Raw genomic sequence first — 56489 nt, 5'->3', positions numbered from 1 at the left:
GCCGTCCGCGGTGCCCTGCGAGACGGTCTGGCGGGCGATCTGCTTGGCCATGTCCCAGTTCACGGGACCGCCCTCGTAGCTCAGCATCTGGCCGAGCTGCTGGAAGGCGGCGCCCAGGTCGTTCGGGTTCATCGAACCGAACATCGCGGCGAAGGGGTTGTCACCGCCCGCACCGGGGCCGAAGCCGAGCGGGTTCGCCGGACCGCCCGAACCCTGCCCACCTCCGGTGGGGTCGTTCTTCTTGCCATGGTCGCCGTCGTCCGGCTCCTCCGGCGGAAGGCCGAATCCGAATGGGGTGTCACTCACGGGTTTCCTCGGCTCGTAGGGCCGCCGGATCGAACCGACGGCGACTGCCCGACATCACCATCCAGCGTAGACACCAAGTCCGCTCAGGGCCTCAGTGCTCCGTCGGCTCCCTGCCTGCGGCAGGATGGACGCCACCTGGTACGTACGCGTCATTCGGGTACGTACTGAAGACAACCGCTGGAGACGCCCGGTGAGTTCCCCAGATCCGCAGGTTCGCGCAGCGCGAAACCTGGCCGACCCGCTGTCCGAGAACAAGAGCGAGAACAAGGCCGAGAACAAGCCCGAGGACAAGACCGTCCGGAGCCGCTCCAGGAGCCGCGGCCCCGTCGTGGCCGTCACCGGAGCCGCGACGGGTGTCGGCGAGCTGCTCGCGGCCCGCCTCGCGGCCTCCGAGGAGATCAAGCAGGTCATCGCCATCGACGAACGCCGAGGGGAGGTCTCCGAGGCGACCTGGCACATCCTCGACGTCCGTGACCCGGCCATCGCGGAGAAGCTGCGAGGCGCGGACGTCGTGGTGCACCTGGCGCTCGATCTCGATCTGGAGACCGACGCCGCCGCCCGCACCGCCTACAACGTGCGCGGCACCCAGACCGTGCTGACCGCCGCCGCGGCCGTGGGCGTCCACCGGGTCGTGCTGTGCACCTCCGCGATGGTCTACGGCGCGCTGCCCGACAACGACATCCCGCTGGCCGAGGACGCCGAGCTGCGGGCCACCGCGGAGGCGACCGGCGTCGGCGACCTGCTGGAGATCGAACGGCTCGGCCGCCGCGCGCCCCGCGCCCACCCCGGACTCCAGGTCACCGTGGTCCGTCCCACGGTGCTCGTCGGCGGTACCGACACGGCACTGACCCGTTACTTCGAGTCACCGCGCCTCCTCGTCGTCGCCGGATCGCACCCCACCTGGCAGTTCTGCCATGTCGACGACCTGGTCACGGCGCTGGAGTACGCAGCGCTGGAGAAGATCGACGGGGAGTTCGCGGTCGGCTGCGACGGCTGGCTCGAACAGGAGGAGGTCGAGGAGATCAGCGGCGTCCGCCGGATGGAGCTGCCCTCCGCCGTGGCGCTCGGCGCCGCCGCCCGGCTGCACCGGATCGGCCTCACTCCGTCCCCGGCGGGGGACCTGGCGTACACGATGCATCCCTGGGTGGTGAGCGTGAGCCGGCTGCACGACGCCGGCTGGCGCCCGAGCTGGACGAACGAGGAGGTGCTCGCCGCGCTCCTCGAGGAGGTGGAGGGACGGCACACCGTCGCGGGCCGCCGGCTCGGGCGCAAGGACGCCACCGCGGCCGGTGCCGCCGGTGCGACGGTGGCCCTGCTCGGTACCGCCGCCCTGGTGCGACGCGCCCGCAAGGCGCGCCGCCGTATCTAGCCCCGCTGCCGAGCGGGCGCCGAGCAGGTCCCGGTGCCTGTAGGAGGCTCCAAGGGTGACGGCGGCCCACCAGCGGAAAGCGCTATTCCGTGATGCCGGCGCGGTGCGGCACGATGGCATGCATGGCACCCACGCATGACCACCCCGGCGAGCAGACGGCACAGGACCCGATCCGGCTGCTGGAGATCCGCGACACGCCGTTGTCGGTGGACGAGATCTTCCGTGCCGTCGGCGACGACGCCGCCGGCGGCACCGCGCTCTTCGTCGGCACTGTGCGTAACCACGACGGCGGCCAGGACGTGGGCGCGCTCGGCTACTCGTGCCATCCCTCGGCGCAGGACGAGATGCGCCGGGTGGCGGAGAGGGTCGTCGCCGCCTTCCCGGTCCGGGCGCTGGCCGCGGTCCACCGAGTGGGTGAACTGGAGGTGGGCGATCTCGCCGTCGTCGTGGCGGTCTCCTGCCCGCACCGCGGAGAGGCCTTCGAGGCCTGCCGCAAGCTCATCGACGACCTGAAGCACGAGGTCCCGATCTGGAAGCACCAGCGCTTTTCGGACGGGACGGAGGAGTGGGTCGGCGCCTGCTGAGCGCAAACCGGCCGGGCGGACTTCCGCCCCGATTTGCGTAACCGCACCCCTGCCGTGAGCGTTGGCTCTGCAGATGGTTAATCTGCTGATAGGTCAGTTGCGGTTGCTCATGGGGCAGGGAGGTCGTCATGGCAGCACTCGCCTGGTTGTTGATTCCGCTTTTCGCTGCGCTCGGTGCTGCGATATGGGGAAGCTGGGCCGCCCGTAATCGCACGACCGGCGATGTCACCGAGCTAGCCGGCTACGCCCGGTTCCGTGAAGCGATGGAGAAGTCGCACTCCGGTTCGGAGCCGGTCGAGCAGATATCGAACGTCTGACGCCGCGCCGAACGTACGCGGTTGCCAATCCGCACCACGGCATCGCCCGCCCAGGCTTTCCCGGCGCACCCCTCGCGCCCCGCCCCGGCCCCGTACGGACCGGCCCCGGCGGTGCACAAACAGACCCTTCCCGTACTGTCGTTCCATGCCACGCCGCACCGCGACGATGCTCGCCTCCACGCTGGTCCTTATCGCGCTGATCTGCGCAGGTCTGCTGATCAAGGTTCCGTACTCGGAGATGTCCCCCGGGCCGACCGTGAACACGCTCGGTGAGGTCGACGGCGAGCCCGTCCTGCAGATCAAGGGGCGCACGACGTACAAGACGTCCGGCCATCTCAACATGACGACGGTCAGGGTCACCGGCGCGGACTACAACATGAACATCGTGGAGGCCCTCTACGGATGGCTGGGCCATGACAGCCTGGTCGTACCGCACGACACGCTCTACCCGGACGGCAAGACCGAGCAGCAGTCGACGCAGGAGAACGCCGAGGAGTTCAGCCAGTCCCAGGAGAGCGCCAAGGTCGCGGCCCTCACCGAACTGGGCATTCCGGTCTCGTCACGGGTCGTGGTCTCCACGGTCATCAAGGACAGTCCCTCGCAGGGCAAGCTGCACGCCGGTGACGTGATCAAGGCCGTCGACGGCAAGACGGTCAAGCAGCCCGAGGACGTCGCGAAGCTCGTCACCCAGCACAAGCCCGGCCAGGACGTCACCTTCACGGTCATCCCGGCCAAGACCGCGGCGACGGCCGAGAAGGCCGGCAAGGAGCCCAAGGGCACCGAGGAGATCACCCTCACCACGGAGAAGGCCCCCAAGGAGGACCGCGCGATCGTCGGCATCCAGGCGGGGACCGACCACACCTTCCCGTTCGAGATCGACATCAAGCTCGCCGACGTGGGCGGCCCGAGCGCCGGTCTGATGTTCTCTCTCGGCATCATCGACAAGCTCACCCCGGGACAGCTGACGGGCGGCAAGTTCGTCGCGGGCACCGGGACGATCGACGACAAGGGCAAGGTCGGCCCGATCGGCGGCATCAACATGAAGCTGGTCGGCGCGCGCAACGCCGGGGCGCGCTACTTCCTGACCCCGGCCGACAACTGCAAGTCGGCCGCCTCCGACACCCCCGACGGACTCACCCTGGTGCGGGTGAAGACGATCGACGACGCCAAGAAGTCGCTGGACAGGATCCGCTCGGGGGACACGGCCGGCCTGCCGAGCTGCTCGACAGGCTGACCGCGTCCCCGCACCGGCGGGGTCAGGACTCGAAGGTCGCGGCCAGTGCCTCGGCCAGCCCCGGCACCAGACCGGCACCGGTCAGCACGTCGTTCGGGGAGTCCTTCTCCCGCAGCCGCACGGCCGACTCCCGCGCACCGTCCCGCAGGACGGCCACGGTCATCCGCACCTCCTGACGGTCGGGGTGCTTGGCGACCCACTTGGTCAGCTGGGTGTCGTCGAGGCCGTCCGGTACGGAGGCCTCGGCGGACGGCGGCAGCATCAGCCGCTCCACCGTCATCGCGCACCCGACCACCGCGTCGGGCCAGGCGATCGTCGCGAGGAACTCGTCCAGCGCGGTGCCTGCGGGAAGCTCCTCCTGCTCAATAGGGGTGAGTGCGGCGGCCTTCGAGCCGTCGCCGTCGAGACCGAGCTGGGCGGCGAGGCCCGGCTCCTGGACCCGCAGCCTGGCGGTGTCGACGAGGGCGAAGAGCCGGGCGGGCTGATCCCAGCCGAGACCGGAGATGTATTCGTCGATTTCGAGCACCGCGACGGTGAGCGGGCTCGCGGCCATCGGAGGGCCTGAGGGGGAAACGTTGGACATGGACAACATCCTGCCTCCTTCCGCCCCCGGAACGGGAACTAGGTAAAGCCTCAGTAAGTTGCATAGGTGGGCTCTACGATCGCGGGGCCCGTTTCAACACGACCGCGAACTTTGAGGTGCGCACGTTGGCTTTCCAGATGCCGGACCGCGGCGGAGGCCCGACAGGGCCACGGATCAGAGTCGGCCGCCCGTCCCGGCGCGCCCGAACCCTGCTCATGACACTGGGCGTCCTGGCGATTCTCGCCATGGCGTTCGTCATGTTCGCGGGGTTCTGGACGGACTGGCTCTGGTACAGGTCGGTCGCGTATTCATCCGTCTTCACCACGACCCTGTGGACCAAGATCGGGCTGTTCCTCGTCTTCGGACTACTGATGGCCATCGCCGTCGGCGTGAACATCTGGCTCGCGCACCGGCTCCGGCCGCCGCTGAGCGCGATGTCGCTGGAGCAGCAGAGCCTGGACCGCTACCGGATGAGTCTCGCCCCGTACAAGAAGTGGGTGCTGCTCGCGATCACCGCGCTCGTCGGTCTGATCGCCGGAGCGTCCTCCTCCGGCCAGTGGCGTACCTGGCTGATGTACGTGAACGGCGTGTCGTTCGGGCAGAAGGACCCCCAGTTCCATCTGGACGTGTCCTTCTTCGCCTTCGACCTGCCCTGGTACCGCTTCCTGCTGGGCTTCGGCTTCGCGGCCACGGTGCTCTCGCTGGTCGCCGCCGCGCTGACCCACTACCTGTACGGCGGGCTGCGCATCACCAGCCCCGGCGCGCGGGCGACGGGGGCGGCCACCGGTCATCTCTCGGTGCTGCTCGGCATCTTCGTCGCGCTGAAGGCCGTGGCGTACTGGCTCGACCGCTACGGGCTCGCCGTGAAGTCCAGCGACTTCAAGGCAACGGACAACTGGACGGGCCTGCGGTACGTCGACGCCAACGCCTACCTTCCGGCGAAGACCATCCTGTTCTGCATCGCCGCGATCTGCGCGGTGCTGTTCTTCGCGACGCTCTGGCGCCGCACCTGGCAGCTTCCGGTGATCGGATTCGGGCTGATGGTCCTCTCCGCGATCCTGATCGGCGGGCTCTACCCCGCGATCGTGCAGAAGTTCCAGGTCCAGCCGAACGAGCAGGCCAAGGAAGCCCCGTTCATCCGGAAGAACATCGAGGCCACGCGTGACGCGTACGGCATCGACAACGCACAGGTCGACGACTACGCGGGCAAGAGCACCACGGACGACGACACGAAGCTCCGCGCCAGTGCGGACGCGGCGGCCAGCTACCGGGTGATGGACCCCAACGTCGTCTCCCCGGCCTTCCAGCAGCTCCAGCAGAAGAGGAACTACTACCAGTTCCCCAAGACGCTGGATGTCGACCGCTACAAGGACGAGTCCGGCAAGGAGCAGGACACGGTCATCGGTCTGCGCGAGCTCAACCTGCAGGGCATCCCCAAGCGCAACTGGATCAACGACCACTTCACCTACACCCACGGCTACGGTGCGATCGCCGCCCGGGGCACCACGACCGGCAAGAACCCGAAGGGATCTCCCGACTTCACCGAGTCGGGCCTGCCGACCACCGGTGAGCTGGGCTCGTACCAGCAGGAGATCTACTACGGCGAGAAGACCGAGCAGTACTCCATCGTCGGCGGGCCCCAGAAGGAGCTCGACTACGAGGAGGACGGCGAGAAGACCACCAGCTACAAGGGCAAGAGCGGGGTCAGTCTCTCCAGCGCGTTCAACCGCGCCGCCTACGCGGTGGCGTTCAGCGAACCGCAGATCCTGTACTCGGGAGCCATCGGTGACGGCTCGCGGATTCTGTACAACCGCACCCCCAAGGAGCGGGTCGAGGCGGTCGCTCCCTGGCTGACCATCGACGGCGACGCCTACCCGGCCGTGGTCAAGGGCCGCATCCAGTGGGTCGTCGACGCGTACACCACGACCAACGGCTACCCGTACGCCTCGCGCACGACGCTGGGTGACACCACGGCCGACTCGCTGACCACCAACCAGCGTGCGGTCGTCGCCCAGCAGAACCAGGTCAACTACATCCGCAACTCGGTGAAGGCCACCGTCGACGCGTACGACGGCAAGGTCAAGCTGTACGAGTGGGACACCAAGGACCCGATCCTCAAGACCTGGCGCAAGGCGTTCCCGGGGACCGTGCAGCCCAGGACGGACATCCCGAAGGACCTGATGGACCACCTGCGGTATCCGCAGGACCTGTTCAAGGTGCAGCGCGAGCTGCTGACCCGCTACCACGTGGAGAACCCCGCCCAGTTCTACAGCGGCAGTGACGCGTGGCAGGTCCCGGACGACCCGACCAACAAGGAGTCCGGTGCCGTCCCGCCGTACTACCTGAGCATAAAGATGCCGGACCAGACGGCTCAGAAGTTCTCGCTGACGACGACGTTCACTCCCAAGGGGCGGCCCGACCTCGGGGCGTTCATGGCGGTGGACGCCGATGCGTCCAGCAAGGACTACGGCACGATAAGACTGCTGAGAGTCACCACCACGGTGAAGGGTCCGGGCCAGGTACAGAGTGAGCTCAACGGCAACGACGACGTCGCCGAGTTCGTGAGGAACCTCAAGGGCACCGACTCCGACATCGAGTACGGCAACCTGCTGACGGTGCCACTCGAAGGGGGCTTCCTCTACATCGAGCCGGTGTACACGCGCGGTGGCACGCAGAACTATCCGCTGCTGCGCAAGGTCGCCGCCTCGTACGGGTCGAAGATCGTCTTCGAGAACAGTCTCGGGGAGGCGCTCAACGCGGTCTTCGGGGTGGACGAATCCGATACGAGCCGGCCACCTGTCGAGACCACGCCACCACCGGGCGACACCACGGAGCCGCCTGCCACCGGTGAGGCCGCGCTGAAGAAGGCGATCGCCGATGCGCAGAAGGCCTATGGGGAAGGCGAGGCAGCCCTGAAGAAGCAGGACTGGGCCGCCTACGGCAAGGCTCAGACGGAGCTGCAGGACGCGTTGCAGCGGGCAGCGGCCGCGCAGCCCAAGTCCGGCAGTACCGGTAAGCCGGACAAGGCCGATAAGCAGGACAGCTCCGCGAGTGCCGACAGCGGCGGCTGAGTAACCCGGTAAAGCTTCACCTTCGCGCCGTGGTACGGTTTGAACACAACGGCGCGGGGTGGAGCAGCTCGGTAGCTCGCTGGGCTCATAACCCAGAGGTCGCAGGTTCAAATCCTGTCCCCGCTACTGAAAGACGAAGGCCCGGATCCTTTCGAGGATCCGGGCCTTCGCCGTGTCGCCGTGACTTTTCTGTGCAGTGAGCGTGAAGTGCGGTTCATGGGGCACGAGTTGGGCAGGGACGTGTTTGACTTGTCTCTCTGTGGGCAAGTCGACAAAACGCTGAAGTGACCTCACTGGCCGCGATATACCAGGTGTACGCGGGTTACAGGTGGTGCGACGATGGTATTTATGGGGGACAGGGCAACTCTGTTGGAGACAGGGCGGTTTGTTCAGCGTCACGCCCATCCGGCGGAAAACGTGATGGATGTGGCATTTGCCGCCGCCGCACGGTACAACGACTACATCGAGACCGCCGAGACTGCGGAGTGTGCCGCGACCGTCGAAAGTGCAGAGACCGCAGAGTCCGCGGACGGCGTGGAGAACGCCGAGGGCGCGGAGACCGCAGAGAGTGCGGACAACGCCGAGAGCGAGGCGCGTCACCGTCGTGCCGCCGACGCCGGGGACACCGCGTCGATGAGCGTCCTCGGCGCGCTGCTGCTGCGCCGGGGCGACCTGACCGGCGCCGAGGCCTACCTGCGTGCGGCCACCGCTGACGGCGACCGTGCCGCGGCCAACAACCTCGGGGTCCTGCTGCACCAGCGCGGGTACCCGGACGAGGCGGCCGACTGGTGGCGGATCGCGGCGGTCGCCGGCTCCGCCGCGGCCGCGCACGCCCTCGGGCGCCACTACCGCGAGCGCGGCGACGAGCCCGGTGCCGAGTACTGGCTGCGCCAGTCCGCCGAGCAGGGCCACGCGCTGGGCGCGTACGCCCTCGCCGACCTCCTGGAACACCGCGGCGACGTCGGCGCCGAGCGCTGGCTGCGCGCCGCGGCCGAGCAGGGGCACCGCGAAGCCGCGTACCGGCTGGCACGCATGGTGGAGCGCAACGCGGCGGACGACGCGCACGACGCGTTCGGCCGCCCCGGACTCGGCCCCCGCACCGGAACGGACGGCGAGACCGGCACCGGCCGGCGCCGGGCCGCCGCACGCAAGGAGGACAGCCCGGTCGCCGGACCGGAGGCGGGCCGGGTCGGCGAGGCCGAGCAGTGGTACCGGCAGGCCGCCGCGCGCGGCCACCGGCGTGCCGCCCTGCATCTCGGCGCCATTCTGGAACAGCGCGGCGAGCTGAAGGAGGCCGGCCGCTGGTACCTCATCTCGGCCAAGGCCGGCGAGGCGCGGGCCGCGTGCGCGCTCGGCTTCCTGCTCCGCGACGCGGGCGACCGGGAGAGCGCGGCCGTGTGGTGGCTGCGCGCCGCCCAGGACGGCGACGGCAACGCCGCCAACGCCCTCGGCGCGCTGCACGCGGCCCGCGGGGAGCAGCAGACCGCCGAGCGCTGGTACCGCGCGGCCATGGACGCCGGTGACGTCAACGGCGCGTACAACCTGGGGTTGCTCTGCGCGGCCCAGGACCGTACGGCCCAGGCCGAGCAGTGGTACCGGCGTGCCGCGTACGCCGGCCACCGGGAGGCCGCCAACGCACTGGCCGTGCTCCTGCTCCAGGCGGGCGACGCGACCGGCGCGGAGCCCTGGTTCTCCAAGGCGGCCGAGGCGGGCAGCGTCGATGCCGCGTTCAATCTCGGCATCCTGCACGCCGGGCGCGACGAGGACCGGGCCGCCCTGCTCTGGTACGAGCGCGCCGCGGCGGCCGGCCACACCGAGGCCGCGCTCCAGGTCGGCATGGCGCTGCTGCACCACGGCGAGGAGCGGGAGGCCGAGCGCCACCTGCGCTGCGCCGCCGGTGGCGGCAGCGCGGAAGCGGCCTTCCGGCTGGCGGGGGTGCTGGACTCGCGGCAGCCGCCGCCGGGACCGCCCGCCCTGGGCGAGCCGATGCCGGAGAAGACCGAGTGCGAGGAGTGGTACGAGCGTGCGGCCGAGCAGGGCCACCGCCGGGCCCAGGTGCGCGTCGGGATGCTCGCCGCGGCCCGGGGCGACGTGGAGAGCGCCGGCCGCTGGTACCGGGAGGCGGCCGAGGCGGGCAGCCGCAACGGGGCGTTCAACCTCGGTCTGCTGCTCGCCCGCGAGGGCAGTGAGCGCGAGGCCGCGCTCTGGTGGAGCCGCGCCGCGAACGAGGGGCACGGGCGGGCGGCCCTGCGCCTCGCCCTGCTGGCCGCGCGCCGCGGTGAGCTCACCGAGGGGCAGCGGTGGTGCGCGCGGGCGGTCGAACTGGGGCCGGCGGAGGTCTCGGAGCGGGCCGCGCGGTTGCGCGAGGCGCTGCACCAGGAGCTGACCGCGTAGGCGGGTGCGGTGTGGGGCGAGGTGGGGTGGGCCGGGTTGCGGGTGCGGGCGAGTGTTCGGGGGCGCGGCGCCTTCGGCCCCGCCTCGTCCTCAATCGCCGGACGGGCTTGATGTGGCTGGTCTTCTCGATGCGGCTCCCGTCCCCGGTCGGCGGACGGGCCTGATGCGGTGGCTGACGTCCCTGGAGGGGGCTGGGAAGTGATTTGCGCTGGTCCGGAGGGGTGACGTAGTGTGGGGATCACAACGGCGCGGGGTGGAGCAGCTCGGTAGCTCGCTGGGCTCATAACCCAGAGGTCGCAGGTTCAAATCCTGTCCCCGCTACTTAAGACAGAGGGCCGGATCCTTCAAGGATCCGGCCCTCTGCGCATGCCCCCACAAGACTGTCCGACTCAGGGCTTGTGGCCCACGGCTTCGCCGTACATCGCGCGGTCCACGGCCTTCTCCTCCGGTACCGGCGTGCCCGACGAGACGCCCGAGTCGGTGTACGCCTTCTGCACCCGGTCCGTGGTTCCCTTCCGGATCTCCCAGTCCATCCGCATCGACGGCGTCGACCGCAGGGTGGCCTCGTCGGTCTTCATCAGCCCGGCCAGTTCGGTGACGAAGGCGGGGTCGGATTTGTAGTCGCCGGCGAAGTAGGTGTTCACCGTACGGATGTAGGCCCGGAGGAAGGCGACGCCCGCGTCCGGGTCCTTGTTCAGCAGCGTCGGGCCGAACAGGAGCCCGCCGAGCGGTTCGCCGAGTGGCTGGCCGCCGAGGAACGCGTACTTCTTGTCGCCGTCCACCTTGCGCCAGATCGGGTCGAGCAGCCAGGCGGAGTCCACGCCCCCGTTCTGCAGGGCGGTCAGTACGTCCGCGGAGCCGAGCTGCTGGAAGCTGATCTTGTCGAGGCCGCCGCCGTGCTTCTTCAGCGAGGTGTCCATCGGATAGGCGATCACCGAGCCCTTGCCGATCATCGTGCCGAGTTTCCGGCCGGCCATGTCGACGTGGCCGGCGCTCTCGCCGTCCTTGAGGCGCACCCACAGACCGCTCTTGGAGGTCGGGTCGGGAGAGAAGTTGCCCGCGACCCATTTGATGTCGAAGCCGCCGTTGATGCCGTTCATCACCGCGACCTCCGGCGCCGCCCACTGGGCGTCGACGTCCCCCTTGGCGAGCAGGGGCAGGGCGTCCGGGGTGGGGAGCACCTTCAGCTGGACGTCCAGGCCCTCTTTCGCGAACTCGCCCTTGGCCACCGCGACCTGGAGCGGTGCGACGTACTCCGCGCTCAGGGTGCCGGTGGCCAGGACGATCTTCCGCTTCTTCGCCAGCGGCCGGGCGGCGGGCGCCCCCTTGTCGCAGCGGGCGGGCTTACGGCCGGGTGCCAGGTCCGCGGGGTCGGTCCAGCTCCCGGCGCCGCAGCCCGCGACGGGCCTGACGGTGCGGGGCGCGGCGGCGGCGGTGCCGCCGTCCGACGTGTCGTTCCCGGCGCAGCCCGCCGCGCCGAGCAGGGATGCCGCCACGAGCACGGCGGTGCGGGTGAAGGGGGTACGTGTGCGCACAGTGCCTCCGTACGAAGAACGAGGTGGGCCGTTCACGACTGGCTGCGGCCGCGGTCGCGCGGGGCCCAGGGAGTGAGCAGCCGGCCGGCGATCCGCACCACTTCGGAGAAGACGACACCGAGCACCGCCACACAGACGATGCCGACGAACATCACATCGTTCTGGAACAGCGCCCGGGAGTCGAAGATGAGGTGGCCCAGCCCGTCGGCCGCCGCGATTTGCTCCGACGCGACGATGACCAGCACCGCCACTCCGGCCGCGATCCGCGCGCCGACCAGTACCGCGGGCAGCGAGGCCGGCAGGAGCACGTGCCGGAACATCTGCCAGGGCGAGGCGCCGAAGACCTGCCCCGCGTCCCGGTGGCCGACCGGTACGGCGAGCACGGCCGCCATGGTCGAGATCCAGACGAAGAAGAAGACGGTGGCGGCGACCAGGGCGATCTGCGGCCCCTCACCGAGGCCGAACATATTGAGGAAGACCGGCAGCAGGGCCAGTTTCGGTACGACGTACAGGGCGTCGAGCAACGGCTCCAGCGCTGCCCGCACCAGGGCGAGCGAACCCATCAGCAGGCCGAGCGCGTAGCCCGCGACCGTGCCGATCGCATAGCCGCCGAGGACCCGTTTGAGCGTTGCCCACACATCAGGCCACAGATCGCCGTCGGCGGCCCGGTCCCAGCCGTCCGCGAAGATCGTGGAGGGCGCGGGATAGACGCGGTCGTCGATCCAGGACCTGGCCGCGGCGAGCTGCCAGAGCAGCACCAGGAGCAGCGGTACGGCGACGGCGAGGGCGATTTCGAGGGTGCGGCGTCTGCGGTGGGTGCGTACGGGGTGGAGTTCCCGCGGGCCCGGCCTGCGGACCAGCACCTGCTCGTCCCCGCTCACGGACTTCACGGCGGTGCTCATACCAGGGCCGCCTCTCCGCGGACCTCGCCGCGCAGCAGATCCCACAACTCGCTCTTCAGCGCGGTGAATTCCGGCGTCGAACGGATGTCACCGGTGCGCGGTCGCTCGAACGGAGGGCGGTGCTCGGAGATGATCCGGCCGGGTCGGGCGGACATCACGAGCACCCGGTCCCCGAGCACGATCGCCTCCTCCAGGCTGTGGGTGATGAAGAGGGTGGTGGTGCGGGTGGTCTGGGTGAGCTCCAGCAGTTCGTCCTGGAGGATCGTGCGCAACTGGGCGTCGAGCGCCGCGAACGGCTCGTCCATCAGCAGGATCTCGGGCTCGACGGCGAGTGCGCGGGCGATCGCCACCCGCTGGCGCATCCCGCCCGACAGCGCGGCGGGGTAGGCCCCGGCGAATTCGGCGAGCCCGATCCGGGACAGCCAGTCGTGCGCCCGCGCGTCGGCCTCCTTGCGCGGTACGCGCTGGACGTCGAGGCCGAAGCGGACATTGGCCAGGACGGTCTTCCAGTCGTAGATCCCGTAGTCCTGGAAGATCATCGCGGCGGGCCGGGCCGCTGTCGTACGGATGGACAGCTCGCCGGCGCTGGGGCGCAGCAGCCCGGCCGCGATCCTGAGCAGGGTGGACTTGCCGCAGCCGGAGGGGCCGACGATGCAGGCGAACTCGCCCGGAACGATGTCGAGATCGATCGGCCCGAGTGCGGCCAGGGCCTTGGCTCCCCGTCCGAAGGAGCGGGCGAGGGAGCGGGCGCGGAGTTTGGGGGCGTCGGTTGAGGGTGGTGCCGGTGATGCGGGGGGTGGGTTCGGGTGCGGGTCTCCCACGGGTCTCTCCTCGTACGCAATCGAGGTGTGGAGCCGCCGCGGGGCGGCGGTGATCGTCGATGACGATATGACGACCCGTCAGATTCGGGAAGGGGGTGCGCGGGAGTCGGTGCCCGGCACGGCACGAAGAAGCCCCGCGCCGGAAATCTCCGGTGCGGGGCTCAGGGGGCGCCGGCAGCCTCTCGGCGGCGGGCGGAGTCAGGTGGCGGAGGCGCAGTTCGGGCAGATGCCGCGGTAGGTCATCTCGACGCCGGAGATCATGAAGCCGAAGCGCTCGCCGGCCGGCAGGTCCGCCAGCGGGTCGCCCGCCGGGTGCACGTCGCGGATGGCGCCGCAGGTCGCGCAGACCAGGTGGTGGTGGGGGTGGTGTGCGTTCGGGTCGTACCGCTTGGCCCGGCGGTCGGTGGAGACCTCGATGACCTCACCGAGCGTCACCATCTCGCCCAGCGTGTTGTAGACGGTGGCGCGGGAGATCTCGGGCAGCTTGGCGACGGCCCGTGCGTGGACCTCGTCGGCAGTCAGGTGCACATGCTCTCCGTCGAGCACCTCGGCCACGACGCGCCGCTGTGCGGTCATGCGCCAGCCGCGTCCGCGGAGTCGTTCCAGGAGGTCGCTCATGAGGGCAAGCCTAACAGTGGAGGGCCCGTATCCCGAACTGGTGTGACTTTGGATGTCTGCTTGACTTGGACTAAGTCCATTGTAGGATCGGAAGCGGCGTAGGCCGAGGGACAGGCTGTGCACGCCGGGACGACATGACGAATGTGCAGGAATGACGCAGGAGGCGCACGTGACGCAGGGACCGCTCACCACGGAGGCCGGAGCACCGGTCGCCGACAACCAGAACAGCCAGACCGCTGGCGTCGGCGGTCCGGTGCTGGTGCAGGACCAGTCGCTGATGGAGAAGCTCGCGCACTTCAACCGCGAGCGCATTCCGGAGCGCATCGTGCACGCCCGGGGCGCCGGTGCGTACGGCACGTTCACGCTGACCCGCGATGTCTCGCAGTGGACGCGTGCGAAGTTCCTCTCCGAGGTCGGCAAGCAGACCGAGACCTTCCTGCGCTTCTCGACCGTCGCGGGCAACCTCGGCTCCGCCGACGCGGTGCGTGACCCCCGCGGCTTCGCGCTGAAGTTCTACACCGAGGACGGCAACTACGACCTCGTCGGCAACAACACCCCGGTGTTCTTCATCAAGGACGCCATCAAGTTCCCCGACTTCATCCACACCCAGAAGCGCGACCCGTACACCGGCTCGCAGGAGGCGGACAACGTCTGGGACTTCTGGGGTCTGTCGCCCGAGTCCACCCACCAGGTGACCTGGCTCTTCGGTGACCGGGGCATCCCGGCCACGCTGCGCCACATGAACGGGTACGGCTCGCACACCTACCAGTGGAACAACGAGGCCGGCGAGGTCTTCTGGGTCAAGTACCACTTCAAGACCGACCAGGGCATCAAGAACCTGACCCAGGACGACGCCAACAAGCTCGCCGGCGAGGACCCGGACAGCCATCAGCGCGATCTGCGTGAGTCCATCGAGCGCGGCGAGTTCCCGTCCTGGACGGTGCAGGTCCAGATCATGCCGGCGGCCGAGGCGGCCACCTACCGCTTCAACCCGTTCGACCTCACCAAGGTGTGGCCGCACGAGGACTACCCGCCGGTCGAGATCGGCAGGCTGGAGCTCAACCGGAACCCGGAGAACGTCTTCGCGGAGACCGAGCAGTCGATCTTCAGCCCCGCGCACTTCGTGCCCGGCATCGGCCCGTCCCCGGACAAGATGCTCCAGGGCCGCCTCTTCGCGTACGGCGACGCGCACCGCTACCGCGTCGGCATCAACGCCGACCACCTGCCGGTGAACCGCCCGCACGCCACCGAGGCGCGGACGCACGGCCGGGACGGCTACCTGTACGACGGCCGCCACAAGGGTGCGAAGAACTACGAGCCGAACAGCTTCGGTGGTCCGGCGCAGACGGACAGGCCGCTGTGGCAGCCCGTCCCGGTCACCGGCGACACCGGTACCCACGAGGCCGCCTCGCACGCCGAGGACAACGACTTCGTCCAGGCCGGCAACCTCTACCGGCTCTACTCCGAGGACGAGAAGGCCCGGCTGATCGACAACCTCGCCGGGTTCATCTCGAAGGTCTCGCGCGACGACATAGCCGAGCGCGCGATCAACAACTTCCGCCAGGCCGACGGCGACTTCGGCAAGCGGCTGGAAGCGGCGGTCCAGGCCCTGCGCGGCTGACGGTTCGCTTGCCCGGCCGGCCGGTCTCCCGCGTGGGGGGCCGGCCGGTCTTTCGTGGGCCGGTCAGCCGACCAGCTCCGCGCGATGGCGTCCGGCCGGTGCCCAGCAGCGAATGATGTCGCGCACCGACACGACGCCGACCGGACCGTGGCCGTCCAGCACGATCAGATGCCGGAAGCCGCCGTGCGTCATGGCCTCGGCAGCCTCCTCCAGGGTCCAGGCCGGCGCGGCGAAGACCACGTCGGTGGTGGTGTGGGTGGCGGCGGTCTCGATGTCGGGGTTCTGGCCCGATCCGACCGCGTTGAGGATGTCGCGCTCGGTGAGAATGCCGACACCGCAGGTGTCCGGGTCGTGGACGACGGCTGCTCCGATACGGCGTGCCGACATCAGCCGGGCCGCCTGACGGAGGGTGTGGGTCGGGCCGATGGTGAGAACCACCGTGCTCATGGCGTCACGGACGAGCATGAAGGGAGTCACCTCCTTCGTGAAACGACTGCGTGAGTCGATTCACAAGTTCACAAGTGAGGGGACTCTCAGAGTCGCACTGTTGGGGAGCGGCAACAAGGGGTGGTGAAGATCGTTCGAGGGGCGTGCGGTGGTGCGGCACGCCCCTCGTGGTTTCCGTGCGCCCTCCGAGGCGTCCGGCATGGCTGTCGCTGTCCGGGCGGGGCCCGGTATCGGCGGGGTTCTCTCCGGCGGGTCGTCCGGGACGTGTCCGCGGGCCGAGGTCAGTAGCGCTGGTTCAGATATCCCAGCAGTTCGTGGTGGAGCGTCCCGTTCGAGGCCGCCGCGTTGCCGCCGCCCGGTCCGGGTACTCCGTCCAGGCTGGTGAACCGGCCGCCCGCCTCCTCGACGATGATCGCGTTCGCCGCCATGTCCCAGAGCGAGAGCTCCGGCTCTGCGCAGATGTCGACCGACCCCTCGGCGACCATCATGTACGGCCAGAAGTCCCCGTACCCGCGGGTGCGCCAGCAGGCCCGGGTCAGATCCATGAAGCCGTCGAGCCGGCCTTGCTCCTCCCAGCCGGTCAGGGAGGAGAACGCGAGTGAAGCGTCGGCGATCCGCTCCACCTTCGACACGTGCAGCCGGGACGCCGAGGTCAGGCTGCGGCCGGAGAAGGCCCCCGCGCCCTTCGCCGCCCACCAGCGCCGGTTCAGCGCGGGCGCGGACACCAGTCCGACGACCGGCCGGAAGCCGTCCTCACCGGCCTCCATCAGCGAGATCAGCGTCGCCCAGACCGGCACACCGCGTACGTAGTTCTTGGTCCCGTCGATCGGGTCGATCACCCAGCGCCGGGGGCCGGTCCCCTCGATCCCGTACTCCTCGCCCAGGATCGCGTCGCGCGGGCGGGCCCGATGGAGGTGGCCGCGGATCAGCTCCTCGGCGGCCTTGTCGGCCTCGGTCACCGGCGTCATGTCCGGCTTCGTCTCGACCTTGAGGTCCAGAGCCTTGAACCGGTCCATCGTCGTCGCGTCGGCGGCGTCCGCCAGGACGTGGGCGAGGCGCAGATCATCGTGGTAGTCGGGCATGACCGTCACAGTATCGACCGCGGGTGAACAGAGCCACAGGACCCCGGACGCCGCTCGAACTCCTGCCGGTTCGAGCTCCTGACAGTACGGGGGAGCGCGTCAACTCTGAAACGCAGGCCCCGGCGTGGGAGGCAACGACGCCGACAGCGCGAGAAGCACTGCTGGACGCCGCCCACGCGGCCCTCACCACCCGGCCCTGGCCGGCCGTGCGGATGGTCGACGTGGCAGCCGCCGCCGGGATCTCCCGGCAGACCCTCTCCAACGAGTTCGGCAGTAACGACCTGGTCCGGCGGGCCGCCGACGCCTATCTGGCCGGCGTCGAACAGGCGCTGGGAACGGCCGGCGGCACCGGCGACAGGCTGGCCGCCACCGCCGCCTGGACCGTCCGGTCCACCCGGACGAACGCACTGGTCAGAGGGTTGCTCACCGGTTGCTGGGAGGACCGGTTACCGCGCCCCGCCCACCCGGTCCGGCCGCCCGGCTCGCTCGTACCGGCGCAGCGCCGGGCCGATGCCGGAGCGCCGACGCCCGCCGAACTGCTCGGCCAGGTCAGGGACCGTGCGGTGGCCGCCCTGGACGGGGAACGCCCGCCGCGCGATCCGGCGGCCCTGGCCGTGACCTGCGAACTCGCGCTGCGGCTCGCCCTGTCGTACGCACTGGTGCCCCCGCACCCCCAAGTGGCGGGGGACGGGGTGCCGCTGGTGCGGAATGTGGTCGAGCGGGCTCCGGACTCCGTGACGTGAGCCGGTCGGCCTCAGTGCGAAGAGCCCGAGAGCTGGAGCCCGATCACGCCGAGGATCACCAGTGAGATCGAGATCAGCTTGAGCGTGGAGACCACGTCGTCGAGGAAGATCATGCCGTAGATGGCGGTGCCCGCCGCGCCGATGCCGGTCCACACCGCGTAGGCGGGCCCGACGTCGAGCTTCTTCAGTGACATGGTCAGCAGGCCGAAGCTGCCGAGCGCGAAGACACAGAACGCGATGGTCGGCCAGAGCCGGGTGAAGCCGTGCGAGAGCTTCAGACAGACGGCGAAGCCCGTCTCCAGCAGTCCCGCGACCACGACCAGCAGCCACGCCATCGTCAGTGCCCCTCCCGCATCGGTGACCGCCTCGTACCGCTGGGCGTGATTCGTGATTATGCACTTACCGGTGGCGAGTGATCGCAAACGTGCCCTGATCAGTCGCCTTCGCGTCGCTCCCGCGTGGAGAGCAGCCGGCGCAGTGAGTCCAGCCGCGCCGGATCGGCGTGCCCGTCCGCCACCCAGGCGTCCAGCGCGCATTCCGGTTGCCGGCCGTCGTGGGTGCAGCCGCGCGGGCAGCCCTCGGTGCCGGGCTGGAGGTCGGGGAAGGCGTTGATGACCCGGGACGGGTCGATGTGGTGCAGGCCGAAGGAGCGGATGCCGGGGGTGTCGATCACCCAGCCCCGGTAGTCCGGCAGCGGGAGCGCCAGGGCCGACGTGGTGGTGTGGCGCCCGCGCCCGGTGACCGCGTTGACCACTCCGGTCGTACGCCGCCTGTCCTTCGGCACCAGCGCGTTGACCAGCGTGGTCTTCCCGACGCCGGAGTGCCCGACGAAGGCCGTGACCCGGTCGTGCAGCTGCTCGCGGACCCGCTCCGCGGCGTCGCCGTTCTCCAGCTCCTCGCGGTTGGTGACGATGTACGGCACGCCCAGCGGGATGTACGCCTCCAGGAGCTTGTCCGGGGAGGCCAGATCCGACTTGGTCAGCACCAGGAGAGGCGAGAGCCCGCCGTCGTACGCGGCGACCAGACAGCGGTCGATCATGCGCGGCCGGGGTTCCGGATCGGCCAGCGCGGTGACGATCGCGAGCTGGTCGGCGTTGGCGACGACCACCCGCTCGAACGGATCGTCGTCGTCCGCCGTCCGGCGCAGCACCGAGCGGCGTTCACCGATCCGGACGATCCGGGCGAGGGTGTCCTTGTCGCCGGACAGATCACCGACGATGGAGACGGTGTCGCCCACCACCGCGGCCTTGCGGCCCAGCTCACGGGCCTTCATCGCGACGACCGTGCGGCCCTCGACGAGACAGGTGAGGCGGCCGCGGTCCACGGTGAGGACCATGCCGTCCTCGGCGTCCTCGTGCTTGGGGCGGATATGCGTACGGGGACGGTTGCCCTTGCGGTTGGGGCGGACCCGGATGTCGTCCTCGTCGGGGTTCTTGCCGTAGCGGCGCATGTCTCAGGCCCCGAGCATTCGGGTCCACATCTGCGGGAAGTCCGGCAGGGTCTTGGCGGTGGTCGCCACGTTCTCGATCTCCACTCCGGGGACGGCAAGGCCGATGACGGACCCGGCGGTGGCCATCCGGTGGTCGTCGTATGTATGGAAGGTACCGCCGTGCAGCGGTCGCGGCCGGATGTGGAGGCCGTCGGCGGTCTCGGTGACGTCGCCGCCCAGCTCGTTGATCTCCTTGGTGAGTGCGGCCAGCCGGTCCGTCTCGTGCAGCCGCAGATGGGCCACGCCGCTCAGGGTGGAGGGGGAGTCGGCCAGGGCCGCGACCGCCGCGATGCCCGGGGTCAGCTCGCCGACCTCGCCGAGGTCGACGTCGATGCCGTGGATGCGGCCGGAGCCGGTGAAGGTGAGCCCGTGCTCGGTCAGCTCGCAGCTGCCGCCCATGGCGGTGAAGATGTCGCGCAGCGCGTCACCCGGCTGAGTGGTGTGCAGCGGCCAGTCGGGCACGGTGACCCGGCCGCCGGTGACCAGCGCCGCGGCCAGGAACGGCTGGGCGTTGGAGAGGTCGGGCTCGATGGTCAGGTCGCGGCCGAGCAGCGCCGAGGGGGAGACCCGCCAGACGTTCGGTTCGCCGCCCGTCTCCGGCTCGTCGACCTGGGCGCCGACGGCCCGCAGCATGTCGACGGTCATCCGGATGTGCGGCATGGACGGGAGCCGGGTGCCGGTGTGACGTACCTCCACGCCCTGGTTGAAGCGCGGCGCCGACAGCAGCAGCGCCGAGACGAACTGGGAGGACGACGACGCGTCGATCGCGACAGGTCCGCCGTCCAGCGCGCCGACGCCGTGCACGGTCATCGGCAGCGAGCCGCGGCCGTCGTCGTCGACCCGGGCGCCGAGCACCCGCAAGGCGTCGATCACCCCGGTCAGCGGGCGCTCGTAGGAGCGCGGGTCGCCGTCGAAGTGGACCGGGCCGTCGGCGAGCGTCGCCACCGGGGGCAGGAAGCGCATGACCGTGCCGGCGTTGCCGACGTCGATGGTGACCGGGCCGTGCAGACCGGCCGGGATGACCCGCCAGGCCTCGCCGGAGCCGTCCGGGCCGCCCGCGACCGAGGAGCTGGAGGACACGGTCTCCTCGATGCCGACGCCCATCGCGCGCAGCGCGTCAGCCATCAGCAGGGTGTCGCGGGAGCGCAGCGGGCGGCGCAGCCAGCCGGGCTCCGAGGAGAGCGCGGCCAGCACCAGCGCGCGATTGGTGACCGACTTCGATCCGGGCACGGTGACGGTCGCGTCGACGGCTCCGCTCGCGTGAGGGGCGGGCCAGAGGGCGGGGTGCACGGAACTTTCGGTCATGGGGCTCACTTTAGACCGACCGGCAGTGCGGGGGCGGCGTCGCGGGAGGGTGAGGGAGGCGAGGTCACAGGCCCAGCAGCCAGCGCCCGCCGCCGATCAGCGAGCAGAGCGACACGGCGTGGAACAGGAACAGCCACAGCGCGGCCGGTACGTCAGTCAGCCGCGACAACTGGTCCGCGTCCGAGTCCGGCGCACCACCGTGCCGCCGCTTGGACTGGAGCTCGAACGCCGGACGCACACCGCCCAGCAGCAGGAACCAGACCGCGCTGTACGCGAACAGCGACTGCCAGGCGGGCGAGGCCAGCCACGACATCAGCAGGAAGAGCGAACCGGTGAGGATCACCGTCAGCGCCCCGTACACATTGCGGATCATCACCAGCATCACCGCGAGCAGCGCCGTCGCCAGCCAGAGCAGCAGCGTGATCCTGCCGTTGACCAGCAGCCACGCGCCGCCGAGGCCCAGCAGCGGCGGTGCGGTGTAGCCCGCCGCCGCGGTGAGGACCATGCCGATGCCGGTCGGCTTGCCGCGGCTCACCGTCAGTCCGCTGGTGTCCGAGTGCAGCCGGATGCCCGAGAGCTGCCGCCCGGTGAGCAGGGCGATCAGTCCGTGACCGCCCTCGTGGGCGATGGTGATCGCGTTGCGGGTCAGCCGCCATATGAGATTGGGCACGACGGCGATGAGCGCGGCCGTGGCGGTCACCACGACCAGCCACTGCTCGGGGGCCGGCTGGGTGCCGAAGACGCGGTCCCACAGATTGCCGAGATCGGTGCTGTCCATGGCGTGGGCGGCTCCTTGCGGTATTGACGTCCGGTCGGGATGACGGTCGTGGCAGTCTGGCACTTATGTGCGGACGGTATGCATCGAGTCGGCGGCCCGAGGATCTGACCGGACTCTTCCAGGTGGAGAAGTGGGAACCGGCCGAGACGCTGGAGCCCGATTACAACGTGGCGCCGACCAAGGAGGTCTACGCCGTACTGGAACGTCCGGTGAAAGACGCGGATGACCGGCGTCCGGTTCGCCAGTTGCGCGCACTGAAATGGGGGCTCGTCCCCTCCTGGGCCAAATCGCCGGAGGGCGGCGCCCGGATGATCAACGCCCGCGCCGAGACGGTGCACGAGAAGCCGTCCTTCCGCCGCCCCTTCGTCTCGAGGCGCTGCATCCTGCCGGCCGACGGCTATTACGAGTGGGTGACCGGCGGCGAGGAACGGCAGCTGGAGGAGGAGGGGCGCAGGAAGCGGCCCCGCAAGCAGCCGTACTTCGTGACCCCCGCCGACGGATCGGTCTTCGCCATGGCCGGTCTCTACGAGTTCTGGCGCGACCGGACCCTGCCGGACGACCATCCGCAGGCCTGGTGGGTGACCTGCTCGGTGATCACGACCGAGGCGGAGACCAGCCCGCTCGCCGTCGCCCCGGCCGAGGGCCCCACCGCACTCGCCGACATCCACCCCCGGATGCCGCTGATGCTCACCCCGGACCGCTGGGACGACTGGCTGGACCCCTCGCACACCGGCATCGAGGAGCTGCGGGCCCTGCTCGCACCGCCGCCCGGCGGGCTGATGCGGGCCTATCCGGTGGCCACCGCCGTCAGCAACGTCCGCAACAACGGCCCCGAACTGCTGGACGAGCTGGCCGCGCCCGAGGTCGGCACGCTCTTCTGAACGGTCTGCCGGGACACGGACACGGACACGGGACACGTACACGTACACGGGACCCGGGTCGCACCGGCGCCGACCGCGCCGGACTTGGTTGGATGGGGCCCGTGAAAGCCACCGGGACAGCCCCACGCACCGAAACGGTCGACACCGAGGCCGGGACCGCCCGGATCACCTGGCGGCCCGCCCGTGAACCCCGCCTCCTGCTCGCCCTCGGCCACGGCGCGGGCGGCGGCATCGAGGCCCGGGACCTGCGGGCGCTGGCCGCCGCACTGCCCGCGCACGGGGTGAGCGTCGCTCTGGTGGAGCAGCCCTGGCGGGTCGCCGGGAAGAAGCTCGCCCCCGCCCCGAAGACCCTGGACACCGGCTGGCGCGGCCTGTGGCCGGTTCTGGCGGCTTCCGGGCTCCCGGTCGTCGCCGCGGGACGCAGCGCCGGGGCCAGGGTGGCTTGCCGCACCGCGTCCGGACTCGGCGCCCGTGCGGTTCTCGCGCTCAGCTTCCCGCTGCACCCGCCGGGCCGGCCGGAGAAGTCCCGCAAGGACGAGTTGCTGGACTCCGGCCTGCCCACCCTCGTGGTCCAGGGCGGCAACGACCCGTTCGGCAGGCCCGCCGAATTCCCCCCGGGGGATTACCGGATCGCCGAGGTGCCGCACGGGGACCACGGCTTCGCCGTCCCGAAGCGGTCGGGGATGACCGAGGATCAGGCGATGGAGATCCTCACCTCGGCCGTGACCGGATGGCTGGCCGGAATCGTGTGACGTACGTCCCGGGAATGTTGGGCAGGGGGCCACTGTTGTGTCGGATGTCGGTACACCAACGTCGTCTGTGGAGAGGGAGTCCGTCGCATGGGTTCGACCATCTGCCCGCGTCGCTCGAACACCGCTGACCTGGAGTGGACGGTGCTGCATGCGGCCAAGACCACTCCCGAGCGGGCACTGAGCGGATCGGATCGACAGCCCGCGCCGGACCAAGGTCGACTATTCTCCGATTCGAGCGGGTCCGGTTTCGGCTCCGCCACAGCGTTGGAGGAGGTGGGTCCGGTCACTGGGACCGACACAGGGACCGACGACGGCCGCCCGCAGGAGACGACCGCCGAGCGCAACGCGCGCTTCGAGCGCGATGCCCTCGGTTTCCTCGACCAGATGTACTCGGCCGCGCTGCGCATGACGCGCAACCCCGCTGATGCCGAGGACCTGGTCCAGGAGACGTACGCCAAGGCGTACGGCTCTTTCCACCAGTTCCGTGAGGGCACCAACCTCAAGGCGTGGATGTACCGCATCCTCACCAACACCTTCATCAACTCGTACCGCAAGAAGCAGCGCGAACCCCAGCGCAGTGCCGCCGAGGAGATCGAGGACTGGCAGCTGGCCCGCGCCGAGTCGCACATGTCGACCGGTCTGCGCTCCGCCGAGTCCCAGGCCCTGGACCACCTGCCCGACTCCGATGTGAAGTCCGCGCTGCAGGCGATTCCCGAAGAGTTCCGCATCGCGGTCTATCTTGCCGATGTAGAGGGCTTTGCCTACAAGGAGATCGCGGACATCATGGGGACTCCCATCGGTACGGTGATGTCCCGACTGCACCGGGGCCGCCGTCAACTGCGCGGCATGCTGGAGGACTACGCCCGTGACCGCGGGCTCGTCCCGGCGGGTGCCGGTGAGTCGGACGATCGGAAAGGCTCGGGCTCATGAGCTGCGGAGAGCCGCACGAGACGGATTGCTCAGAGGTCCTTGACCACCTCTACGAGTTTCTCGACCGGGAGATGCCCGACAGCGACTGCACCAAGTTCGAGGCGCACTTCGGTGAGTGCTCCCCCTGCCTGGAGAAGTACGGTCTTGAGCAGGCCGTGAAGAAGCTCGTCAAGCGCTGCTGCGGTCAGGACGACGTGCCGTCCGACCTGCGCTCCAAGGTGATGGGGCGGATCGACCTGATCCGCTCCGGCCAGGCGGTGCCCGAGCAGGACGTGACGGTCTCCGACACCGGGCTGCCGGCCGCCGCCAAGGACTGACGCATCACCCGAACGTGCTAATCGCGGCCGTCGGCACTCAGCCGGGACGCCCAACTCGCTAGCCTGGCGCCTCCATTGGCGATGCTGGGGGGCGGGCGGAACGGGTGAGAGCCATACGCGGCGCGGCGCGGGCGTACATCCTGGCCGTCGCGCTCTGCGCAGGCCTGTGCGTGCTGCCCGCGCTGCGTCCCGGCGCGGGCATCCCGTGGACCACCCTCGGACCGCTCACCGGGCTCTACCTGGCCTGTGAACTTCCCGGCCGCTGCCCCTTCTTCGGCGGTTCCGTGCCGGTCAGTGCCGGATCGTTCTTTCCGCTGCTGCTCGCCGCCGCCTTTCTGCTGCCGCCGGCCACCGCGGCACTGGTCGCGATACCCGGCTCACTCGTCGGCCGGGTGGAGGAACCCCCGGCCGCCGCCCGCCGCGTCTGGCGGGCGGCACAGCTCGCCCTCGCCGTCTGGGTGGCCTCCCGCGTCCACGTCCTGCTCGGCGGTCCCGCCGCGCTCGGCGGCTCCGGACCCGGTCGGCTGCCCGACCTCCCGTACGCGGCTCTGCCTGCCTGCGCGGCCGCACTGGCCTTCAGCCTCGTGCTGAGCGCGCTGGACGGCTCGATCCTGGCCGCGGCCGAGCAGCTGCCCCTCCGGCGCGCCTGGAGCGGGCTGCTGCCGCGCTCGCTCGGCCCCCACCTCGTGCACGGCCTCGCCGGACTGATGATGGCGGTCCTGTGGAGCAGCTCGTACGGGCCGCTGGCCGCGCTCTTCGTCCTGCTGCCGATGTACATCTCCTGCTGGGTCTTCGCCCAGTACCACCGCGAGCACGCCGCGCACCGCGCCACGATCAGGGCCCTGGTGCAGGCCGTCGACATCAAGGACACCTACACCCGGGGCCACAGCGAGCGGGTGGGGCGCGCCTCCGTGCTGATCGCGGATGAGCTGGGCATGGCGCGGGACCGCGTCGAGGTGCTCCGGTTCGCCGGCATCCTGCACGACGTCGGCAAGCTCGGCGTGCCGACCCGGGTGCTGCGCAAGGACGGGCCGCTCACGCCGGAGGAACGGCGGGTGATCGAGCTGCACCCGGAGTACGGGCACGAGATCGTCCGGGGCATCGGCTTCCTCGGTGAGGCGCGGGCCGCGATCCTGCACCACCACGAACGGCTCGACGGCAGCGGGTACCCCTACGGGCTGGCCGGCCGCGAGATCCCCGAGTTCGCCCGCGTGGTCGCCGTCGCCGACGCCTTCGACGCGATGACCTCGACCCGGTCCTACCGGCCGGGGCGGCCGGTGCCCCTCGCCGTGGAGGAGCTCAAGCGGTGTGCCGGCACCCAGTTCGATCCGCAGATGGTACGGGCGCTGGCGCGCGGCCTGGAGCGGCACGGGTGGGTGTCGTCCGCCGTGACGGGGGCGGAGGTGCCGGGGGCGCGTGGCGAGGGGCGGGGCGTGGGTCCCGGGGCCGTCCGGGGGCCGGTTCGTCCTCAATCGCCGGACCGGCTTGATGGTGGCGCGTCGCCGTCGTCGGCGGACGGTGGGCTTGGTTCGGGTGTGCCGCCCCCGCCCTCCCGGCTGTCCGAGCGGTGAGCGCCACCCCGGCCGTGCGCGGTGCCGCCCTCGCGCTCGCCGCCGCCGCGCTCGGGCACACCCTCTGGCTCGGGGTCCACGACCCCGGCCACGCGCTCGCCTTCGGGGTGCTCATCACGATCGGCGAGCTGGCCCGCTGGGGCGCCCTGCCCGGGGAACGGGAGCCCGCACCGCTCGGCGCCGCCGGGGCGCTCGCGTACGCCCTGCTCGGCCGCAGCGGCGGGGAGCCCACCGGCCAGGGCGTGCTCCAGGTGATCGCCGTGCTCGTCGCGGCCCAGCTGGTCGCCTCCGTGCCCCATGTCGCACGCGGCAGCGGACCCGGTGCGGACCAGGTGGCCCGCCGCATCCTGACCGTCGCCTTCGCGGCGGTGTGCTTCCAGCCGCTCTACAACTCCGGCCGGTCCGAGAGCTGGTTCGGCGACGGGCCGTACTACGCGGCCTTCCTGCTCCTGCTGCTCGGCCTCACCGCGCTGTGCGACGCCGTGCTGGGCGCCCTGCTGCTGCGGGCCGGCACCCCCGTCCCGTACGGCCCGCTGCTCCGCGACGAGCTGCGGGCCCTGACCGGCATCGGATCGGCGGTCTGTGCGACGGGCGCGGTCATGGCGCTCGGGGTCGCCGCGGCCGGGCTGTGGGCGCTGCCCGTGCTGTGCGTACCGCTGCTGCTCACCCAGGTGTCGTTCCGCCGCTTCGTCGCCGTGCGCACCACCTACCGGCAGACCATCGCCTCGCTCGCCCGCTCCACCGAGATCGCCGGGTACACCCCGCACGGCCACGCCCGCAGGGTGGCGGAGCTCTGCACGGCCGTCGGCCGTGAGCTGGGGCTCTCCGGACCCGAGCTCACGGTCCTGGAGTACGCGGCCCTGATGCACGACATCGGCCAGCTCTCGCTCGTCGACCCGGTCAGGGAGGGGGCCACCGCCACGCTGCCCGCCGTCGAGCAGCGCCGGATCGCCCTGCTCGGCGGGGCCGTGGTCCGCCAGACCGGGGTCGACGCGAAGGTCGCGGTCGTGGTGGAACGCCAGGCGGACCCCTACCGCGAGCAGCCGCTGTCCGCCAGGATCGTCAGGGCGGTCAACGCATACGACGACCTGTGCGGGGAAAGTATCGGCGGGCCGCTCGGCGCGCTGGAACAGCTCAGGCTCGGGACCGGCCACGACTACCAGCCCCAGGTCGTGGAATCGCTCGCCCGGGTTCTGGCGAGGGGCGGTCTGGCCCCCGTCCCGCCTGGGTAACCCATGGGTAATGAGCGGGCGTCCGGCCGGGCATGGTTGGATGCGAATGAGAGCGAAAAACGAGGGTGTCCAGTGGGGACAGGCGGGAATCGTGAGGATCTTCGGGAAGGTACGGCATCGGCCCTCCGCCTCTTGGCGGCAGGCCACGGACCGCGCGTTCACGCTGATCGGCGACGGCCGGTACGAGGACGCGGGCGCATTGCTGACGCGTGCGGCGGACCTGGAGCCCTGGCTCTCCGAGTCATGGTTCAACCTGGCGCTGCTGCACAAGTTCCGGCATGACTGGGAGCAGGCGCGGGCCGCCGGGCTGCGGGCCGTCGCGCTGCTCGACAAGGAGTCCGGCGCCCCCGACTGGTGGAACGTCGGGATCGCCGCCACCGCGCTGCAGGACTGGCCGCTGGCGCGCCGGGCCTGGCAGGCGTACGGGCTGAAGGTGCCAGGCGGCGGGCAGCAGACCCCGGCCTCCAACAGCGAGCCGGTCGGCATGGAGCTGGGCAGCGCGGCCGTACGGCTGTCGCCCGAGGGCGAGGCCGAGGTCGTGTGGGGCCGCAGGCTTGATCCGGCGCGGATGGAAGTGCTGTCGATCCCGCTGCCCTCCTCCGGGCGGCGCTGGGGCGAGGTCGTGCTGCACGACGGGGTGCCGAACGGCGAGCGGATCACCGTGGCCGGGCCCTCGTACCCCGTCTTCGACGAGATCGAGCTGTGGGCGCCGTCCCCCGTGCCGACCTGGGTGGTGCTTCTCGAAGCCGCCACCGAGGCGGACCGGGACGCCCTGGAGCAGCTGGCGTCCGACGCCGGTTTCGCCGCCGAGGACTGGTCCTCGTCCGTGCGGCTGCTCTGCCGGGCCTGCTCGGAGAGCCGGATGGAGAGCGACGAGGGCGACGGCGAGCACCTCGACCCGCACGATCACAGTGAGCCGGGCCACCCCGGACCGCTGAGGCACCGCACCGCCGGTGAGCTGTGGGTGCCGGAGCGTGAGTGCGGGCTGGCGGCGCCCGCCGGGCTGGTGCGCGGCCTGCTGGACGGCTGGGTGGCGGACAGCCCGGACAGCCGTGAGTGGCGGGATCTCGAAGAAGTCTGCTGACCGGTGCCCTTACGACCTGGTGCACGATAGGGAGCGGATCAGGTCGTTAGGCTGTACGCGCACCGATTCCGGTGCTCGGGCGCCCGGGTTCTCGCGAGCCGCGGACCCCGGGTTTCACGTTGTGAGGAAGGCGTACGGCGGACATGGCGCAGCAGGAGACGGACGAGCAGATCAGCGTCGACGACGAGGGGTTCCTCGTCGACACCGAGGACTGCGAGGCGCGTGAGGCGGCATACCGCGAGCGCGGCACCTCGCACCCGATCACGGTCGTGGGCAACCCTGTCCTGCACAAGGAGTGCAAGGACGTCACGGCTTTCGACGACGAGCTGGCCACGCTGATCGACGACATGTTCGCCAGCCAGCGGGCGGCGGAGGGTGTGGGCCTGGCCGCCAACCAGATCGGGGTGGACCTCAAGGTCTTCGTCTACGACTGCCCGGACGACGACGGGGTGCGGCACACCGGCGTCATCTGCAACCCGGTGCTCGACGAGCTGCCGCCCGAGGAGCGCGTCCTGGACGACGCCAACGAGGGCTGCCTCTCGGTCCCGACGGCGTACGCCTCGCTGGCCCGCCCGGACTACGCGGTGGTGCGCGGACAGGACGCGAAGGGCAACCCGGTCAAGGTGCGGGGCAACGGCTACTTCGCCCGCTGCCTCCAGCACGAGACGGACCACCTGTACGGCTATCTCTACATCGACCGGCTCTCCAAGCGCGACCGCAAGGACGCGCTCCGGCAGATGGAGGAGAACACCCCGCGCTACGAGATCGTGCCCAACGGCTGAACCGGCTGAGCGCGCCACTGCGCGGGGGCCCTGCGCCGGTACGCCGGGCAGGGCCCCCGCCGCTTTTCCGGAACTTCAACCGCCCGTCTCCTGTGCATAGTTGACGCGCGTCGACTCGTCCGACAGTCTCTCTGTCCACACCTTCGTCGTGGTAGGGAGCCCCCCATGCTCAGACGTTCCGCAAGACTTCTGCTCGGCCTTGTCATGACCATGGCTTTCGCCTTGGGCGGGGCCGTCGTCACGGCCGGCACCGCACAGGCCGACGGCTGCTACACCTGGACCCGCACCCTGTCCTCCGGCGCCACCGGCAACGATGTCGTCCAGCTCCAGATCAGGGTCGCCGGATACCCCGGATACAACTCCGTACTCGCCGTCGACGGCTCCTACGGACCGGCCACCACGGCTGCCGTCAAGCGCTTCCAGGCCGCCTACGGGCTGGCCGCCGACGGAGTCGCCGGCCCCGCCACCCAGGCCAAGCTCTACGCACTCCAGGACAACGACTGCACGCCCATCCACTTCACCTACGCCGAGCACAACACCTGCAACAGCACCTGGGCGGGAGGCGCCGTCGCGGCGGGCACGGCGAAAGCCAACGCGCTGAGCACCATGTGGAAGCTGGAGGCGCTGCGCCACGCGCTCGGTGACCACCCCATCCGGATCAACAGCGGCTTCCGCTCCACGTCCTGCAACAGCGCGGTCGGCGGCGCGGCCGGCAGCCGTCATCTGTACGGCGACGCGGCCGATCTGGGCGGACTCCCCCTGTGCACCATCGCCCAGCAGGCCCGCAACCACGGGTTCAACGGGATCCTCGGACCGGGCTACCCGGACCACGGCGACCACATCCACGTGAACCAGGGGCCGAGCCACTTCTGGTCGGCGCCGAACTGCGGTATCTGACCTCCGGCACACATGTGGGGCCCGCCGCACCGGCGGGCCCCACTGCCGTGCGTCAGGCGGAATTCGCCGTCAGGCGCGTCCCGCCCGTCGTCTGCACCGCGGCGCCGTCCGCGGCTCGCTCCGTCAGCCGCAGCTGCGAGACGGCGTTGCGCAGGACCAGCGCACCGGCCCCGGCGTCCAGCTGCCAGCGCTGGGTGCGCGCGCCCGCCGCGCAGGCCCCGAGCGACAGCTCGGCCCCCACCGCCAGCGGGGCGCCCAGGTACTTCTTCCCGCGCACCGCGTCCAGGCACTGGCCGCTCTCGGCCGAGCGGACCGTGTAGTACCCGTCGTCGGTCGCCGTGAGCGTCCAGCCGGCCGTCGCGCCCCGGGTCAGGGACACCCCGGAGTCCACGCCGGGCGCGAGCGCCTTCGCGCCGGCGTCAAGCCGGTAGGTGCCGTCGGCGAGGGGGGTGCGGTCGGTGTTCTCCCAGCCGGGCGCGTGACCGATCCGCCGGGCCAGGGCCTCGAAACCGGCGTACGTCTCACTCGGCTTCGGGCCGCCCCAGGTGGCCTGCGCGATGAAGCGCAGCGGCATGAAGACCTTTCCCTCGACCTCGTTCTCGGTCTCGGCCGCCGCGCTGTCCGGCCAGAGGCTGATCTTCGCGCCGGTCAGGTTCGCCGCCGTGGCGGGCAGCGTCTGGCCCTCGAAGCGCAGGGGCGTCCAGTCGCTCTCGTACAGCTTCCGCGTGTCCATCGTGAAGCCGCCGCGCACCAGGTAGAGGGAGTACGCGGAGTTCATCACCGGACGGCCCTCGGCCAGCAGCTCGGACGGCTGCTGGATGGCGCCGCCGCCCAGCCAGTGCTCGACGGCGATGTCGCGGTCAAGCGGCACGATGCCGTTGTGGCCGACCAGTCCGTCGTTCCAGATCCGCAGCGACCGGCCGCCGGCCTTCACGTGCTCGTTGACCTGGTTGATGAAGTCGACGAAGAGATCGTCCGGGGTGGCCGAGGCGCCGAACCTCGCGGTCGCGGCGGTCTGCAGTTGCGGGTAGTCCGGATACGAGGAGCCGATCATGTACTCGTCGGCGCCCATGTGCCAGGTGCGGGTGTCCCACACCTTCAGGGCCTCGTCCACCAGGGACGTGTAGTACGTCAGCGCCTCGGGCCGCGAGATGTCCAGCCGGGGCGGCGAGGCGACGCCGTTCTTGTCCTTGAGCTGGAGCTCCGGGTGGTTCTCCAGGTAGGTGTCCATGTGGCCGGGGGAGTTGATCTCCGGCACCAGGTCGATGTGGTACTTCTTCGCCATCGCGGCCAGGGAGCGGATCTGCGGCTTGGTGTAGTAGCCCCAGAACGCCGACTCCGGGTCGGTGTCGCTCCTGACCTTCGCCTCGATCCAGAGCTGGTTCAGCTTCTGGGAGGCCATGTCCTTCATCAGCCGCTCGAACCAGGGGAGCGAGACGTTGATGTAGCAGGCGCAGACCCCGACCCCGCGCTCGCGGTACGCGGGCACGTCGGTCGCCGAACCCCGTGCCGCGCGGCCGTCGTCGTTCAGCAACTGGAGGACGGTGCGCGAACCGTAGAACACCCCCGTGGAGGTCGCGGCGGTGACCGTGACCCGGTCGCCGACATCGAGCCGGTAGCCCTCGGCGCCCAACGCCCCCTTCAGGGAGGCGTCCTGGCGCAGCACGATGTCCCCGGACCGGGCCGTGGACCGGCCCCGCGACACCGAGGGGTGCCCGTTCAGCTCGCCCGCGAACCTCTTGGCGTCGTCGGCGGTGCGCTGCTCCCGTACCCCGTCCAGCACGATCCTGGCCCGGTCGGTGAGGATGAACTCCCCCTCGCCGGGCTGCCACTGCCGCAGCGAGGGCAGCACCTCGGGCGGGGGCGCCGCCGCCGGCGCGTCCACGGCCGAGGCGCTCTGCCAGGGCAGCAGAGTGGCGGCGAGCGCGGCCACCACGGCCCCGATGATCCTTCGTCTTGCCGTCCGGATGTCCATCCGTCAGACCCTGGCCCCTCGCCGGGACCCGGTCCATGGACAGATGCGGGAAACGGTTGGACGAATGATCGGAGGTCACCTCGGGTGGGGATCAGGCAACTTCGTTCACGGCGGCGGGGCCGCGGAAGGCCCGCCGGTACGCATGTGGCGTGGTGTCCAACGAGCGTACGAACTGATGGCGCAGCGCGGCGGCGTTGCCGAAGCCGGTCTGCCCGGCGATCGTGTCCATCGTTTCATCCGATGTCTCCAGGAGGTGCTGTGCCAGCAGCACCCGTTGACGCAGCAGCCAGCGGTAGGGCGTGGTGCCCGTCTCCTGCTGGAAGCGCCGGGCGAAGGTGCGCGGCGACATGTGCGCCTGGGCGGCGAGCTGTTCGATGGTCACCTCCCGGTCGAGGTGCCGTTCCATCCAGGCGAGGGTGTCGCCGACCGTGTCGCAGCGGTCGCGGGGCAGCGGCCGCTGGATGTACTGCGCCTGACCGCCGTCGCGGTGCGGCGGCACCACCATGCGGCGGGCGATGGTGTTGGCGGCGGCGGGGCCGTAGGCCTGGCGGACCAGGTGCAGACAGGCGTCGATCCCCGCGGCCGTGCCCGCCGAGGTGATGACGGAGCCCTCGTCCACGTACAGCACGTCCGGCTCGACGACCGCCAGCGGGAAGCGGCGGGCCAGGTCGTCGGCGTGCCGCCAGTGCGTGGTGCAGCGGCGGCCGTCCAGCAGTCCGGCCGCGCCCAGCACGTACGCCCCCGAGCAGACGCTCAGGACCCGGGCACCGCGGTCCACGGCCCGGCGCAGGGCGTCCAGAACCTCCTCCGGGTACTCCCGCTCCGCGTAGTGGCCGCCGGCCGGTACGGCGATGAGGTCGGCCTCCTCCAGGCGGTCGAGCCCGTACGGGGTGCTGATGGTGAACCCGGCGTGGGTCCGCAGCACGGGGCCCTCGGCGGAGACCACGGCGAAGTCGTGCACCGGGAGGCCCTCTTCGCTGCGGTCGAGCCCGAACACCTCGCAGATCACGCCGAGTTCGAAGGGGTTGACCTCGTCGAGGAGCAGCGCGGCGACATTCTTCAGCATGTCCTCAGTGTGGCAGGAATTCGAGGTCTTATGACAGTCCTGCCACTGACGGATTCGGCCCGGCCGGACGACAGTAGAGGCATGAACACATTCCTGAACCTCCTGGGCATATCAGCTGTTATCGCTCTCGTCCTGCTTCCGGCGCTGATCGGCATCGCCCGCGAACTGCGCATCGACCGCGCGCTCCGGGAGGCGGAACGGGGCCGGAGAACCGCACCACCGCAAACGGCGGACGCCGCACGGCCGGTGAAGGCCGCACGGCGTCCGTACGTCAGGAGCTGGGCGAGGGGCTAGGCGGAGGGTTCAGAACTCGTCGTCGAAGCCGACCGTGCCCTCGACCGCCACCTGGTACGCGGAGGGGCGGCGCTCGAAGAAGTTCGTCAGCTCCTGGACACCCTGGAGCTCCATGAACGAGAACGGGTTCTGCGATCCGTACACCGCGGGGAAACCCAGCCGCGCGAGCCGCTGGTCGGCGACGCACTCCAGGTACTCGCGCATGGACTCGGTGTTCATGCCCGGCAGCCCCTCGCCGCACAGGTCGCGGCCGAACTGGAGCTCCGCCTCGACGGCCTCCCTCAGCATGTCGGTGACCTGCTGCTGGAGGGCATCGTCGAAGAGCTCCGGCTCCTCCTTGCGGACGGTGTCCACGACCTCGAACGCGAAGCTCATGTGCATGGTCTCGTCACGGAAGACCCAGTTCGTCCCCGTGGCGAGGCCGTGCAGCAGGCCGCGCGAGCGGAACCAGTAGACGTACGCGAACGCGCCGTAGAAGAACAGCCCCTCGATGCACGCCGCGAAGCAGATCAGGTTCAGCAGGAAGCGGCGCCGGTCGGCCTGCGTCTCCAGCTGGTCCATCTTCTCGACGGAGTCCATCCACTTGAAGCAGAACTGCGCCTTCTCGCGGATGGAGGGGATCTCCTCGACCGCGTCGAACGCGGCGGCCCGGTCGTCCGGGTCGGGCAGATAGGTGTCGAGCAGCGTCAGATAGAACTGGACGTGCACGGCCTCCTCGAAGAGCTGCCGCGACAGGTACAGCCGCGCCTCGGGGGAGTTGATGTGCTTGTACAGCGTCAGCACGAGGTTGTTGGAGACGATCGAGTCACCGGTCGCGAAGAACGCGACGAGCCGCCCGATCATGTGCTGCTCGCCCGGCGACAGCTTGGCGAGGTCGGAGACGTCGGAGTGGAGGTCGACCTCCTCCACCGTCCAGGTGTTCTTGATCGCGTCCCGGTAGCGCTCGTAGAAGTCCGGGTAGCGCATGGGCCGCAGGGTCAGTTCGAAGCCCGGGTCGAGCAGGTTCTTGTTCTCGGATGTGCTCATTACTGGCAGGCCTCGCAGGACTCGGGGTTTTCGAGGGAGCAGGCGATCGCGTCCGCGTCGGGCGCGGTCGCCTGCTGTACGGGAATGGGGGCGGCGGCCTCGGCCCGGCCGGACGCCGCACGGGCGATCCGGGTCGCCGGGCGCGAGCGCAGGTAGTACGTCGTCTTCAGCCCCTGCTTCCAGGCGTACGCGTACATCGAGGAGAGCTTGCCGATCGTCGGCGTCTCCAGGAACAGGTTCAGCGACTGGCTCTGGTCGAGGAACGGCGTACGGGCCGCCGCCATGTCGATCAGTCCGCGCTGCGGGATCTCCCACGCCGTGCGGTACAGCGCCCGCACGTCCTCGGGGATCCACGCGAAGCCCTGTACCGAGCCGCTCGCCTCGCGCAGCGCCTCACGGGTCCGCGCGTCCCACACGCCGAGCCTCTTCAGCTCGTCCACCAGGTACGCGTTGACCTGGAGGAACTCACCGCTGAGCGTCTCGCGCTTGAAGAGGTTGGAGACCTGCGGCTCGATGCACTCGTACACGCCCGCGATCGAGGCGATCGTCGCCGTCGGCGCGATGGCCAGGAGCAGGGAGTTGCGCATCCCGGTCTTCGCGATCCGGGCGCGCAGCGCGTCCCAGCGCTCCGGCCAGTTCAGCTCGGTGTCGTAGTGGTCCGGGTGCAGCACACCGCGGGCGGCCCGCGTCTCGGACCAGGCGGGCAGCGGGCCCGACCGCTCGGCCAGCGTGCAGGAGGCCTCGTACGCGGCGAGCATGATCCGCTCGGAGATCCTCGTCGACAGGGCCCGTGCCTCGGGGGAGTCGAACGGCAGGCGCAGCTGGAAGAAGACGTCCTGGAGACCCATCGCGCCCAGGCCCACCGGCCGCCAGCGGGCGTTGGAGCGGCCCGCCTGCTCGGTCGGGTAGAAGTTGATGTCGACGACCCGGTCGAGGAAGGTCACCGCGGTGCGGACGGTGGCGTCCAGGCGCTCCCAGTCGATGGTGCCGTCGGCGACGAACGCGCCGAGGTTGACCGAGCCCAGGTTGCAGACGGCCGTCTCGCCGTCGTCGGTGACTTCGAGGATCTCCGTGCACAGGTTCGAGGAGTGCACGACGCGGCCGGGCTCGGCGGTCTGGTTCGCGGTCCGGTTGGAGGCGTCCTTGAACGTCATCCAGCCCTGGCCGGTCTGCGCGAGCGTCCGCATCATCCGGCCGTACAGCTCACGGGCCGGCATCGTCTTGCGGGCCAGGCCCTTGGCCTCGGCCGCCCGGTACGCGGCGTCGAACGCGTCGCCCCACAGGTCGACCAGCTCGGGCACGTCGGCCGGGGAGAACAGCGACCAGGTGCCGTCCGTGTCGACCCGGCGCATGAACTCGTCCGGGATCCAGTGCGCCAGGTTGAGGTTGTGCGTGCGCCGCTGGTCCTCGCCCGTGTTGTCGCGCAGCTCCAGGAACTCCTCGATGTCCGCGTGCCAGGTCTCCAGGTAGACCGCGGCGGCGCCCTTGCGCCGGCCGCCCTGGTTCACCGCGGCGACGGAGGCGTCGAGCGTCTTCAGGAACGGGACGATGCCGTTGGAGTGCCCGTTGGTGCCCCGGATCAGCGAACCGCGGGCGCGGATACGGGAGTACGAGAGGCCGATGCCGCCCGCGTGCTTGGACAGCCGCGCCACCTGGTGGTAGCGGTCGTAGATCGAGTCCAGCTCGTCCAGCGGCGAGTCCAGCAGGTAGCAGGAGGACATCTGCGGATGCCGGGTGCCGGAGTTGAAGAGCGTGGGGGAGGAGGGCAGGTAGTCCAGCCGGCTCATCAGCCGGTACAGCGCGGCGACCTCGTCCAGGGCGCGCTCGGAGTTGTCATCGGCGAGCCCGGCGGCGACCCGCAGCATGAAGTGCTGCGGGGTCTCGATGACCTGGCGGGTCAGCGGGTGGCGCAGCAGATAGCGGCTGTGCAGGGTGCGCAGCCCGAAGTAGCCGAATCGGTCGTCGGCGCCGTCGGCGAGGGCCTGTCCGACCAGCGCGTCGAGGGCGGCGGTGTGGAGGGTCACGAACTCGGCGGTGCGGTCCGCGATCAGGCCCTCGCGGTGTCCGACGGCGACCGACGCCGAGAAGGACGTCGCGCCCTGGCCGGCCGCCTCGTCCGCGATGGAGCGGGTGAGCAGGCGGGCGGCGAGCCGGGAGTAGGCGGGGTCCTCGGAGATCAGGCCCGCGGCCGCCTCGGTGGCCAGCGAGCGCAGCTCGGCCTCGTCCGACCGGGCGTTGCGGCCGCGCAGTGCGGCGCCGGCGACGCGTCCGGGGTCGGTGTCGGGCAGATCCGCGGTGAGGCCGGTGAGGGTTCGCAGCAACGCGGTTCCCGGCCCGTCCTTCGCGGATGCCGCGGACCGGTCCGTCCCGGACTCGGCTGTTTCGGACTCGGCCGCTGAAACCGGATCGGCTGGCGCGATGGTCACGTGGTGCTCTCCCTCGCTCGGCTCTGGGCCGGCGGGGGAACGGGGGCAGCCGGGCGGAGCCGGACCCTGGGCAGGGCAGCACTCCGCACGGCGTCCACCGGCCCATCCACGAGGCCCGGACGTCTGGGCATCCGGATCGGTCGAGCCGGATGCGCTGTCGGCAGGTCCTCGGACTCACGGGTGCGCAAAAGCGCACCGAACATACCGTTGCGGGACAGTTCCGGATTCGCACCGGATTTCCCTGCGGCGACAGCGAGCATGAGCATACATGTGGGGGCAGTCGGATGCGGCAGCCCCCACATGTTGTGTCGTGCAACTCAACAGCGCGGCTTCATGACGTCGGCCGGAGGTCCAGGCGGTACGTCAGCAGCGAGAGCCCCTCGATGGGATACCAGTCCCTTTCGGGGGTCCGTACGAAGCCGAGGCGCCCGTAGATCCTATGGGCTCCGTGCATGCTCGGCTGCGTCGACAGAGTGATCCCCGCGACCCCCGCGGTGGCCCGTGCGCGGTCGATACAGGCCCGGACGAGCGCCTCGCCCGCCCCGGCCCCACGAGCCTCGCGGGAGACCGCGAGCATCCGGAACTCGGCCTCGTCGGCGGCTGCGATGTCCGCCCACCGATTCCCCGGCGGGGCGTACGTCACGCCGCCGAGCACCCGCCCCCGTGCGTCCGCCGCGACGAGCACCTCGGCCTCGGCGGCCCGCCGGGCGACGTCCCGCAACTGCACCAGATACGGATCGTCGGCGCCGAAGTCCAGCAGCCCGTCCCCCAGATAGGCCTCGGCGGTGATCTCGCCGAGGACCGTGTGCTCGGCGGGCGCGACCGGCCTGATGGTGATGTCCATGCCCGGGAGTCTGCCGCACTCCGCGCGCCCGTTCGCGGGAATTCCCGGGCCTGCCACTGCCTCCGCGCCCGGCACGCGAACGGGCCGCCGCACCCCGGTGCGGGGGAGCGACGGCCCGTTGACGCGACGGGTCAGTGACCGCCGGGCGCCCCGGCCGTGGCCGGCGGGAGCTGGGCCTTCACACCCGGGTCGCCCGCGTCCGCGGTGTAGTCGCCGGGCGAGGTCTCGTCGACCCCGGCAGGCGCCTTCACGGCGTTCAGGACGAAGGTGAGGACGACGGTGACCACGACGTTCAGCACGAACGCCGTCAGGCCGATGTAGCCGATCTCGCCGAGGCCCGGGATCTCCTTGGAGGACCCGCCGAAGTGCGCCTGGGTGGGGCTGGCGACCCCGTACGCCGCGGCCGTCCCGTAGACCATGCCGACCGCCCAGCCGGCGAGCAGCGCCCAGCGGTGGAACCACCGGGTGAACAGGCCGCCGACCAGGGCCGGCATCGTCTGGAGGATCCAGATGCCGCCGAGCAGCTGGAAGTTGATCGCGACCGTCTTGTCCATGGTGAGGACGAAGGCGAGCGCGCCGACCTTCACCAGCAGCGAGACCGTCTTGGAGACCTTGGTCTCCTGGGCGGGTGTCGCGTCGGGCTTCAGGAAGTCCTTGTAGATGTTCCGGGTGAACAGGTTCGCCGCCGCGATCGACATGATCGCCGCGGGCACGAGCGCGCCGATGCCGATGGCGGCGAACGCCACGCCCGCGAACCAGTCGGGGAACATGTTCTCGAAGAGCTGCGGGATCGCCAGCTGGCCGTTGTCCACCTTGACCCCGGCGGCGATCGCCATGAAGCCGAGCAGCGCGAGCAGCCCCAGCATCAGCGAGTACAGCGGCAGGATCGTGGTGTTGCGGCGGATCACGTTGCGGCTGCGGCTGGAGAGCGTCGCCGTGATGGAGTGCGGATACATGAAGAGCGCCAGCGCCGAGCCCAGTGCCAGCGTGGCGTAACCCCACTGCCCCGACCTGGCGGGTGCGAGCGCACCGGTCGGCTTGCCGCCCGGCGGACCCGCGAACTTCTCCTGCGCGGAGGCGAAGATGTCGTGGAAGCCGCCGAGCTTGATCGGGATGTAGATGATCGCCACGAGGATGACCAGATAGATCAGCCCGTCCTTGACGAACGCGATCAGCGCGGGCGCGCGCAGGCCCGAGGAGTACGTGTACGCGGCGAGTACCGCGAACGCGATCAGCAGCGGCAGGTCCTTGACGAACCAGCTGGTGTTCTCGCCGCCGCCCACGCCCATCACGTCCAGCACCGCCTGGATGCCGACGAGCTGGAGCGCGATGTACGGCATGGTGGCGAGGATGCCGGTGACGGCGACGGCGAGGGAGAGCCCCTTGGAGCCGAAGCGGCCGCGGACGAAGTCCGAGGTGGTGACGTAGCCGTGCTTGTGCGAGACCGACCACAGGCGCGGCAGGAAGGTGAAGATCAGCGGGTACACCAGGATCGTGTAGGGCACCGCGAAGAAGCCGGCCGCGCCGGCCGCGTAGATCGCCGCGGGCACGGCGACGAAGGTGTAGGCGGTGTAGAGGTCGCCGCCGAGCAGGAACCAGGTGACCCAGGTTCCGAACGACCGTCCGCCCAGGCCCCATTCGTCGAGGCTGGCCTCGTTCTCGGCCTTGCGCCAGCGGGCCGCCATGAAGCCGACGACCGTCACGGCCAGGAAGAAGAAGATGAAGACGCCGAGCGCGACGCCGTTCACGCCGTCCTTCATGCCGACGCACCCCCCTTGCGGGCGCGCTGGTCACGCTGCCACAGCTTGTACGCGGTCATCGTGAGTGCGGTCGAGATCAGCACCCAGAGCATCTGGTACCAGTAGAAGAACGGGATGCCGATGAAGGCCGGGTCGATCTTGGCGTACGAACTCACCCAGAGCATCGCCACGAACGGCGCGATGAGGCAGAGGGCGATAACCACCCGCACGGGTGTGACGGTGGGTGGCTTTCCTTCTGGGTCCGCTGGCTTTGCTTCTGGGTCTGCTGACATGGCGGCGACTCCGTCCCCTCGCTGATCACCTGTTGTAACGCGCAGGGAAATCTAAGTGAGCGTCCGTGCCAGCGTCACCCCCTGTCCGCATTGCGGTCCGGCAACGGTCGTCCGGGCGGGGAAGGATCGCCCAAATGGCCCTAAGCGCAGGAGAGTTGGTTCAGACCAATGGCGGTGCGGAGAGGCTGCCCGGAGAGCGGAAAGCCCCCGTGGAAGCGCTTCCACGGGGGCTGTTGGCTTGCTGCGCCGGGGCGGCGCCCGTTAGTCCAGTGGACGCTTCAGGCGGGCCACGAACTTGTAGCGGTCGCCCCGGTAGACCGAACGGACCCACTCGACCGGCTCGCCCTGTTCGTCCAGCGAGTGCCGGGACAGCATCAGCATCGGCAGGCCGACGTCCGTGCCGAGCAGCCCGGCCTCGCTCGGGGTGGCGAGGGAGGTCTCGATGGTCTCCTCGGCCTCCGCCAGCCGCACGTCGTACACCTCGGCCAGGGCCGTGTAGAGAGAGGTGTACTTCACCAGCGAGCGCCGCAGTGCGGGGAAGCGTTTGGCTGAGAGGTGAGTGGTCTCGATCGCCATCGGCTCACCGCTCGCCAGGCGCAGCCGCTCGATGCGCAGGACGCGGCCGCCGGTGGTGATGTCGAGGAGCCCGGCGAGTGTGTCGTCGGCCGTGACGTACCCGATGTCCAGTAGCTGGGACGCCGGTTCCAGTCCCTGGGCGCGCATGTCCTCGGTGTACGAGGTGAGTTGCAGGGCCTGTGAGACCTTCGGTTTGGCGACGAAGGTGCCCTTGCCCTGGATGCGCTCCAGCCGGCCCTCGACGACCAATTCCTGGAGTGCCTGGCGCACGGTGGTGCGCGAGGTGTCGAACTCGGCGGCCAGGGTCCGCTCCGGGGGCACGGGAGTGCCCGGCGGCATCGTGTCCGTCATATCGAGGAGATGTCGCTTCAGCCGGTAGTACTTCGGTACGCGCGCGGTGCGCGTACCCGCGCTCGCGCCCGTCTCGTTCTCCGTACTGCCCCCGTCGGCACCCATGGCCCGCCTTCCCGACTGCTGCGTTGCTGCCGTCACCGGCTCCTCCGTCTGTCGCGGCTCACATGGTGGCACGGTCCGGTCACGGCTCGTCGCCCTCCCTCAGATGTCGGTCCTATAACGGACGCGAGTGCACTTCTTATACACCCTTGACACCCCTAAAGGTCTAGGCCAAGCTCCCGGTACTGGTCTAAACCATTAAAGACCAGGTTCCAGCCCCAGCAGTACTCGTCGACGTGTTTTGCGCGGTGGGCAGGGGTTGCAGCATCCCTGAGGAGGGTGGCGTGAAGCGCAAGCTCATCGCGGCGATCGGCGTCGCGGGCATGTTGGTTTCGATCGCAGCGTGTGGTTCGGACGACGACAAGGCATCGTCGAAGGACCCGAAGGACCGCAACGAATCGCTCACCGTCTGGCTGATGTCGGACGCACAGAGCACGTGGCCCGAACTGGTGAAGGATGTCAATACCCAGTTCAAGACGAAGTACCCCAACGTCAAGGTCAACGTTCAGTACCAGACCTGGGCCGACAAGGCCAAGAAGCTCGACGCCGCCCTGGCCGGCGACAAGTTCCCCGACGTCGTGGAGCTCGGCAACACCGAGACCATGACGTACATCCTCAACGGGGCACTCGGCGAGATCGACCCGAAGAAGTACGAGAACTCGGACACCTGGATCAAGGGTCTGAAGGACACGTGCGCCTTCGAGGGCAAGCAGTACTGCGTTCCTTACTACGCCGGCGCCCGCGTAGCGATCTACAACAAGGACATGTTCAAGGCCGGCACCGGCAAGGACACCCTCCCCGCCACCCAGGACGACCTGACGGCCGCGCTGGACAAGATCGGCGAGAAGTACGGCAAGGACAAGGCGTTCTCGCCGCTGTACCTGCCGGGCCGCTACTGGTACGCCGCGATGTCCTACGTCGCTGCCGAGGGCGGCCAGATAGCCAAGTACGACGAGGGCAAGAAGGAGTGGAAGTCCACTCTGTCGACCCCCGAGGCCCAGAAGGGCATCACGGACTTCGTCGACCTGGTCAAGAAGTACAACCACGGTGACAAGACGAAGGACGAGGCGGACCACGCCAACGTCATGGCCAACGAGAAGACCGCTCTTCTCTACGGCAACGGCTGGGAGGCCGGCAGCGTCGTCGACTCCAAGTCGAACGGCAACCCGAAGCTGACCGACAAGATCGGCACCGCGGGCATGCCCGGCCCGAACGGCAAGGCGCTCCCCTCCTTCATCGGCGGCTCCGACCTCGCCACCATCTCCAAGTCGAAGGTCCAGGACCTCGGCGAGGAGTGGATCTCGATGTTCACCTCCGAGAAGTCGGAGGAGGTCCTCGCCTCGAAGAACATCCTTCCGAACAACACCAAGCAGCTTGAGCCCCTGAAGGACAAGCCGGAGACCGCGGCCATCGCCAACGCCGTGCCGGACGCCTGGTTCACTCCGATCGCCCCGGGCTGGACGGCGATCGAGAAGAAGGAAACCCTCGAGATCATGCTGCTCGACATCATCAAGGGCAAGTCGGTCGAGGAGGTCACCAAGGCGGCCGACGCGGAGATCGACTCGATGATCAACAAGGAGTCCTGAGCCCCGAGCTCACAGATTCCGAGCCGGTGAGGACATGAGTCACCGGTTCACCTGATCGTCTGCGGGGGTGGCGGGCCCGAAAGGGACTGTCACCCCCGCCCTCCGGTACCCGGTCCGAAACGGAAGGCAAGCACAATGAGTGCCGCCGACATGAAAGCAGCCGACCCGCCGGTGTCCGTCCCGCGGGCCCCTGAGGGTGCGGATCCTCAGCTCGCGAAGAACGTGAACCGTAAACCGCGGAAGGCCGGCGCTCTGCTGCCGTACCTCCTCATAGCACCGGCGTTCGTCGCCATCGCCGCAGTCTTCGTCTGGCCCTTCATCAAGACGGTCATCATGTCCTTCCAGGACGTGGGCCGCCGCGAGCTGTGGTCCGGATCGGCGGCCCCCTGGGTGGGCTTCGACCAGTTCACCAACATCCTCGGGGACAGCGAGTTCTGGGACGTCGTCTGGCGGACCGTCATCTTCATGGTGGTCTGCGTCGTCGTCACCATGGTCGCGGGCCTCGGCCTGTCCATGATCATGCAGCGGATGTCCACCTGGGTCCGGCTGCTGCTGACCGCCGCGCTGGTCGCCGCCTGGTCGATGCCGCTGCTGGTCGCCACCTCGATCTTCCGCTGGTTCGCCGACTCCGACTACGGCGTCATCAACATGGTGCTGACCAAGTACCTGGGGATCGATGCACAGGGCCACAACTGGTTCCTCGACCCCAAGCAGGGCTTCGTCATCATCGGCGCGGTCGTCGTCTGGGGCGCCATCCCCTTCGTCTCCGTCACCCTGTACGCCGCGCTGACCCAGGTTCCCAAGGAACTCGAAGAGGCCGCGTCGCTCGACGGAGCCGGCACGACAGGCGTCTTCCGCTTCGTCACCTGGCCGGTCATCAAGCCCGTCTTCCAGATGGTCGCCACGCTCTCGGTGCTCTGGGACTTCAACGTCTTCGGCCAGATCTTCCTGATGCGCGGCAACAAGCCGGAACCGGAGTATTCGGTTCTCGGTATCTACTCGTTCGAGAAGGCATTCGAGTCCAACTCGTTCAGCCAGGGCGCCGCCATCTCGCTCATCACGGTCCTGCTGCTGTCCGGCGTCGCCGTGTACTACCTGCGCCAGCTGCTCAAGATCGGAGAGGTCGAGTGAGCGCCTCCACCCCCCAGGTCCTTCGCCCGGACCGCAAGAAGCACCGCATCGGCTACAACATCGCGGGCCTCGTCGCCTTCGTGCTGATGGCCTTCCCGGTCTACTGGCTGGTCATCAGCTCCCTGCGGCCGAACGCCGAGATCCGCAGCTACGACCAGACGCTCTGGCCCACGTCGATCACCTTCGACAACTTCTCCCGCGCCATCAAGCAGCCGAACTTCGGTACGGCCATCGAGTCCAGCCTGATCGTCTGCGGCGTCGCCGTGCTCGGCGGCATGCTGCTCGCCACGATCGCCGCGTTCGCGATCGGCCGATTCCGGTTCCGCGGCCGCAAGTTCTTCATGATCGTGCTGCTCGTCGTCCAGCTGCTGCCCCCGACGGCGATGCTGATCCCCATCTACATCCAGCTCAACGACCTCGGCGGGCTGAACGAGTACTGGGGCGTCATCGTCATCTACCTCGTCTCCACGCTGCCGTTCGCGACGTGGATGATCCGCGGCTTCGTGATCAACATTCCGCCGGAGCTGGAGGAGTCGGCCATGGTCGACGGCTGCAGCAGGATGGGCGCCTTCTGGCGGATCACCTTCCCGCTGCTGGCTCCGGGTCTCGCCGCCGCGTCGATCTTCTCGCTGATCACCGCCTGGAACGAGTACCTCCTCGCCTACGTTGTCCTCCAGGACAACGACAAGTACACCCTCAACGTGTGGCTGATGAACTTCACGACCTCGCGTGGCATCGACTACGGCGCGCTGATGGCCGCCTCGACACTGATCGCGATCCCGGTCGTGGCCTTCTTCCTGCTGGTGCAGAAGTACATGGCGACCGGCCTCACCTCCGGTGCCGTGAAGGGATAACGCCACCCATGACCACCCTCGTATCCACCACGGACACCGTCACCCGCGACGCCCTCGCCGTTCTGCAGCCGGGGTTCACGGGCACCACCGCCCCGGACTGGCTGCTGCGCCGGGTCGGCGAAGGCCTCTCCTCCGTCGGCCTGTTCGGCCGCAACATCGAGACGCCCGAGCAGCTCTCCGCGCTCACCGCCCAACTCCGCGCCGAACGTGACGATGTGCTCGTCGCGATCGACGAGGAGGGCGGCGACGTCACCCGGCTGGAGGTGCGGCACGGCTCCTCCTTCCCCGGCAACCTGGCGCTCGGCTCCGTCGACGACGTGGCACTGACCCGCGCCGTCGCCCAGGAGCTGGGCCGCCGGCTCGCCGACTGCGGCGTCAACCTCAACTGGGCGCCGTCCGCGGACGTCAACTCCAATCCCGGCAACCCGGTCATCGGGGTACGGTCCTTCGGCGCCGAACCCCACCTGGTCGCCCGGCACACCGCCGCGTACGTCGAGGGCCTCCAGGCCGCCGGCGTCGCCGCCTGCACCAAGCACTTCCCGGGGCACGGCGACACCGCGGTCGACTCGCACCACGCGCTGCCGCGCATCGACGTGGACCTGGAAACCCTGCACGCCCGTGAACTGGTGCCTTTCCGGGCGGCGATCGCGGCGGGTTCCAAATCGGTGATGAGCGCGCATATCCTGCTTCCCGCGCTCGACCCGCACCACCCGGCGACGCTGAGCCCGCAGATCCTCACCGGTCTGCTGCGCGAGGAGCTGGGTTACGACGGCCTGATCGTCACCGACGCCGTGGAGATGCAGGCCATCGCCTCGACGTACGGGATCGAGCGCGGCTCGGTCCTCGCGATCGCGGCGGGTGCCGACGCGCTCTGTGTCGGCGGCGGCCTCGACGACGACAGCACGGTGCTCCGGCTGCGCGACGCGCTGGTCGCGGCGGTCCGTGCCGGTGAGCTGCCCGAGGAGCGGCTGGCCGACGCGGCCGCCCGGGTACGGGCCCTCGCGTCCTGGACGCGGCGGGCCAGGGGGGCTGTCCCGGAGCCGGGCGCGGCAGTGCAGGAGGGGACCGCGCCCGGCACCGGGGACAGCACGGGCATCGGCTCCGACATCGGGCTGGTCGCGGCCCGCCGCGCGGTCGTGGTGACCGGCACGGCCGAACCGCTCACCGGGCCGGCGTACGTCGCCGCGCTCACCCCGGTCGCGAACATCGCGGTCGGCGACGAGACCCCCTGGGGCGTCGCCGCCGAACTGGCCCGGCTGGCGCCGGGCACCGGGACGGACACGTACGACAGCGAGCACGGGGCGCTCGCGGCCGATGTGCTGCGGGCCGCGGGGGAGCGGCGCATCGTCGCGGTGGTCCGTGACGCGCACCGCCACCCGTGGATGACCGAGGCCCTCGACGCGCTGCTGGCGGCGCGTCCGGACACGATCGTGGTGGAGATGGGCGTCCCCCAGGCCGAGCCCAGGGGCGCCTTCCACATCGCCACCCACGGAGCGGCCAGGGTCTGCGGCCTGGCAGCGGCAGAGACGATCACATCGCCGAATTCAAGCCCGTCCGGCGATTGAGGGCAGGCCTTACGCCGGTCGGGCCGCCGAATTCAAGCCCGTCCGGCGGTTGAGGGCAGGCCTTACGCCGGTCGGGCCGCCGAATTCAAGCCCGTCCGGCGATTGAGGACAAGACGTCCACCGGGACGCCCCCGCACACATCAAGTCCGTCCGGCGATTGAGGACAACGCGTCCACCGGGACGCCCCCGCACACAGAAGGGCCGGGACACCCCAGGGTGCCCCGGCCCTTCCGCGCGGAAAGCCTAAATACCCTGCCACAGCGGCTTCGCCGCAAACGTGGCGCGGAAGTAGTCCGCCAGCTTCAGCTTCGACGCCGCCGCCTCGTCGACCACGACCGTCGCGTGCGGATGCAGTTGCAGCGCCGACGCGGGCACGACCGAGGCCACCGGCCCCTCGACCGTCTGCGCCACCGCGTCGGCCTTGCCCTCGCCCGTCGCGAGCAGGATCGGGTGGCGGGACTCCAGGATCGTGCCGATGCCCTGGGTGATCACGTGGTGCGGCACCCGCGCGATGTCGTTGTCGAAGAAGCGCGCGTTGTCGATACGGGTCTGCTCGGTCAGCGTCTTGATCCGGGTACGGGAGGCGAGCGAGGAGCACGGCTCGTTGAAGCCGATGTGGCCGTCGGTGCCGATGCCCAGCAGCTGGAGGTCCACGCCGCCGGCCTCGGCGAGAGCCTTGTCGTAGGCCTCGCAGGCGGCTTGGACGTCCTCGGCGGAGCCGTCGGGGCCCATGAACGAGGCCTCGGACAGGCCGAGCGGCTCGACGACCTCGCGCAGCACCACGGAGCGGTACGACTCCGGGTGGCCCGCCGGCAGCCCGACGTACTCGTCGAGCTGGCAGATGCGGACGCGTGAGGCGTCCACGGCACCGGAGCGGACCTTGTCCGCCAGCGACTGGTAGATGGGCAGCGGGGTCGAGCCGGTGGCAACGCCCAGAAGGGCGTCGGGCTTGCGGCTCAGCAGGGCGCCGATGGCCCCCGCGATCAGTTCGCCGCCTGCCTTGGCGTCCGGGACGATGACAACTTCCACGCGGGGCCTGCCGATCTGGAGTGACTACATGTGGTATAGACCAATCAAACTCCTAATCTAGCAGACCGCGCGCACGGGGACACGGCCCCCGGGTACCCGTCCGGCGAACTGCGAGCGACTCGTGCCGCGCTCCCCGCCGGGTGCCGTCCGCTGGCGGGCCCGCGGTGCCCCGTGTTCGACTTGGCCGACGCATCGGTACACCTCCGGGAGGCACCAGACATGTCCGCCACGTACCCGGCCCCCGAGGGCGAGCTGCCCGGCCGGATCATGTCCGGCGAGATGGCCGAGCAGCCCGCGACGCTCCGGCGCATCCTCGACGAGGGGGCCCCTGCCATCCGTGCGGTGGCGGCCGAGATCGCGGCGCGCAAGCCGCGCTTCGTCCTGCTCACCGCCCGCGGCACGTCGGACAACGCCGCGCTCTACGCGAAGTACCTGATCGAGATCAGGCTCGGACTGCCGTGCGGTCTGGCCTCGATGTCCACCACCACCGCGTACGGCGCGAAGCCGGACCTCAAGGACGTCCTGGTCGTCAGCGTCAGCCAGTCCGGCGGCTCGCCCGACCTGGTGGCGTCCGCCAGGGCCGCGCGGGAGGCCGGTGCGGTGACGCTGGCCGTGACCAACAACCCGGACTCGCCGCTCGCCGCGGTCTCCGAGTACCACATCGACATCCTGGCGGGTCCGGAGAAGGCCCTGCCGGCCACCAAGACGTACACCGCCTCGCTGCTGTCCCTGTACCTGTTCGTGGAGGGGCTGCGCGGCGGCGACGGCGCGGCCGCCGCGATCCTGCCGGAGCTCGCCGAGGCGATCCTGGGCCGCAAGGACGAGGTCAGGGCCCTGGCGTCGCGCTACCGCTTTGCCGAGCGCATGGTGATCACCTCGCGCGGCTACGGCTATCCCACGGCCAAGGAAGCCGCCCTGAAGCTGATGGAGACGAGCTACATCCCCGCCCTCTCCTACTCCGGCGCCGACCTGCTGCACGGCCCGCTCGCCATGGTCGACAACATCTCCCCGGTGATCGCCGTGGTCACCGACGGCCGGGGCGGTGAGGCCCTTCAGCCGGTGCTCGACCGGTTGCGCGGACGGGGCGCCGACCTCTTCGTGGTCGGGCCGAAGGCCCAGGTGCAAGCGGCGTCAGCGGGCTTCGTACTGCCGACGGCAGGGGTTGCCGAGGAGGTCCAGCCGATCCTGGAGATCCTGCCGCTGCAGATGCTGGCGTACGAGGTGACGATCGCCCGCGGCCAGGACCCGGACGCCCCGCGCGCGCTCGCGAAGGTCACCGAAACGCACTGACCGGGGGGCCGGACGGCCCGGAAGACACCCGCGGGCCGCGGCGCCGGGCCGGGACCCTCAGCCCGACCAGCACCGCAGCCCGGAGTAAGACCGCCCGGAGGCGGTCTGCCCGGCCGGCGGTGTGCGGTGCCCCCGGCCTGGGAGAGGTACCGGCGCAGTCAGGGCAGAGAGCGCGGGTACCTCGTTCCACTCTCCTGTGCGGGGAGAGCGGAGGCTCTGTCTTCTGCATTGTGGACTAGACCATTCGTCGCTGTCCATCCATGGGGCACGGTAATTTCCGGCCCTTCTTCCCACACGTGCGGCCGCGGCGTCCGGTTCGGTACCTGTGCGCATCCACAGGTACGCTCGCACGCGTGCCCTCCATGAACGACCTCGTCCGCCAGCACACAGCCCTCAGTGACACCGACCTCGAGTGGCTCCATCTGCTGGTCTCGGAGTGGCAACTGCTCTCCGACCTCTCCTTCGCCGACCTGGTCCTCTGGGTCCCCACCCGCGACGGCACCCGCTATGTGTCCGTCGCCCAGATGCGGCCCAACACCGGCCCCACCTCCTACCAGGACGACATGGTCGGCCATCTGGTGCCGCGCGGCCGCCGTCCGCTGCTGGACGCGGCGCTGGACGAGGGCCGGATCGTGCGCGAGGGCGACCCGGAGTGGCGCGAGGAGGTCCCCGTACGGGTCGAGTCGATCCCCGTACGCCGGGAGGGCCGCGTGCTGGGCGTCATCGCCCGCAACACCAACCTCCTCACCGTCCGCACCCCGTCCCGGCTGGAACTCACCTACCTCCAGTCCGCCTCCGACCTGGCCCAGATGATCGCCGCCGGATCGTTTCCGTTCCCCGGCCAGCAGGTCGACATGGACGCCTCGCCGCGGGTCGGTGACGGGCTGGTCCGGCTCGACGCCGACGGCGTCGTCCAGTACGCCAGCCCCAACGGCCTGTCCGCGTACCACCGTCTCGGGCTCGCCTCCGACCTGGTCGGACAGCACCTCGGCGGGATCACCGCCGAACTCGCCCCCTCCCGGGGGCCGGTGGACGAGGCACTGGTCAAACTCGCCAGCGGCTACGCGCCCCGTGAGTTCGAGGTCGAGTGCACGGGCGGTGTGATCCAGCTCCGGGCCATCCCGCTCAAGCCCAAGGGGGTCCGGATCGGTTCCCTGGTCCTGCTCCGTGACGTCACGGAACTGCGCCGCCGCGAGCGCGAGTTGATCACCAAGGACGCCACCATCCGGGAGATCCACCACCGGGTGAAGAACAACCTCCAGACGGTGGCCGCCCTGTTGCGGCTGCAGGCCCGCCGGATGGACTCCGAGCAGGGCCGCGAGGCGCTCAACGAGGCGGTGCGGCGCGTCGGTTCGATCGCCATCGTCCATGAGACGCTGTCCCAGAATCTGGACGAGCGGGTGGAGTTCGATGAGATCGCCGACCGGGTCATCGCCATGGTCGCCGAGATCTCCCCGGGCAAGGTGACCTGCCGCCGTACGGGACGCTTCGGCATCCTCGACGCCGAAGTGGCCACCCCGCTCGCGATGGTCCTCACCGAAGTGCTGCAGAACGCGCTTGAGCACGCGTTCGGAGTCGCCGAGTCCGGCACGGTCGAGGTCTCCGCGGTGCGGGGCGGTTCGCCCACGGAGGGCCGGCTGCTGATCACCGTCAAGGACGACGGGTGCGGTCTGCCCGAGGGGTTCGACCCGCAGCGCACCGGCAATCTGGGGCTCCAGATCGTGCGGACGTTGGTGGAGGGTGAGTTGAGCGGGACGTTCGGCATGGTGCCGGCGCCCGAGCGCGGCACCCAGGTCATCCTCGACATCCCGGTCCGCGCCGACAAGTAGTACGCGCGGCACAGCAGGAAGCCCGGACCGTAGGTCACGGTCCGGGCTTCCTGGTCAAGCATGCGCTTCGGGGGTACTGCGCGCTGCGACTCGGGGGGCGGGGTGATGCGTACACTCCGTACGCGCCGCCTGGCTGAGGTTCGTAGCGGTGGCGTCGGTCAGGCGCTGGCGTTACGCGCCCGGTTGCGAGCGGCGCGGCGCTTCATTGCGCGGCGCTCGTCCTCGCTGAGGCCACCCCAGACGCCGGAGTCCTGGCCGGACTCGAGCGCCCACTGCAGGCACTGCTCCATGACGGGGCAGCGACGACAGACGGCCTTGGCTTCCTCGATCTGCAGCAGCGCAGGACCGGTGTTGCCGATGGGGAAGAACAGCTCCGGGTCTTCCTCACGACAAACGGCGTTGTGACGCCAGTCCATGGCTGCTACCTCTCCTTGGTATTACGTACTGTGGCTTGTGAATGTGAACGCTTTCACGAATCCCCCCGCAGGTGTCGGGCCGACGCCCAGACGAACTGGATGTGGTCCTGTGAAGTGAGGAGGGGTTCTGGCTCTCAGTGGAGGCCGTTGTTGCGGGCCGTCCCGATCGCCATGTAGAGATTCGCAAACCTCGGCGGCGGATACAACCCCTTCAGGAAAGTTTTTTTTGATTCCTCGGTGTCGACTAGGTCACAGCCGTACTTCTAGAGGGTGGAAGCCAGTCCAAACGTTCGAGTTAAAGGACTTTGGTCCCTTCCGCTCACACAATCACACGCAGTGCACGGCGTACGCCTGTGAACGTCACACTTGTACGCACCCCCAGGTGGTCACCGTCCATCTGGAAGGGCAGTGGAGCCTTTGAATGCAAGGTGAAGTCCGTGAGGTCATGCAGTGAAACCGCGTGCTTGCCGTGCGGCCCCTTCTCGGGGCTCGAAGTGAGCAGCTGGGTGGCGTAGCGGGTGACCGCCGCCGTCGACAGTCGCTGCAGGCCGAGGATGTCCAGGGCGGTGTCGAACGAGGCCTTCGGGGAGGCGTATATCGGGCGGTTCCCCAGATAGGTCCAGGGTGCCGTATTGCAGATTATGGAGAGCGCGAGATCGGTGACCGGCTCCTGTCCGGGCACGTCGAGCGTGATCATTCCCTGCCGCCGGTGCGGTTCCTCAAGGAATTGACGGAGCACCTGGCGGACGTACAGCGCGTGGGTCGACCGCTTTCCCTGTTCGCGCCGCTGTTCGACCCGGCCGATGACGCCGGCGTCGAATCCGAGGCCCGCGCAGAACGTGAACCAGCGCTCCGGGACCGATTCGTCCTCCGTGCCGGGGGTGCCGGCCGCCAGGCCGAGGCCGACGGTGCGCTCCGTGCGGTTGGCCAGTGCGTCCAGAATGGCGCCGGTCGCCTCCACCGCGTCGTTGGGCAGACCGAGTGCGCGTGCGAAGACATTGGTGGAGCCACCGGGAACCACGGCGAGCTTGGGACGGTTGTCTATGTCGGGGCCGTTGTGCAGCAGGCCGTTCACGACCTCGTTGACCGTGCCGTCGCCGCCGAGCGCCACCACGAGATCGATGTCGTCGCTGTCGGCTGCCTGGCGTCCCAGATCGCGGGCGTGCCCGCGGTACTCGGTGGTCACGGCCTCCAGCTTCATCTCGCTGGCCAGCGCGTGAATGAGCACGTCACGGGTCCGCGCACTGGTGGTGGTGGCAGCTGGATTGACCACAAGGAGTGCGCGCATGACTGTCAGACTACCTACCGCGAGGTATGGGTCTGAAGTCCTGCCCGGTGGCCCTCACGCACGGTGACGGTCCGGGCGCGGTGGGGCGACCGGGGGTGCCCGTTCCGGTGGTGTTCCTACCCCGGCTTCACTTTCGCGGGTCCGGGGTGCCAACCTGCATGGGTGAGTACTCAGGAGAACGCGCCCTCGTCGACGCCTCTGGCCCAGCGGCCGAAGCCGGCCAGGATCACGGTCGTGGCCGGACTCAACGCCCTCGAAGGCGCGGCCCTCGTCATCGGCGGGATCTACATGCTGGTCATGGGGCTGCTCGGCCGCCCCGACAGCCCGCAGCAGGCCGAAATGGGCGGCCTGACGCTGATCGCGCTCGGGCTGATCCCGCTCTTCGCCGCCCGCGGGCTGCTGCTGCGACGCAGCTGGAGCCGCGGCCCGGCCCTCATCACCCAGATCATCGCGCTGCCGGTGGCGTGGACGCTGTTGCGGTCCCAAGGCGTGCTGATCCCGGCCGGGATCGTCCTCGCGGCGGTGTCGCTGACCGCGCTGTTCCAGCTGGCCAGGCCGGCGACGATCGAGGCCCTGGGTATCCGCCGGCCCGGCACGGACACCGACGCCTGACGCGTACGCGCGGAACGCGGGCAGGCGCGCCCGCCGCTCCGGGGTGCGTCGCGGCCGCCGGTCCCCCGGGGCCGCGCACCGCCCGGTTACTCCTCGACGAACAGCCGCTCGCGCAGCTGGGCCAGGGTCCGCGCCAGCAGTCGTGAGACGTGCATCTGCGAGATACCGACCTCCTGCGCGATCTGCGACTGGGTCATGTTGCCGAAGAACCGGAGCAGCAGAATCCGCTTCTCCCGCGGCGGCAGGTCCTCCAGCAGCGGCTTGAGCGACTCCCGGTACTCCACCCCCTCCAGCGCCTCGTCCTCGGAGCCGAGCGTGTCCGCGACCGCGGGGGACTCGTCGTCCGTGTCCGGCACGTCCAGCGAGAGCGTGCTGTAGGCATTGGCCGATTCCAGGCCCTCCAGGACCTCTTCCTCGGAGATGCCCAGCCGCTCCGCCAGCTCGTGCACCGTGGGGGAGCGGCCGTGCTGCTGGGAGAGCTCGGCGGTCGCCGTGGTCAGCGAGAGCCGCAGCTCCTGGAGGCGGCGCGGCACCCGCACCGCCCAGCCCTTGTCACGGAAATGACGCTTGATCTCGCCGACGACCGTGGGCGTGGCGTACGTCGAGAACTCGACGCCCCGCTCCGGATCGAACCGGTCCACCGACTTGATCAGGCCGATCGTGGCGACCTGGGTCAGATCGTCCAGCGGCTCGCCCCGGTTGCGGAAGCGCCGGGCCAGGTGCTCCACGAGCGGCAGATGCATCCGCACCAGCCGATTGCGCAGTTCGGCCTTCTCGGCCGAGCCCTCGGGGAGCTTGCCCAGCTCGATGAAGAGCGCCCGCGCCCCGCTGCGGTCGTGTGGATCGTGGTGCCCGTGCTCGCTCATCTGGCCTGCCCGCTCCGCCTGCGACTGCTCCACCACGACCGTACGGCCAGCGGGCCCGTCCTCCCCGTCCACCGCACGAGGCAGGTCCGCCTCGTCCACCGGATGCGTCAGGGCCTGCTGCTCCGGGATGCCTGCCGCGTGCACCACCCCTGGTCGGATCGTCTCGTCCCGCACAGGACCGTCCCCGTTCCCGTTGCTCACGCCGGCCCGGGTCCCGCGCCGCGCTGTTTGTACAGGCTGATGCTGACCGTCCGGTCGTCGGCGACCGTGGAGTCGACCTTCCCCGCCAGTGCGGAGAGCACCGTCCAGGCGAAGGTGTCGCGCTCCGGGGCCCGTCCGTCCGTCGTGGGTGCCGAAACCGTCACCTCGAGAGAGTCGTCGATGAGACGGAACACGCAGCTGAGGACGGAGCCGGGCACGGCCTGCTGAAGCAGGATCGCGCAGGCCTCGTCGACCGCGATGCGAAGATCCTCGATCTCGTCGAGAGTGAAGTCCAAACGCGCTGCGAGGCCGGCCGTGGCCGTACGCAGCACCGACAGGTAGGCACCCGCAGCGGGCAGTCGGACCTCTACGAAGTCCTGATTCCCGGGCTCGCCTGCGATCTGGGACACCCTCACCTCCAAGGTGGCACAAACTCATTCGAGGATCCGGGAAGAGTGCCCCGGAGCCATGCGGTACGTCTTCGGTTCTTGGTCCGGCGACGCTATCGCGATCCATGATGCCGTGTCGCCAAGACCCCGTCCCATGACTGTCACTCATGGTAAGCATATGAGTACACACGGTGGGTAGAGGTCTGCGGCGGTCAATTACGAACAACAGGCGCCGGTTTGACGTACCCAGACGTCAGACGATCGAACCGTCCTCGAAGCACCAGCGCCAGCTTTCGCCCGGTTCGAAGCTCCGCATCACCGGATGACCGGTCTCCCTGAAGTGCGTCGTGGCGTGCTGCAGTGGCGATGAATCGCAGCAGCCGACATGGCCGCAGACCAGGCAGAGCCGCAGCTGCACGGGATGGGTGCCCGCAGCCCGGCATTCGAGACAGGCGTCGCTGAGGGGTGCGGGCTCGGGGCGCGGCAGATGTGATACGTGCGGGCACTCACTCATGATTGCCAGGTTACGACGGATGCGAGGACCGTGAGATGGACGCATTGCCACTGGTGGCACTGGTCGCGGCCAGTGCGGCGGTGGCGGGACTGGCCCGCCGCACACCCGTGCCCGCCCCGCTGCTGCTGGTGGCCATGGGGCTGATCGGCTCGTACGTGCCGGGGGTGCCGACGTACACCCTGAACGCGCACATCGTGCTGCCGCTCCTGCTGCCACCGCTGCTCTACACGGCCGCCGTCGACAGCTCGTACCTCGACCTGCGGGCCAATCTCCGCCCCGTCGCGCTGCTCTCGGTCGGCTACGTGCTGTTCGCGACCGTCGCGGTCGGCTGGCTGGCGTACCGGCTGGTGCCCGATCTGCCGCTCACCGCCGCGCTGGTGCTGGGCGCCGTGATCGCCCCGCCGGACGCGGTCACGGCCGCGGCCATCGCCCGCCGGGTCGGCCTGCCCGCCCGGGTCACGACGATCCTCCAGGGCGAGTCGCTGGTGAACGACGCCACCGCGATCACCGCGTACAAGGTCGCGCTCGCCGCGGCCGTGGGCGAGGGAATGAGCTGGGGCGCCGGGATCGGCGAGTTCTTTCTCGCGTCGGTCGGCGGGGTCGCGGTCGGCCTGGTGCTCATGGTGCCGCTGCACTGGCTCCGCACGCACCTGAAGGAGGCGCTGCTCCAGAACACCCTGTCGCTCCTGATCCCCTTCGTGGCGTACGCGGCGGCCGAACGGGTGCACGCCTCGGGAGTGCTCGCGGTGGTCGTCGTCGCGCTCTACCTGGGCCACCGGTCCTGGCAGGTCGACTTCGCGACCAGGCTCCAGGAGGCGGCCGTCTGGAAGATGGTCGCCTTCGTCCTGGAGTCCGCCGTCTTCGCGCTGATCGGCCTCCAGCTGCCCTTCGTACTGAAGGGGCTCGGTGCGTACGCCGTCGCGGACGCCCTCTGGTACGCGGTGGCGGTGTTCCTGGCGGTCGTCGTGGTCCGGTTCATCTGGGTCTATCCGGCGACCTATCTGCCCCGGTGGCTGTCGAAACGGATCAGGGCCCGGGAACCCGAGACCGACTGGACCGCCCCGCTGATCGTCGGCTGGGCCGGCATGCGCGGTGTCGTCTCGCTCGCCATCGCGTTCTCCATCCCGATGGCCACGGCCGGCGGCGCGGACTTCCCGGCCCGCAACCTGGTGCTCTTCCTGACGTTCACCACGGTCATCGGCACCCTGGTCATCCAGGGGCTCACGCTGCCGCTCCTGGTGCGCGTCCTGAGGCTCCCGGGGCGCGACCGGCAGGCCGAGACCCTCGCGGAGGCGCAGGCGCAGAGCGAGGCCTCCACGGCCGCCGAGGCACGGCTGGAGGAGCTGCTCGCCGACGAGCGCAACCGGCTGCCCCAGCCGCTCACCGACCGGCTGCGCACCGTTCTGGAGCGGCGCCGCAACGCCGTGTGGGAACGCCTCGGGGCGTCGAACCCGGTGACGGGGGAGTCGGCGGACGACACCTACCGGCGGCTGGCCGGCGAGATGATCGAGGCCGAGCGCGAGGTGTTCGTGCGGCTGCGCGACGAGCGGGCCATCGACGACGAGATGATGCGGACCCTGCTCAGGCGCCTCGACCTGGAGGAGGCGGCGGCCTACCGGGAGGAGTCGGACTGAGTGGCGCCCGGCGGCTCGGCGGGGTCCGGACGGCCGGTGACCACGGCGGCGACCGCGGTGCCGGCGGGGAACGCCCCCTCCTCGGCCAGCACCGTGAGCGCGTACAGGAGTTTGGCCACATAGAGCCGCTCGACGGGCAGCCCGTGCCGGTCCTCGAAGTCGTCGGCGAAGGCGTGCAGGGCGGGAGTGGTGCGGGCGTAGCCGCCGAAGTGGAAGCGTTCGTCCAGGGACCAGGAGCCGGCCGGACCGCCGAACGCCTCCCGCTGGAGGTCCCGTACCGCGTCGGCCAGGAAGCCGCCGCGCAGGACCGGGACGCCGAGAGCGCGCTGCCCCGGTGCGAGACCGGCGGCGAGGCCCGCGAGGGTGCCGCCGGTGCCGCAGGCCACCGCGGCCACATCGGCCAGGCCGCGCAGCTCGTGCCCGAGCTCTGTGCAGCCCTGTGCGGCCAGGGCGTTGCTGCCGCCCTCCGGGATGACCTCACACTCCCCGTGGGCGCTCAGCAGCCCGGCCAGGACCTGTGGATCGGCCTTGGCGCGGTAGGTCCGGCGGTCCACGAAATGCAGCCGCATCCCGTCCGCGGCGCACTGCGCGAGGGAGGGGTTGAGCGGGCGGTGGGCCAGTTCGTCGCCGCGGACGACGCCGATGGTACGGAATCCCAGCAGCCGGCCCGCGGCGGCCGTGGCCCGCAGGTGGTTGGAGTACGCGCCGCCGAACGTCAGCACGGGACGTCCGGCGGCGGCCGTCAGGTTGGGGGCGAGCTTGCGCCATTTGTTGCCCGCCAGATCCGGGTGGATCAGGTCGTCGCGCTTGAGCAGCAGCCGTACGCCGTGCCGGCCGAAGCGGTCGTCCTCGGCCGGCTGCAGGGGCGACGGAAGCACCGGCCGCAGCCGGGAGAGGCCGGACGGACCGGACGGTGTGGCAGGCATGCCTCCATTGTGGGTGTGCCCC

General features: G+C 70.1%; 53 protein-coding genes, 2 tRNA genes and 1 riboswitch (1 of these 56 only partly in view). Of the genes, 28 read left to right on the top strand and 27 right to left on the bottom strand.

The genetic code is table 11. The features are described from left to right. Positions 1-306, bottom strand: the 5' end (the start) of a protein-coding gene (locus AB0I52_RS01435) for a zinc-dependent metalloprotease (RefSeq protein ID WP_363067777.1). 1200 nt of this gene lie to the left of the window's left edge; only the first 306 of its 1506 coding nucleotides appear in the window; its start codon is at positions 304-306; its stop codon lies off the left edge, out of view. A 190-nt stretch (positions 307-496) separates the two neighbouring features. On the opposite strand from AB0I52_RS01435, the gene AB0I52_RS01430 reads away from it, so the two are divergent. From AB0I52_RS01430 to AB0I52_RS01415, 4 genes are all read left to right on the top strand, one after another. Continuing rightward, positions 497-1675 (top strand): SDR family oxidoreductase, encoded by a 1179-nt coding sequence (locus AB0I52_RS01430; RefSeq protein ID WP_363067775.1) that lies wholly within the window; start codon positions 497-499, stop codon positions 1673-1675. A gap of 122 nt (positions 1676-1797) precedes the next feature. Beyond that, positions 1798-2259, top strand: coding sequence for a molybdenum cofactor biosynthesis protein MoaE (locus AB0I52_RS01425; protein WP_362957396.1), 462 nt, complete (start codon positions 1798-1800; stop codon positions 2257-2259). 128 nt (positions 2260-2387) lie between these two features. After that, entirely contained in the window at positions 2388-2576 is a 189-nt protein-coding gene (locus tag AB0I52_RS01420) for a hypothetical protein (RefSeq protein ID WP_362957393.1), read from the top strand. A gap of 145 nt (positions 2577-2721) precedes the next feature. Then, the gene (locus AB0I52_RS01415) at positions 2722-3810 is read left to right on the top strand and encodes a PDZ domain-containing protein (protein ID WP_363067773.1); all 1089 of its coding nucleotides are present in this window, start codon (positions 2722-2724) and stop codon (positions 3808-3810) included. A gap of 22 nt (positions 3811-3832) precedes the next feature. On the opposite strand, the gene AB0I52_RS01410 is transcribed toward AB0I52_RS01415, so the two are convergent. Further along, positions 3833-4402 carry a PPA1309 family protein gene (locus tag AB0I52_RS01410; RefSeq protein ID WP_363067771.1) on the bottom strand — a complete coding sequence of 190 codons (570 nt, stop codon included), beginning with the start codon at positions 4400-4402 and terminating at the stop codon, positions 3833-3835. Between the two features lie 128 nt (positions 4403-4530). Here AB0I52_RS01410 and AB0I52_RS01405 point away from each other — a divergent pair, with 128 nt between their 5' ends. From AB0I52_RS01405 to AB0I52_RS01390, 4 genes are all read left to right on the top strand, one after another. Next, positions 4531-7464 carry a UPF0182 family protein gene (locus AB0I52_RS01405; protein WP_363067841.1) on the top strand — a complete coding sequence of 978 codons (2934 nt, stop codon included), beginning with the start codon at positions 4531-4533 and terminating at the stop codon, positions 7462-7464. 52 nt (positions 7465-7516) lie between these two features. Further along, a tRNA-Met gene (locus AB0I52_RS01400) sits at positions 7517-7590 on the top strand. Positions 7591-7803: 213 nt separating this feature from the next. Then, on the top strand, positions 7804-9858 hold the full coding sequence (locus tag AB0I52_RS01395; protein ID WP_363067769.1) for a tetratricopeptide repeat protein: 2055 nt from the start codon (positions 7804-7806) through the stop codon (positions 9856-9858). A gap of 247 nt (positions 9859-10105) precedes the next feature. Further along, positions 10106-10179 (top strand) — tRNA-Met (locus tag AB0I52_RS01390). Positions 10180-10247: 68 nt separating this feature from the next. Here AB0I52_RS01390 and AB0I52_RS01385 read toward each other — a convergent pair. The 4 genes from AB0I52_RS01385 to AB0I52_RS01370 all read right to left on the bottom strand — a co-directional run bounded on the left by AB0I52_RS01385 (position 10248) and on the right by AB0I52_RS01370 (position 13734). Further along, a complete protein-coding gene (locus AB0I52_RS01385; protein ID WP_363067767.1) occupies positions 10248-11393 on the bottom strand; it encodes an ABC transporter substrate-binding protein in 1146 nt (381 codons plus the stop codon). A gap of 32 nt (positions 11394-11425) precedes the next feature. Further along, positions 11426-12295, bottom strand: coding sequence for an ABC transporter permease (locus tag AB0I52_RS01380; protein WP_363067765.1), 870 nt, complete (start codon positions 12293-12295; stop codon positions 11426-11428). Beyond that, positions 12292-13116, bottom strand: coding sequence for an ABC transporter ATP-binding protein (locus tag AB0I52_RS01375; protein ID WP_363067763.1), 825 nt, complete (start codon positions 13114-13116; stop codon positions 12292-12294). Before AB0I52_RS01375 ends, AB0I52_RS01380 begins: the two co-directional genes overlap by 4 nt. Positions 13117-13314: 198 nt before the next feature. After that, the gene (locus AB0I52_RS01370; protein WP_363067761.1) at positions 13315-13734 is read right to left on the bottom strand and encodes a Fur family transcriptional regulator; all 420 of its coding nucleotides are present in this window, start codon (positions 13732-13734) and stop codon (positions 13315-13317) included. Between the two features lie 151 nt (positions 13735-13885). On the opposite strand from AB0I52_RS01370, the gene AB0I52_RS01365 reads away from it, so the two are divergent. Then, positions 13886-15355, top strand: coding sequence for a catalase (locus AB0I52_RS01365; protein ID WP_363067759.1), 1470 nt, complete (start codon positions 13886-13888; stop codon positions 15353-15355). A 63-nt stretch (positions 15356-15418) separates the two neighbouring features. On the opposite strand, the gene AB0I52_RS01360 is transcribed toward AB0I52_RS01365, so the two are convergent. Beyond that, positions 15419-15820, bottom strand: a complete 402-nt coding sequence (locus AB0I52_RS01360; RefSeq protein ID WP_362957367.1) for a CBS domain-containing protein — start codon at positions 15818-15820, stop codon at positions 15419-15421. Positions 15821-16083: 263 nt separating this feature from the next. Then, positions 16084-16884, bottom strand: a complete 801-nt coding sequence (gene hisN / locus AB0I52_RS01355; protein WP_363067757.1) for a histidinol-phosphatase — start codon at positions 16882-16884, stop codon at positions 16084-16086. A gap of 158 nt (positions 16885-17042) precedes the next feature. Here hisN and AB0I52_RS01350 point away from each other — a divergent pair, with 158 nt between their 5' ends. Then, positions 17043-17627, top strand: coding sequence for a TetR family transcriptional regulator (locus tag AB0I52_RS01350; RefSeq protein WP_363067839.1), 585 nt, complete (start codon positions 17043-17045; stop codon positions 17625-17627). 11 nt (positions 17628-17638) lie between these two features. Here AB0I52_RS01350 and AB0I52_RS01345 read toward each other — a convergent pair whose 3' ends face one another. The 4 genes from AB0I52_RS01345 to AB0I52_RS01330 all read right to left on the bottom strand — a co-directional run bounded on the left by AB0I52_RS01345 (position 17639) and on the right by AB0I52_RS01330 (position 21199). Continuing rightward, the gene (locus tag AB0I52_RS01345; protein WP_024492250.1) at positions 17639-17962 is read right to left on the bottom strand and encodes a multidrug efflux SMR transporter; all 324 of its coding nucleotides are present in this window, start codon (positions 17960-17962) and stop codon (positions 17639-17641) included. A 98-nt stretch (positions 17963-18060) separates the two neighbouring features. Further along, entirely contained in the window at positions 18061-19077 is a 1017-nt protein-coding gene (gene rsgA, locus AB0I52_RS01340; RefSeq protein WP_363067755.1) for a ribosome small subunit-dependent GTPase A, read from the bottom strand. Positions 19078-19080: 3 nt separating this feature from the next. Continuing rightward, positions 19081-20421, bottom strand: a complete 1341-nt coding sequence (aroA, locus tag AB0I52_RS01335; RefSeq protein WP_363067753.1) for a 3-phosphoshikimate 1-carboxyvinyltransferase — start codon at positions 20419-20421, stop codon at positions 19081-19083. A gap of 64 nt (positions 20422-20485) precedes the next feature. Then, entirely contained in the window at positions 20486-21199 is a 714-nt protein-coding gene (locus AB0I52_RS01330; RefSeq protein WP_363067751.1) for a M50 family metallopeptidase, read from the bottom strand. 65 nt (positions 21200-21264) lie between these two features. Between AB0I52_RS01330 and AB0I52_RS01325 the strand changes: the two genes are divergently transcribed. From AB0I52_RS01325 to AB0I52_RS01285, 9 genes are all read left to right on the top strand, one after another. Continuing rightward, on the top strand, positions 21265-22080 hold the full coding sequence (locus tag AB0I52_RS01325) for an SOS response-associated peptidase (protein WP_363067749.1): 816 nt from the start codon (positions 21265-21267) through the stop codon (positions 22078-22080). 101 nt (positions 22081-22181) lie between these two features. Continuing rightward, positions 22182-22832 (top strand): alpha/beta family hydrolase, encoded by a 651-nt coding sequence (locus AB0I52_RS01320; protein ID WP_363067747.1) that lies wholly within the window; start codon positions 22182-22184, stop codon positions 22830-22832. A gap of 273 nt (positions 22833-23105) precedes the next feature. Continuing rightward, positions 23106-23762, top strand: coding sequence for a sigma-70 family RNA polymerase sigma factor (locus AB0I52_RS01315; RefSeq protein ID WP_018105559.1), 657 nt, complete (start codon positions 23106-23108; stop codon positions 23760-23762). Beyond that, entirely contained in the window at positions 23759-24079 is a 321-nt protein-coding gene (gene rsrA, locus AB0I52_RS01310; protein WP_363067745.1) for a mycothiol system anti-sigma-R factor, read from the top strand. Before AB0I52_RS01315 ends, rsrA begins: the two co-directional genes overlap by 4 nt. A gap of 104 nt (positions 24080-24183) precedes the next feature. Continuing rightward, complete coding sequence (locus AB0I52_RS01305) at positions 24184-25650, top strand: HD-GYP domain-containing protein (RefSeq protein ID WP_363067743.1); 1467 nt, start codon at positions 24184-24186, stop codon at positions 25648-25650. After that, positions 25647-26882 carry an HD domain-containing protein gene (locus AB0I52_RS01300; protein WP_363067741.1) on the top strand — a complete coding sequence of 412 codons (1236 nt, stop codon included), beginning with the start codon at positions 25647-25649 and terminating at the stop codon, positions 26880-26882. Before AB0I52_RS01305 ends, AB0I52_RS01300 begins: the two co-directional genes overlap by 4 nt. A gap of 91 nt (positions 26883-26973) precedes the next feature. Then, entirely contained in the window at positions 26974-27966 is a 993-nt protein-coding gene (locus tag AB0I52_RS01295; protein ID WP_363067837.1) for a hypothetical protein, read from the top strand. 143 nt (positions 27967-28109) lie between these two features. After that, on the top strand, positions 28110-28748 hold the full coding sequence (gene def, locus AB0I52_RS01290; protein WP_363067739.1) for a peptide deformylase: 639 nt from the start codon (positions 28110-28112) through the stop codon (positions 28746-28748). A 165-nt stretch (positions 28749-28913) separates the two neighbouring features. Further along, the gene (locus AB0I52_RS01285) at positions 28914-29645 is read left to right on the top strand and encodes a M15 family metallopeptidase (RefSeq protein WP_363067737.1); all 732 of its coding nucleotides are present in this window, start codon (positions 28914-28916) and stop codon (positions 29643-29645) included. A gap of 52 nt (positions 29646-29697) precedes the next feature. Here the strand turns inward: AB0I52_RS01285 and AB0I52_RS01280 are convergent, their stop codons facing one another. Continuing rightward, positions 29698-31620: a family 20 glycosylhydrolase gene (locus tag AB0I52_RS01280; protein ID WP_363067735.1), complete on the bottom strand. Its 1923-nt coding sequence runs from the start codon at positions 31618-31620 to the stop codon at positions 29698-29700. Positions 31621-31711: 91 nt separating this feature from the next. Beyond that, entirely contained in the window at positions 31712-32686 is a 975-nt protein-coding gene (locus AB0I52_RS01275) for a helix-turn-helix domain-containing protein (RefSeq protein ID WP_363067733.1), read from the bottom strand. 81 nt (positions 32687-32767) lie between these two features. On the opposite strand from AB0I52_RS01275, the gene AB0I52_RS01270 reads away from it, so the two are divergent. Next, on the top strand, positions 32768-32980 hold the full coding sequence (locus AB0I52_RS01270) for a hypothetical protein (protein ID WP_363067731.1): 213 nt from the start codon (positions 32768-32770) through the stop codon (positions 32978-32980). Positions 32981-32989: 9 nt separating this feature from the next. Here AB0I52_RS01270 and AB0I52_RS01265 read toward each other — a convergent pair whose 3' ends face one another. The 6 genes from AB0I52_RS01265 to AB0I52_RS01240 form a co-directional block, all read right to left on the bottom strand. After that, the gene (locus AB0I52_RS01265) at positions 32990-34006 is read right to left on the bottom strand and encodes a ribonucleotide-diphosphate reductase subunit beta (RefSeq protein ID WP_363067729.1); all 1017 of its coding nucleotides are present in this window, start codon (positions 34004-34006) and stop codon (positions 32990-32992) included. Then, the gene (locus AB0I52_RS01260; RefSeq protein WP_363067727.1) at positions 34006-36432 is read right to left on the bottom strand and encodes a ribonucleoside-diphosphate reductase subunit alpha; all 2427 of its coding nucleotides are present in this window, start codon (positions 36430-36432) and stop codon (positions 34006-34008) included. The genes AB0I52_RS01265 and AB0I52_RS01260 overlap by 1 nt, the downstream gene beginning before the upstream one ends. Positions 36433-36573: 141 nt before the next feature. Further along, positions 36574-36705, bottom strand: a riboswitch (cobalamin riboswitch). Between the two features lie 58 nt (positions 36706-36763). After that, positions 36764-37276 carry a GNAT family N-acetyltransferase gene (locus AB0I52_RS01255; protein WP_363067725.1) on the bottom strand — a complete coding sequence of 171 codons (513 nt, stop codon included), beginning with the start codon at positions 37274-37276 and terminating at the stop codon, positions 36764-36766. Between the two features lie 131 nt (positions 37277-37407). Beyond that, positions 37408-39036, bottom strand: coding sequence for a monocarboxylate uptake permease MctP (gene mctP, locus AB0I52_RS01250; protein ID WP_363067723.1), 1629 nt, complete (start codon positions 39034-39036; stop codon positions 37408-37410). Next, positions 39033-39308, bottom strand: coding sequence for a DUF3311 domain-containing protein (locus tag AB0I52_RS01245; protein ID WP_363067721.1), 276 nt, complete (start codon positions 39306-39308; stop codon positions 39033-39035). Before AB0I52_RS01245 ends, mctP begins: the two co-directional genes overlap by 4 nt. 261 nt (positions 39309-39569) lie before the next feature. Next, positions 39570-40340, bottom strand: coding sequence for a GntR family transcriptional regulator (locus AB0I52_RS01240; protein ID WP_363067835.1), 771 nt, complete (start codon positions 40338-40340; stop codon positions 39570-39572). Positions 40341-40621: 281 nt separating this feature from the next. On the opposite strand from AB0I52_RS01240, the gene AB0I52_RS01235 reads away from it, so the two are divergent. From AB0I52_RS01235 to AB0I52_RS01220, 4 genes are all read left to right on the top strand, one after another. After that, positions 40622-41923: a sugar ABC transporter substrate-binding protein gene (locus AB0I52_RS01235; protein ID WP_363067719.1), complete on the top strand. Its 1302-nt coding sequence runs from the start codon at positions 40622-40624 to the stop codon at positions 41921-41923. 135 nt (positions 41924-42058) lie between these two features. Beyond that, on the top strand, positions 42059-43054 hold the full coding sequence (locus AB0I52_RS01230) for a sugar ABC transporter permease (protein WP_363067717.1): 996 nt from the start codon (positions 42059-42061) through the stop codon (positions 43052-43054). Next, positions 43051-43908: a carbohydrate ABC transporter permease gene (locus tag AB0I52_RS01225; protein WP_363067715.1), complete on the top strand. Its 858-nt coding sequence runs from the start codon at positions 43051-43053 to the stop codon at positions 43906-43908. The genes AB0I52_RS01230 and AB0I52_RS01225 overlap by 4 nt, the downstream gene beginning before the upstream one ends. Positions 43909-43916: 8 nt before the next feature. Further along, on the top strand, positions 43917-45473 hold the full coding sequence (locus AB0I52_RS01220) for a glycoside hydrolase family 3 protein (RefSeq protein WP_363067714.1): 1557 nt from the start codon (positions 43917-43919) through the stop codon (positions 45471-45473). 243 nt (positions 45474-45716) lie between these two features. Here AB0I52_RS01220 and nagB read toward each other — a convergent pair whose 3' ends face one another. Further along, complete coding sequence (gene nagB / locus AB0I52_RS01215; protein ID WP_363067712.1) at positions 45717-46502, bottom strand: glucosamine-6-phosphate deaminase; 786 nt, start codon at positions 46500-46502, stop codon at positions 45717-45719. 219 nt (positions 46503-46721) lie between these two features. Between nagB and AB0I52_RS01210 the strand changes: the two genes are divergently transcribed. Both AB0I52_RS01210 and AB0I52_RS01205 read left to right on the top strand, forming a co-directional pair. Next, positions 46722-47792, top strand: coding sequence for an SIS domain-containing protein (locus tag AB0I52_RS01210; RefSeq protein ID WP_363067710.1), 1071 nt, complete (start codon positions 46722-46724; stop codon positions 47790-47792). Positions 47793-48154: 362 nt separating this feature from the next. Further along, a complete protein-coding gene (locus AB0I52_RS01205) occupies positions 48155-49621 on the top strand; it encodes a histidine kinase N-terminal domain-containing protein (protein WP_362957584.1) in 1467 nt (488 codons plus the stop codon). 158 nt (positions 49622-49779) lie between these two features. On the opposite strand, the gene AB0I52_RS01200 is transcribed toward AB0I52_RS01205, so the two are convergent. After that, positions 49780-50037 carry a WhiB family transcriptional regulator gene (locus AB0I52_RS01200; protein WP_003953983.1) on the bottom strand — a complete coding sequence of 86 codons (258 nt, stop codon included), beginning with the start codon at positions 50035-50037 and terminating at the stop codon, positions 49780-49782. 319 nt (positions 50038-50356) lie between these two features. Then, positions 50357-51325, bottom strand: coding sequence for a diacylglycerol kinase family protein (locus AB0I52_RS01195; protein ID WP_363067708.1), 969 nt, complete (start codon positions 51323-51325; stop codon positions 50357-50359). A gap of 234 nt (positions 51326-51559) precedes the next feature. On the opposite strand from AB0I52_RS01195, the gene AB0I52_RS01190 reads away from it, so the two are divergent. Then, a complete protein-coding gene (locus tag AB0I52_RS01190; RefSeq protein WP_363067833.1) occupies positions 51560-51937 on the top strand; it encodes a hypothetical protein in 378 nt (125 codons plus the stop codon). 86 nt (positions 51938-52023) lie between these two features. On the opposite strand, the gene AB0I52_RS01185 is transcribed toward AB0I52_RS01190, so the two are convergent. The 3 genes from AB0I52_RS01185 to AB0I52_RS01175 all read right to left on the bottom strand — a co-directional run bounded on the left by AB0I52_RS01185 (position 52024) and on the right by AB0I52_RS01175 (position 53907). Further along, positions 52024-52977: an RNA polymerase sigma factor SigF gene (locus AB0I52_RS01185; protein ID WP_363067831.1), complete on the bottom strand. Its 954-nt coding sequence runs from the start codon at positions 52975-52977 to the stop codon at positions 52024-52026. 23 nt (positions 52978-53000) lie between these two features. Next, positions 53001-53414, bottom strand: a complete 414-nt coding sequence (locus AB0I52_RS01180) for an anti-sigma regulatory factor (RefSeq protein ID WP_014048265.1) — start codon at positions 53412-53414, stop codon at positions 53001-53003. 232 nt (positions 53415-53646) lie between these two features. Continuing rightward, on the bottom strand, positions 53647-53907 hold the full coding sequence (locus AB0I52_RS01175; protein WP_363067706.1) for a UBP-type zinc finger domain-containing protein: 261 nt from the start codon (positions 53905-53907) through the stop codon (positions 53647-53649). 35 nt (positions 53908-53942) lie between these two features. Here AB0I52_RS01175 and AB0I52_RS01170 point away from each other — a divergent pair, with 35 nt between their 5' ends. Continuing rightward, entirely contained in the window at positions 53943-55541 is a 1599-nt protein-coding gene (locus AB0I52_RS01170; RefSeq protein WP_363067704.1) for a Na+/H+ antiporter, read from the top strand. On the opposite strand, the gene AB0I52_RS01165 is transcribed toward AB0I52_RS01170, so the two are convergent. Beyond that, on the bottom strand, positions 55520-56467 hold the full coding sequence (locus AB0I52_RS01165; RefSeq protein WP_363067702.1) for a pyridoxal-phosphate dependent enzyme: 948 nt from the start codon (positions 56465-56467) through the stop codon (positions 55520-55522). The two genes, AB0I52_RS01170 and AB0I52_RS01165, sit on opposite strands and share 22 nt — an antisense overlap. Positions 56468-56489: the final 22 nt, after the last annotated feature.

The sequence above is a fragment of the Streptomyces sp. NPDC050423 genome (genome assembly GCF_040655445.1).
GTDB lineage: Bacteria > Actinomycetota > Actinomycetes > Streptomycetales > Streptomycetaceae > Streptomyces.
This window is presented reverse-complemented; position numbering and strand designations above follow the sequence as displayed.

Coding starts and splice junctions, on each gene's coding strand:
- AB0I52_RS01410 (WP_363067771.1), bottom strand. CDS start 4,402: ATGTTGTCCATGTCCAACGTTTCCCCCTCAGGCCCTCCGATGGCCGCG.
- mctP (WP_363067723.1), bottom strand. CDS start 39,036: ATGAAGGACGGCGTGAACGGCGTCGCGCTCGGCGTCTTCATCTTCTTC.
- AB0I52_RS01210 (WP_363067710.1), top strand. CDS start 46,722: ATGTCCGCCACGTACCCGGCCCCCGAGGGCGAGCTGCCCGGCCGGATC.
- AB0I52_RS01395 (WP_363067769.1), top strand. CDS start 7,804: ATGGTATTTATGGGGGACAGGGCAACTCTGTTGGAGACAGGGCGGTTT.
- AB0I52_RS01415 (WP_363067773.1), top strand. CDS start 2,722: ATGCCACGCCGCACCGCGACGATGCTCGCCTCCACGCTGGTCCTTATC.
- def (WP_363067739.1), top strand. CDS start 28,110: ATGGCGCAGCAGGAGACGGACGAGCAGATCAGCGTCGACGACGAGGGG.
- AB0I52_RS01325 (WP_363067749.1), top strand. CDS start 21,265: ATGTGCGGACGGTATGCATCGAGTCGGCGGCCCGAGGATCTGACCGGA.
- AB0I52_RS01165 (WP_363067702.1), bottom strand. CDS start 56,467: ATGCCTGCCACACCGTCCGGTCCGTCCGGCCTCTCCCGGCTGCGGCCG.
- AB0I52_RS01365 (WP_363067759.1), top strand. CDS start 13,886: ATGACGCAGGAGGCGCACGTGACGCAGGGACCGCTCACCACGGAGGCC.
- AB0I52_RS01380 (WP_363067765.1), bottom strand. CDS start 12,295: ATGAGCACCGCCGTGAAGTCCGTGAGCGGGGACGAGCAGGTGCTGGTC.
- AB0I52_RS01230 (WP_363067717.1), top strand. CDS start 42,059: ATGAGTGCCGCCGACATGAAAGCAGCCGACCCGCCGGTGTCCGTCCCG.
- AB0I52_RS01280 (WP_363067735.1), bottom strand. CDS start 31,620: ATGGACATCCGGACGGCAAGACGAAGGATCATCGGGGCCGTGGTGGCC.
- AB0I52_RS01330 (WP_363067751.1), bottom strand. CDS start 21,199: ATGGACAGCACCGATCTCGGCAATCTGTGGGACCGCGTCTTCGGCACC.
- hisN (WP_363067757.1), bottom strand. CDS start 16,884: ATGCCCGACTACCACGATGATCTGCGCCTCGCCCACGTCCTGGCGGAC.
- aroA (WP_363067753.1), bottom strand. CDS start 20,421: ATGACCGAAAGTTCCGTGCACCCCGCCCTCTGGCCCGCCCCTCACGCG.
- AB0I52_RS01195 (WP_363067708.1), bottom strand. CDS start 51,325: ATGCGCGCACTCCTTGTGGTCAATCCAGCTGCCACCACCACCAGTGCG.
- AB0I52_RS01255 (WP_363067725.1), bottom strand. CDS start 37,276: ATGGACATCACCATCAGGCCGGTCGCGCCCGCCGAGCACACGGTCCTC.
- AB0I52_RS01370 (WP_363067761.1), bottom strand. CDS start 13,734: ATGAGCGACCTCCTGGAACGACTCCGCGGACGCGGCTGGCGCATGACC.
- AB0I52_RS01425 (WP_362957396.1), top strand. CDS start 1,798: ATGGCACCCACGCATGACCACCCCGGCGAGCAGACGGCACAGGACCCG.
- AB0I52_RS01420 (WP_362957393.1), top strand. CDS start 2,388: ATGGCAGCACTCGCCTGGTTGTTGATTCCGCTTTTCGCTGCGCTCGGT.
- AB0I52_RS01275 (WP_363067733.1), bottom strand. CDS start 32,686: ATGCTGAAGAATGTCGCCGCGCTGCTCCTCGACGAGGTCAACCCCTTC.
- AB0I52_RS01285 (WP_363067737.1), top strand. CDS start 28,914: ATGCTCAGACGTTCCGCAAGACTTCTGCTCGGCCTTGTCATGACCATG.
- AB0I52_RS01220 (WP_363067714.1), top strand. CDS start 43,917: ATGACCACCCTCGTATCCACCACGGACACCGTCACCCGCGACGCCCTC.
- AB0I52_RS01170 (WP_363067704.1), top strand. CDS start 53,943: ATGGACGCATTGCCACTGGTGGCACTGGTCGCGGCCAGTGCGGCGGTG.
- rsgA (WP_363067755.1), bottom strand. CDS start 19,077: ATGCGCCGCTACGGCAAGAACCCCGACGAGGACGACATCCGGGTCCGC.
- AB0I52_RS01245 (WP_363067721.1), bottom strand. CDS start 39,308: ATGTCAGCAGACCCAGAAGCAAAGCCAGCGGACCCAGAAGGAAAGCCA.
- AB0I52_RS01205 (WP_362957584.1), top strand. CDS start 48,155: ATGAACGACCTCGTCCGCCAGCACACAGCCCTCAGTGACACCGACCTC.
- rsrA (WP_363067745.1), top strand. CDS start 23,759: ATGAGCTGCGGAGAGCCGCACGAGACGGATTGCTCAGAGGTCCTTGAC.
- AB0I52_RS01175 (WP_363067706.1), bottom strand. CDS start 53,907: ATGAGTGAGTGCCCGCACGTATCACATCTGCCGCGCCCCGAGCCCGCA.
- AB0I52_RS01200 (WP_003953983.1), bottom strand. CDS start 50,037: ATGGACTGGCGTCACAACGCCGTTTGTCGTGAGGAAGACCCGGAGCTG.
- AB0I52_RS01240 (WP_363067835.1), bottom strand. CDS start 40,340: ATGGGTGCCGACGGGGGCAGTACGGAGAACGAGACGGGCGCGAGCGCG.
- AB0I52_RS01270 (WP_363067731.1), top strand. CDS start 32,768: ATGAACACATTCCTGAACCTCCTGGGCATATCAGCTGTTATCGCTCTC.
- AB0I52_RS01360 (WP_362957367.1), bottom strand. CDS start 15,820: ATGCTCGTCCGTGACGCCATGAGCACGGTGGTTCTCACCATCGGCCCG.
- AB0I52_RS01345 (WP_024492250.1), bottom strand. CDS start 17,962: ATGGCGTGGCTGCTGGTCGTGGTCGCGGGACTGCTGGAGACGGGCTTC.
- AB0I52_RS01405 (WP_363067841.1), top strand. CDS start 4,531: ATGCCGGACCGCGGCGGAGGCCCGACAGGGCCACGGATCAGAGTCGGC.
- AB0I52_RS01265 (WP_363067729.1), bottom strand. CDS start 34,006: ATGAGCACATCCGAGAACAAGAACCTGCTCGACCCGGGCTTCGAACTG.